Consider the following 55618-nt stretch of genomic DNA (forward strand, 5'->3'; position numbering starts at 1 on the left):
TGCCGCATGCGCGGCATTTGAGCCGCCCATCGGAGAGTTTGTAGGGCCTGCTTGCGGAACAATCCGGGCATCGCTTCATGGTCGGACCAGGGTAACTCTGGTCCGGTTTGGGTAGGAATTACCTTTTTTTATGCGCGCTTGAAAATCGATTCGAGATCCAGCGCCGACGTTGGCGTGGTATGCAGGTCCAGCGAATGCTCGATGTGCTCAAGGTGCTCGCGCATCAGGTCGTGCGCGCGTGCCGCATCGCCCGCGGTAATGGCTTCCGTGAGGGTGTCGTGCTCGTGCTCGGGGCAAGCGGGCAGGCCGGGGCGGTCGTACAGCGTGATGATCAGGCAGGTGCGCGAGACGGTCTCGCGAATCAGCCGCTCCAAGACGTGGTTGCCGGCCATCTCGGCGACGAGCACGTGGTACTCGCCGGAGAGGCGGATGGTGGCTGCGCGATCTCCGCGCTCGCGTGCGGCATGCTCTGCGGCAATGTGTTTGCGCAGGCGTGTGGCCTGAGCCGGCCTGCATGCGCGTGCCAGCATGGCAGCCAGTTCGGGTTCGATGATGCGGCGGGTCTGAAAGACGTCGCGCGCCTCCTCTACGGAGGGCTGCGCGACGAAGGCTCCTTTGTTGGGTACGAGCGTCACGAGTTGCTCATGCGCCAGCCGCGCCAGCACCTGGCGTATGCGCGGTCGGCCTGCGCCGGTGGCTTCACATAACCGCTCTTCGACCAACTTGGTGCCAGCGGCCAAGCGGTGCTCCATGATGGCCGTCAGCAGGCCTTGGTAGATCGGTTCGGCAGCAGGCTGGGTGTCGGTGGTTTCCCGTTCGGATGCGGGCATGGCGGGTGGCAGAGCGGAAGAAAAGGCGGAAGGATGCATGGTAGCAAATGCACCCTCCCGTGCCGCACTAGGCTAATGCAAACGGTGCAAGCATCCCCGTGTAGGGTTTGGGCAGCGGGCGTGCCCAATCGCCGCGCTTGCTGGTCGATAGCCGCATGCCGACCAGCGCCTCCACCAGCTTCACCGCCGCCACCACTCCGTCGATGACGGGCACGCCCAGTTCGGCGCTCAGGTCTTCGCATAGGTCGGCCATGCCGGCGCAGCCGAGCACGATGCAGTCGCTGCGGTCCTGCGCCAGTGCATCGCGGCAGGCTTGCAGGATGATGCCGCGCGCATTGGAGCCCGGCTTTTCCAGATCCAGCACCGGCAGGTCACTCGCGTGGACGTTGCGGCAGGCATGGCGCATGCCGTAGCGCTCGGCAAGGTGCCAGGCCATGCCGACAGTACGTTCCAGCGTCGTCACCACGCTGAAGCTGTTGCCGATCAGGCTGGCCATGTGCATGGCCGCTTCGGCAATGCCAATCACGGGGCCGTGCGCCAGCTCACGCGCGGCATAGAGGCCCGGATCGCCAAAGCAGGCGATGACGTAGGCATCGGCGCCGTCGCGTTCGCCGTGGCGGATTTCCTCCAGGATGCCGGGTACCGAGAGCGCTTCGTCGTAGTGGCTCTCGATGGAGGCCGGACCCATCTTGGGGCTGACCGCCGTGATGCGTGTGCCCGATGCGGCTGCAGCCTGCGCGCAGCGGCCAATCAGCGCGGTCATGCTGGTGGTTGTATTGGGGTTGATGATGCGGATGTCCATATCGATGCGTCGTGAGGGTCAATGGGCGGAGGCGAGTTGTTTGCGGCTCAGCACGGTGTAGAGCACCAGCGCAATACCCACGCCGATGAACCAGCTGTAGTTGGCCAGCCACTGCAGACGCTCGAACACCACGCACGCCATCGGGACCAGCGCGGACGGGATCATCGTCCAGACGGCTGCCGGGTTGTACCCGTTGCGGAACCAGTAGCGGCCTGTGGGGCGCAGCGTGTAGAGGTCATCCACGTGCACCTGCTGGCGGTGCACGAAGTAGTAGTCGGCAATCAGGATGCCGAACAGCGGACCGATGAAGGCGCCCAGCACGTCGATCGTGTAGTGGATCACCTCGGGGTTGTTGTAGAGGTTCCAGGGCGTGATGAAGATCGATGCCACCGCCGCGATCATGCCGCCCGTGCGCCAGCTGATGTGCTGCGGCGCCACGTTGGAGAAGTCGAAGGCCGGTGAGACGAAGTTGGCGACGATGTTGATGCCGATGGTCGCGATCATGAAGGTCAGCGCGCCGATCACCACTGCTGTCGTGCTGTCGATGCGGGCGATGACTTCCACCGGGTCGGAAATCAATTGGCCAAACACGGGCAGCGTGGCGGAGGTGGTAATGACCACCAGCAGAGCAAAGCCGAGAAAGTTGACCGGCAAGCCCCAGAAGTTGCCGCGCTTGACCGAGCCGAAGTCCTTGCCGTAGCGCGAGAAGTCACCGAAGTTGAGCATTGGGCCTGAGAAGTACGACACCACCAGCGCGATCCCGCCCAGTATCACGGGCACGGCATCCCAGCCTTCGTACTTGAGGAAGGAGAGCGTGAAGTTGATGTTTGTCCAGCCAGCCTTGTGCACCAACCACACTGCCAGCGCAATCATGACCGCATACACCGCCGGGCCAGCCCAGTCGATGAACTTGCGGATCGATTCCATGCCGTGCCAGAACACAAAGGCTTGCAGCACCCACAGCACCATGAAGGCTGACCAACCCAGCGTGGACAGGCCGACAAAGCCGTGTTGCTTCACGTCCGCGTAGGGCGCGAGTTCCGGCATGAATTTCAGTGCCAGCACCAGGAAGGCGTGCGAGGCCAGATAGGTCTGGATGCCGTACCACGCCACCGCGATCAGCCCGCGAATGATGGCCGGAATGTTGGCCCCGAGTACCCCGAACGATGCCCGGCAGATCACCGGGTACGGTGTGCCGGTGGCCTGGCTGGGTTTGGCGACAAGGTTGCAGAAGAACTGCACGATCAGGATGCCCACCAGCAGCGCAAACAACACCTGCAGGCTGGAGAGGCCCAGCGAGAACAGGCTCGCCGCCGTCAGGTAACCGCCCACGCTGTGCACGTCCGACATCCAGAACGCGAAGATGTTGTAGGTGCCCCAGGTTTGCTTGCGCAGCGGGGCGAGGTCTTCGTTGGTGAGCCGTGGGTCGTACTGTGGCTTGATGACGGCGTTGGAATGCGCGTGCGGCGGATCGCCCGCTGATGCCGCCGAAGCGGTGGTGGTGGTCATTCTGTCTTCTCCTTGGTTTATGCCGGCATGAAGTCGTGTCTGGGCCGTGCATTCATTGTGCGCAAAAATGTACACAATAATATTTAATTTTGTGTACAAAGTTGTATACGTGGATAAGCCAAGAGTCAAGAACAAAAAGAAAGCCGCCCGGTAAGGGGCGGCTGCATGTCGATGGAATACTGTCTTCTGGAAGCGGCTCAGCGATAGACGATCACTGGAATCTCGGTGTGTGTGAGCACCTTCTGCGTCTCGCTGCCGAGCAGCAGTCCGGCCAGTCCGCGCCGGCCATGCGAGGCCATGAAGATGACATCACAGCCGTGGCGTTCGGCCGCATCGATGATGCCCATGTAGGGCACGGCAAAGCAGCTCATGTCGGTATCGCAGTCGATGCCAGCGCTGCGTGCGGCGTCTTCCACGTCCTTGAGCACCACGCGCGCCTGGGCTTCAACGCGTTCCTTGAATGCCTGAGGGGTCTCCACGACGATCTCGGAGAAGGGCGTGTAGGGGTATTCCTCCAGGCACGTATAGGCCGTCAGGCGCGCGCCAAGCGTTTTGGCAAAGTCGAGCGCGCCCGCCACCGCCTTGCGCGACAGCTCGGAACCATCGGTCGGGATGAGGATGTGCTGGAACATGCGGCCTCCTTGGTTGGGTGGATACGCGTTGTCTTGATTGTAGGCCGCGTGCAATGTTCCACCCATCCGGAGTGATCGCTAGTCCATCCCGATGAGGGCATCGGCCCGGCGCCAGTAGGCCGGGTTACCGTAGGTGTTCTTGAGGAAATCGATGAAGAGCCGCACACGCAGCGGCAGATGCTTGCGCTGCGGAAACACAGCGTGGATCCCGATCGGCGGTGCCTCGAACGCATCCAACACCGTCACCAGCTTGCCCGTGGCGATGTCGTGGCCGACCTCCCACCACGAGCGCCATGCCAGGCCGTAGCCCTGCACGCACCATTCGCGCAGCACGGCGCCGTCGGTGCATTCCATCGTGCCCGATACCTTCACGGTGACGGTCTTGCCGCCTTGCTGGAAGACCCAGCCGCGCTGCACGTTGGCGCTGGCGCCAAAGGCCAGGCAGTTGTGGCCCGAGAGCTGCTCCACCTGGGTTGGCACGCCATGGCGCTCCAGATAGACAGGTGCGGCTACCACGACGCGGCGGTTCTCCCACAGGCGGATCGATACCAGGCTTGAGTCGGGCAGATCACCCAGGCGGATGGCGCAGTCGAACCCTTCATTGACGAGGTCGACGACGCGGTCGCCCAGGTCCAGCGTCATCGACACATCCGGATGTGCTTCGATGAAGTCCGGCACCATCGGCGCGACGTGGCGACGGCCGAAGCCGGCCGGGGCCGTGATCCGCAGGTGGCCGCTGGCCTTCACGCCGCCGGCAGAGACGCTGGCCTCGGCGTTATGCAGGTCGTTGAGGATGCGCTGGCAATCCTCCAGGAACGCCGAGCCTTCAAAGGTGAGGGTGATGCGCCGCGTGGTGCGCACCAGCAGCTTCACGCCCAGGCGCTCCTCCAACGCATCGATGCGGCGCCCGATGATGGCCGGTGCCACACCTTCAGCGGCGGCCGCAGAAGACAGACTGCCGCGCGTGGCCACGGCGACAAAGGTTTCGAGTTGCTTGAAGTGATCCATTCTGATGCCAGCGCTGTTAGGCGGGGAGTTCCGTCGATGTCGATGTCCGGCGCAAGCGCCATTGCGCCAGACCGATTTCTAGTGCCGCCAGGGCCAGCCAAAAGAGGCAATGCAACCCGATGCCGCGATAAAGCGCAATGAAGAATGCATGTATCCGCTCGGCCAGGATACTCGCCACGAATTCTCCGTCAGCCAGTGATGCCAGGGATTGGCGCAGCGCAATGCGCGTGGTTTGCGCATCGATATGAGCGAGTTTCTGCAGGCGCTCCACCAGCACGTCCTTGATTGTTTCCCGAAACGCGTGTGTCCCCAGTAGTGCGGCACCCGCCGCAGCCAGTTGCCGCAGCGCGCCATTCCCCATGGCCTCCGGTGCCTGCGCGGCTTGGTCAACGGCGACGTCCACCACATGCTCAATGGAAACCGTGGACAGCTGTGGATGCTGTTCAAGCAGCGATTGCAGTTGCACCTGCATCGTGCCAAGCGTCTGCTGCGTCAATGTCCGGATGACGGGGCGAGCGGTCTTCAGGTGTTCGGCCAATGTGCCTTCCACGCACAGGGCCAATGCGGCTTGCATCGCGCAGATTGCCAGCACGATAGGCAGATACAGGAAATGCAGGCGTGCCACCCAACGCCCGATCCGAGTGCGCCGACGCAGCAGCCCGGCACGATGCAGCCCCCATGCCACCATGACGCCCAGCACCAGACCGGCCAGCAGCGCCAGTGCGGCGTACAGCATCAGTTTTGCGACCGGCACGAACTGTGCAATCGACCAGAATTGGGCCCACAGAGACATAGGAGTTGGAATGTATCGGAAAGCGTGGGATTGTGACGAATATAAAGGTTATCACTCGTCATTCCGATGGTAAAAGTTAAAGATCAAGTGACCATTGCCGTCTTTGTGCGGTGCGTCACCTTTTCTACAATGGCCCTCGTTGCGAAGGTCGGAGAGGCGTTCTGTGTAATAGAACAAGCGGAGCGTGCGACCCTCGGTTACGTGGAGCTTCGTGGGGCTTGTCTATGAGTTCGATTCGCGCGGTGGTCTTCGACGCCTATGGCACGTTGTTCGACGTGTATTCCGTAGCTGCGCGCGCCGAGCAACTCTTTGCCGGCAAGGGCGAGGCGCTGTCGGTGCTCTGGCGTGACAAGCAGATCGACTACACGCGCATCCGCTCGCTGGCGGGCCCCTCGGGCGAGCACTACAAGCCTTTCTGGGACATCACCATCGATGCGCTGCGCTATGCGGCGGCACGCCTGGGGCTGCCCCTGTCGGAGCATGACGAAGCCACGCTGATGCGCGAGTATGCGTGTTTGTCGGCGTTTCCCGAGAACGTGCCCGCGCTGCGCCGCCTGCGCGAGATGGGATTGCCGCTGGGCATCCTCTCCAACGGCAATCCGCAGATGTTGGACATCGCCGTCAAGAGTGCGGGCATGTCGGGGCTGTTCGACCACGTGCTCTCGGTCGACGTGGTCAAGCTCTACAAGACCGCGCCGCAAGCTTACGCGCTGGCACCGCAAGCCTTTGGCGTGCCGGCTGAACAGATTCTCTTTGTGTCGTCCAACGGCTGGGATGCCTGCGGGGCGACGTGGTACGGCTTCACGACCTTCTGGATCAATCGCCTGGGGCATCCGCCCGAGGTGCTCGACGTGGCACCCACCGCAGCCGGGCACGACATGCGCGATCTGCTGCAATTTGTACAGGCAAGGCAACTGACGTAAGGCATCTCAAATCGGCCCAGCCATAGGGCCAAAGCAAGACAAAACGCGTTCAACCCTCACATCATCCTCTGGAGAAAACCATGGCGCTCACGCTGCCCCAAGGCATGGAGATCAAGGCCGAGATCCTGCCGGCCTACGAAGACATTCTGACCCCCGAAGCACTGGCGCTGGTTGCCAAGCTGCACCGTGCCTTCCAGCCGCGCCGCAAAGAGCTGCTGGCTGCCCGTGTCGAGCGCGCCAAGCGCCTGGACGCCGGCGAGCGCCCGGACTTCCTGGCTGAAACCAAGGCCATCCGTGAAGGCGATTGGAAGGTCGCGCCGATCCCGCGGGCGCTGCATTGCCGCCGTGTGGAAATCACCGGCCCGGTGGATGCCAAGATGGTCATCAACGCGTTCAACTCGGGCGCGGACAGCTACATGACCGACTTCGAGGATTCGAATTCGCCCAACTGGCACAACCAGATCCAGGGTCAGGTCAACCTGAAGGCCGCCATCCGCCGCACGCTCACGCTGGAGCAGAACGGCAAGACGTACAAGCTCAACGACAAGGTCGCCACCCTGCAGGTGCGTCCGCGCGGCTGGCATCTGGACGAAAAGCACGTGCTGATCGACGGTGAACGCGTCTCCGGCGGCATCTTCGACTTCGCACTGTTCCTGTTCCACAACGCCCGCGAACAGATCGCCCGCGGCGCCGGCCCGTTCTTCTACCTGCCGAAGATGGAAAGCCATCTGGAAGCACGCCTGTGGAACGACATCTTCGTGATGGCCCAGAACGAGATCGGCCTGCCGCAAGGCACGATCAAGGCCACCGTGCTGATCGAAACCATCCTCGCGGCGTTCGAGATGGAAGAAATCCTGTACGAACTGCGCGAGCACAGCGCGGGCCTGAACGCCGGCCGTTGGGACTACATCTTCTCGTGCATCAAGAAGTTCAAGGTCGACAAGAACTTCTGCCTGGCTGATCGCGCCAAGGTGACGATGACCTCGCCGTTCATGCGCGCCTACGCGTTGCTGCTGCTCAAGACCTGCCACAAGCGCGGCGCGCCCGCCATCGGCGGCATGAGCGCGCTGATCCCGATCAAGAACGATCCGGAGAAGAACGCCATCGCCATGGCCGGCATCATCAACGACAAGAAGCGCGACGCGACCGACGGCTACGACGGCGGCTGGGTGGCTCACCCGGGTCTGGTCGAACCGGCGATGAAGGAATTCGTGGCTGTGCTGGGCGACAAGTTGAACCAGTTCGAGAAGCAGCGCCCGGACGTGGAAGTGAAGGCCGCTGACCTGCTGGACTTCCAGCCGGAAACGCCGATCACCGAAGCTGGCCTGCGCATGAACATCAACGTGGGTATCCACTATCTGGGTGCCTGGCTGGCTGGTAACGGCTGCGTGCCCATCCACAACCTGATGGAAGATGCCGCCACGGCGGAAATCTCCCGCTCGCAGGTGTGGCAGTGGATCCGCTCGCCCAAGGGCAAGCTGGAAGACGGCACGAAGGTCACGGCTGACCTCGTGCGCAAGCTGATCCCGGAAGAATTGGCCAAGGTGAAGGAGACGGGCGCGGTAGGCCACTTTGACCGCGCTGCAGTGATCTTCGAACAAATGTCGACGTCGGAAAACTTTGAAGAATTCCTGACGCTGCCGCTGTACGAAGAGATCTGACGCTAAGCGACGCTTGGGTCGCAATGGAAACGCCGGTTGGGGCAACCCGCCGGCGTTTTTTCATTTTTCCGCTGCCGCGCGATAATGTCAGGAAATTTTGCGGAGGCCGCTTTGCGCTTTGAACACCTGGTGGAAGTCAACGATCCACTGAACCCCCTCATCGACACGCTGACGCTGAACCAGATCTGGCAAGGCCTGGTGCTGCGCGTGCGGGAACAGACTGAATTTGTCGAAAGCCTGGACGAATGCATCATCACTGCGGAAGGCGATGGCTGGATCGAGCGAGAGCTGCGTTTCGGCAAGGCGCGCATTCAGGATCGCGTGACCCTCGAACCGCACAAGCGCGTGACCTATACGACCGCAGCCACGGGCGAGCACGCTGGCGGCTCGCTCACCATGACGATCGAGACAAACGACGCCAATGCGACGTTCATCCGCTTCGTCTACGACACCACGCTGCCCAGCGCCGATGAAACGGGCGACACGCGCTATTCCGAGATCGTCAAATCGGCCTATCGCGAAAGCGATATCGATACCGTGCGCCGCATTCGTGAGATTGCCGCCACTGGCCGCCTCGGCTAATTGCTTCACCGCCCGCCTGATGCGTGGAGGACGCACCGGGCAGGGTTTGTCCCCCAAGTCGTCTCACATCACTAGAACGAGACCATGACGACATTTACGCCCACCCTGGAGGCCCTGCGTGCTCGCTACGGCGAGCGCTTCAAGTGGCTCGTATTGTTCACGCTGATGGTGGGCGCGGTGTCGTCCGTCATCTCGGCCACCATCGTCAATGTGGCGATTCCCGATCTGAGCCGGCATTTCGTTCTCGGGCAGGAGCGCGCGCAGTGGGTGTCCGCCAGCTTCATGGTGGCGATGACGCTGGCGATGCTGCTCACGCCGTGGCTGCTATTGCGCTTCGGCCTGCGACGTACTTTTGTCGGGGCGTTGTTGCTGCTCGGGCTGGGCGGATTGGCCGGGGGGCTGTCGCCCAACTACGAGGTGATGATCGCCATGCGGGTGGTGGAAGGCATTGCCGCTGGCGTCATGCAGCCGTTGCCCAATATCCTGATCCTGCGCGTGTTTCCTGAGCGGGAGCAGGGCAAGGCGTTCGGTCTGTTCGGTTTTGGTGTGGTGCTGGCGCCAGCGGTGGGCCCAAGCGTGGGCGGCTTTCTGGTGGAGCTGTTCGGCTGGCGCTCGATCTTTTTCGTGGTGGTGCCGTTCACGCTGCTGGGCTGGGTGATGGCGCGGCGCTTCATGGCGCTCAATTCATCCATGGCGGGGGAGCCCAAGCCGCTCGATTGGCGAGGTCTGCTGCTGATCGGCGCGGCCACGGTGTCGCTGCTCAACGGGCTTGTGGCGCTGCATTCCGATGCCGTACATGGTGTCATGCTGATGGCCGTGGCGGCAGCATGTGTGGTGGGTTTCATCTTCTGGCAGCGGCGGGTGGAGTCGCCATTGCTGGATCTGCGGCTGTTCAGCTACCGGCAGTTTGCGATGGGGGCGGTGGTCGCCTTTATCTACGGAGCGGGGTTGTACGGCTCGACGTATCTGGTGCCGGTGTATATGCAGGTGGCACTGGCCTATGCGCCGTCGCGTGCGGGGCTGGTCTTGCTGCCGGCCGGGTTGGTGCTGGCCGTGACGATCATCCTGGCGGGGCGCCTGACCAATCGCATCGAGCCGTTCCGGCTAGTGTCGTTCGGGTTGGCTGCGCTGGCAGTGTCCTTCTTCCTGATGGCCACCAACACCCGCGCGACGAGCTATTTGTTGCTGATCGCCATTGCCGTTGTTGGCCGGATCGGGCTGGGTTTCGTGCTGCCATCATTGAGCCTGGGTGCCATGCGCGGTGTGGATTTCACACTGATCCCGCAGGGTTCCAGCGCCGTCAATTTCCTGCGCCAGCTCGGCGGGGCGATTGGCGTGTCGGCCACGGGCATCTTCCTGCAATGGCGGCTCGCGTCACGCGGCATTGAGACCATCCATGGCGCCGCGGTTGATCCGGAAGCACGCATTCTCGCCTTCGATGAGACATTCATCTTCCTTGGCACACTGTGCGCACTGGCGGTGCTGGCTGCGTGGCGCATGCGGCGGCGCGAGGTGGCATCCGCCATTCCCGCCGCGCAATAAAAAAACCGGGCACAAGGCCCGGTTTTTCGTCTGACGAGGCAACGATCAGGTCGTCGCGCCGCTCTTCAGTTCTTCGACGAGGTCGATGTACTTCTGCTTGGCGTCGTCTTGCGAGGTGCCCTTCAGGCCTTCCCACGCTTCAAACTTGTAGCGGCCGACGATGTCGGTGAAGCCCGGCTTGTCGCCGTGCGCATCGCCTTCGCTGCCTTGCTTGAAGAGGGCGTACAGACGCAGCAGCGTCATGTTGGCGGGGCGCTCGGAGAGGCCCTTGACGTCGATCTGGGCTTGGTCGAAACGGGCTTGCAGGTCGCTCATGATGATTCCCGGCTGAAAACAATGGTCCGGCGATGATAGCGCCGGGGTCGCGCGGTCGGGCCGTTTGAATTCGAGGATGCCTTCGGTTTTCCGCTCACGTTTGCCCATAGGGTGGTGTCGGTTTGCGCATTCAGCCGTCACACCAGCCGGTACAATGCCGCCATGCCCTGGATTCTTGCTTTCGATACCTCCACCGAGTTCTGTTCCGTCGCCCTTGGTGACGGCACGCGCACGCTGTTCCGCCATGAGCACACCGGCGCGCGCTCCAGCAGCCGTGTGCTGCCGGCCGCCGGCGAATTGCTGGCCGAGGCCGGCATCGCCCTGGCCGATTGTGCAGCGATTGCCTTTGGCGCAGGGCCCGGCTCCTTTACTGGGCTGCGTACTGCTTGCGGTGTCGCGCAGGGTCTGGCGTTTGGCGCCGACTTGCCGGTGGTGCCGGTCAACTCCCTGGTGGCATGCGCGGAGCAGACACGAACAACATTGCCAGCCGGTACGGCGGTGACGGTTGCACTCGATGCGCGGATGGACGAGTGCTACTGGGCCAGCTTCGTCCCCGCCCATGCTGCACAGGATGCTTCGGGCTGGCATGCGCTTTCGGCCATCCAGGTGGGCGCCCCACAGACCGTGATCGCGCCGTCGCAGCCATATTGGCTGGTCGGCAATGCTGCCACGGTATTCGGCGATCAACTGGCCGCTGCGACCGGCGCGGCCGCCGTGCTGCCCGAGGTGGCGCCGCATGCGCGCGAGATCGTCATGCTCGGGTTGCGCCTGCTGGCTGCCGGCCACACGGTCCGCCCCGAGGATGCCGCTCCGCTGTATGTGCGTGACAAGGTTGCACTCACCATCGAAGAGCGCCAGGCCGTACAGCAGGCCAAGGCTGCGGCAGGACTCCGCGCATGAGCCTGATCGACAACGCATTGGCCAGTGTGACTGCGCAAACGCCGCTGCCGGCTGGCTGGCGTACCGAACGCATGACGGCGCTGGACCTGAGCGGCGTGGCTGCCATCGAGCAAGTCGCGTTTGCGTTTCCCTGGTCGCGCGGTAACTTCGAGGACTCGCTCAAGTCGGGTCACGTTGGCATCGTGCTGCGTGATGGTGGCAACGAAGTCGCGGGCTATCTGATCCTGATGCCGGTAGTTGACGAGATGCACCTGCTGAACGTGACGGTGGCCCCCGTCTGGCAGCGGCAGGGGCTGGGGCGTTGGCTACTGCGTCTGGCAGTGGCGCTGACGCTTGCACATGGTTTCAGCAGCCTGCTACTGGAAGTGCGGCCGTCCAATACCGGCGCGATTGCGCTGTATCGCCGTGTCGGGTTTGCCGAGATTGGCCGCCGCAAGCGCTATTACCCGGCCGAGAACAACACGCGCGAAGATGCGCTCGTCATGCGCATCGTCTGTGAAGCAAGCGGGGTGGAGGCAGCATGAATCGTCGATCTCGCATGCTGGAGGCGCTGGGCGTTTCCAGCGAATGGGTACTGCGCGGCGCCGAGCCGGCCGGGGTGGAGGTTGCTGAGATCGTCGAGGTTGCCGTTACTGAACCGGTTGCCGCTGAGGTTGCGGTGGCGGCCCAGGAACTCGCTGTCGCGCGCGCCGAGGTGCATGAAGTGGCTCATGCAACCGATGCGCCGAACGACGCTGCCGCGCCCCGCGCGCAACGCATTGCAGCGTTTGACTGGGCACAGCTGGAAGACGCCGTTTCCAACTGCACATCGTGCAAGTTGTGCGAGCGTCGCACCAACACGGTCTTTGGTGTCGGTGACCGCCAGGCCGAGTGGATGCTGATCGGCGAGGCCCCAGGCGAGAACGAAGATAAGCAAGGTGAGCCCTTTGTCGGTCAGGCCGGCAAGCTGCTCGACAGCATGCTGCGCGCTGTGGGCCTCTCGCGTGAGAAAGGCGTGTTCATCGCCAATGTGCTCAAGTGCCGTCCGCCCGGCAATCGTGATCCGGAACCGGATGAAGCGGCGATGTGCGATCCGTATCTCAAGCGCCAGATTGCGCTGGTCAAGCCCCGCATCATCGTTGTGCTGGGCCGCGTTGCCGCGCAGAACCTGCTGCAGACACAGACGGCTGTGAGCAAGCTGCGCGGCAAGGTGCACGAGGTGGAAGGCGTGCCCGTGGTGGTGACGTATCACCCGGCTTACCTGTTGCGCACGCTCACTGACAAGGCCCGCGCGTGGGAAGACCTGTGCCTCGCGCGCAAGGTCTATGCAGAGCACGGTGGCCAATAGCATCGCACTCAGGTGAGGGCGACATACGTTGCCACGCCGAGCATGCACAGCCCGAATATCCATCCCTGAATGCGCAGCGCCCGCGGTGAGCGCAAGCGCTGCAGCACGACCTTGCCGCCCGCAATCCACGGAAAGTGGCACGCCACGCAAACGACCAAGAAGGCCGCCGTGAGCAGCATCACCTGCGTTGCCATGCCCGCACCAGGCTTGAGGAACTGCGCGAACATCACGACGATCATCGAGTGGATCTTCGGGTTGACCATGACGCAGAAGAAGCCCGCACCGAAACCCAGGCACGAGGTATCGCGCTCTTCCGCAGTGCCCTTGGCCGACGGCATCAGGAAGCCCTTGGCGAGATAGAGCAGATACAGCACGCCTACCCATTTCAACGCTTGTTCGATGGCCGGATAGTCGTGCAGCACGCGGCCGAGCCCGAGGCCGTAGATCAGACACAGCACCAGGTTGGCGGCTTCAAAGCCTAGCCAGAACGGTACCGAGCCGCGAATGCCGAAGCGCCCGCCAGTGGTCGCCAGCAATGTGTTGCCCGGGCCAGGGCTGATGACCATCGGAATGGCGTAGCCAAAAAAGGCGGCCCACAGTTCCCAAGCGAGCATGGTGTCGATCTCCAATGGCGATGGCGCGGTGTGCGCCGAAACCGTCATTAGACGGGCCACGCGATGTGGTGCAAAACGATCTATCCTCATGGCTTCGATCAACCTGGGTTATCGAGCAAACACGATGCGACGACTGCCGCCGTTGGGGGCGCTGCGGGCTTTCGAGGCAGCCGCGCGCCACCTGAGCTTCACCCGCGCTGCTGCGGAGCTCTGCGTTACGCAAGCGGCTATCAGCCATCAGGTGCGGCAGTTGGAGGACTGGCTTGGCTTGAAGCTGTTTGCCCGGCGTGGTCATGCGCTGACGTTGACGGTGGAAGGGGGCAGTTATCTATCCGAGCTGACGCATCTGTTCGACGGTCTGGCGGAGGCGACTGCGCGCTTGAGCGGGCGCTCGCAAGATACGCTGCGCATCACCGCGTTGCCGTCGTTTGCGTCACGCTGGTTGCTGCCGAGGCTGGGCGGCTTCCGCGCGCAGCATCCGGAGATCGAGCTGAAACTGACTACCTCCACCACGCTGTGGGCCCACACCGACGACAGCTTCGACATTGGCATCCGCTCGGGGCTGGGCCGCTGGCCCGGCCTGAAAGCCGACCTCATCGCACGTGAGTACCTGAGCCCCGTGTGCAGCCCGGCGTTGCGCGAATCATTGGCAGCGCCGACCGACCTGCGCCATGCCACGCTGCTGCATGACGAACCCAAGGGCGCTTGGCGCGCTTGGTTCGAGCACGCCGGTGTGACCCCGCCCCGGCGGACATCGGGCGTGGTCTTCAACGATGCGGGGATGGTCCTGCAGGCGGCCGTAGAGGGCCAGGGCGTGGCGTTGGGCCGGTTGCTGCTTGCTGCGGATGATCTGGCGGCCGGGCGGCTGGTGCAGCCGTTCGACGTGAGCATGCCGAACGACTTCAGCTACTGGCTGGTGTATCCGCGTGCCTCGGCTGGGCGGCCTGAGGTGGCGGCGTTTCGCGCGTGGCTCCTGGCGGAGGCGCGCGGCAACGCTTAGTGGTGCTTATCCTCGCCGATGAGGGCGGCGGTATGGAACAGCTTCTCGTTGATACGGTGCCGGCGCATCACCAGCGCCATCGTGATGCATACGAAGATGCCGAACGATACGATCACGATGCTCACCGGCACGTTGAACTTGATGAGCAGTGCGTACAGGCACAGCATCAGCAGCACCGAAACGTTCTCGTTGAAGTTCTGCACGGCGATCGAGTGGCCCGCCGAGAGCAGCACGTGCCCACGGTGCTGCAGCAGCGCATTCATCGGCACCACGAAGAAGCCCGACATTGCGCCCACGACCATCAAGAACAGGTAGGCGATCAGCATGTACAGCGGCAACTTGAACTCGCCGATGTGGAACGTGACTTCGGGAACCGTGTGCTTGGTGTAGAACGCCATCAGCATGACGACCGCGCCCATCGCCACGCCCACCGGCAACACATCGAGCGAGCGGCGCAGCGGGATCTTCACCGCAGCCGCCATGGCGCCGGCGGCCACGCCCACGGCCACCACGGCCTGCAGGATGGCGCCCTGCGACAGGTTCAACTCAAGCGATTGCTCCGCCCACTTCAGCACGATGAACTGCAACGTGGCGCCTGCGCCCCAGAACAGTGTCGTCACCGCCAGCGAGATCTGGCCCAGTCGGTCGCGCCACAGCGCGTTGAAGCAGTCGGCAAATTCGGAGATCAGGCGTACCGGGTTCTTCTCTTGCTGCGGGTAGCGCGCACCCGTGTCGGGAATGCGCAGATTGAACAGCGCCGCGATCAGGTAGATTGCCATGATGACGAGCATGGCCGCTTCCGCGGGCGTGTCGATGGCTTCCAAGCCGGGAATATCAAACGCCAACAGCCACGTCGACACATGCTTGGAGATCAGCGCACCGCCCAGCACCGTGCCAAGGATGATCGAACTGACCGTAAGGCCTTCGATCCAGCCGTTGGCGGCAACCAGTTTTTCTGGGGGAAGCAGCTCGGTGAGGATGCCGTACTTGGCCGGAGAATATGCCGCCGCGCCAAAGCCCACGACGCCATATGCAAGCAGCGGATGCACGCCGGTGAGCATGACGCCGCAGCCGATAAGTTTGATGGCATTGGTGATGAGCATCACGCGGCCCTTGGGCCGGGAGTCTGCAAAGGCGCCCACGAAGGCGGCAAGCAGAACGTAAGAGAGCACGAAGAACAGTTTGAGCAGCGGGGTCATCCACTGCGGCGCATGCATCTCTGTCAGAAGGGCGATGGCGGCGATGAGCAGCGCATTGTCGGCGAGCGACGAAAAAAACTGCGCCGCCATGATGGTGTAAAAGCCCTTCTTCATACCTTCGAATTCGTCCCCGTAGAGCGCGGTGCCAATCCCGTCTTCACGACGCGCAGGCGCGGTGCCGGCGTGCGGAAGCTTCCCTCCCAGGCAGCCGGCTGCGCGATGCATCGGCTGACCGGCCGTGCAGCGCACAGGTGCGCGAGTGCGGCATGCATGCCGCCGCCCGCGCAGGCTCCCCTGGCTGTGGTTCCCTTTACCGGGCCGGTTCGGTGCTGCAAGACATGCATCGCCGGGCAACGGTGGGAATCTTCACTGACAGGCGTCCGAGGCATGCGTTCCGCTCGGTGCGTCTTTTGGTCTCGCCTGCGCACATGGTCAAACCGGGTGCGATGCAGTCACGCAAAAAGAAGTGGCTGTTGCCCAACTTTCCTTATGCATCCAATGCATCACGTATGTTTTCCCATGCCTAAATTGAACGGCTTTATAACATGAAACTTGTGCGCTTCCGGTGACGGCGGCGCACTTTCTTTTTGGCCGATCGGCCCTCGGGCGCGAACCAGTTGGCGTCCTGTGGTCAAATAGAACGCTGATCGCTCGGGGCTGGCCGCTACGCGTTTGCCAGCCTCGCACTATTTATTGCATTGCAACATCGATGCCGCGCCACAAGCGCGCCATCGCTCCAACGTTCTGCAGGTTTGCCGTCATGCCAAGACCCATTCAGGCCGTCATCCACGGCCCCGCACTTGCCAACAATCTCCAGGTTGCCCGCCGTTATGCCCCGAATTCGCGCGTGTGGGCTGTCGTCAAGGCCAATGCTTACGGTCACGGTATCGAGCGCGCCTACGAAGGCCTGCGCCAGGCCGATGGTTTCGGGCTGCTCGATCTCGATGAGGCCGTCCGTGTGCGCCAGCTTGGCTGGCAGGGGCCGGTTCTACTGTTGGAGGGCTTCTTCAAGCCTGAAGACCTCGCCATCGTCGAGCAATATCGTCTGACCACCACCGTCCACAGTGAAGACCAGTTGCGCATGCTGGAGTTGGCCCGTCTGAAAGGGCCCATCAGCGTGCAGCTCAAGATCAACACCGGCATGAGCCGCCTCGGCTTCATGCCTGCGGCTTACCGTGCCGCGTGGGAACGTGCCCGCGCCATCTCCGGCGTCGGCACCATCGTCCACATGACGCATTTTTCCGATGCGGATGGCCCGCGCGGCATTGAGCACCAGCTCGCTGCCTTCGAGCTGGCTACGCAAGGGTTGCCGGGCGAGGCCTCGCTGTCGAACTCCGCCGCCACGCTGTGGCACCCGAAAGCGCACCGCGAGTGGGTGCGCCCAGGCGTGATCATGTACGGCGCCTCCCCGACGGGCCTGGCCAGCGACATTGACGGCACGGGCCTCATGCCGGCCATGTCGCTCAAGAGTGAACTGATCGCCATTCAGGATCTGCTGCCCGGCGACACCATTGGCTATGGCTCGCGCTTTGTCGTAGAGCGCCCGATGCGCATCGGCGTAGTGGCATGCGGCTATGCAGACGGCTACCCGCGCCATGCTCCGGGTTGGGGTGGCCAGTTCACGCCGGTGCTGGTTGACGGCGTGCGCACGCACACTGTGGGGCGTGTGTCGATGGACATGATTACCGTCGATCTGTCGGGTCTGCCGAACGCCCGCGTTGGCACGCCCGTCACGCTGTGGGGCGAAGGTCTGCCCATCGATGATGTGGCACATGCCGCAGGCACCGTCGGTTATGAGCTGATGTGCGCGGTGGCTCCACGCGTGCCCGTTACCGTTGAGCCGGTTGAAACGGCTGACGCAGGCGAGCTCGGCAAGGCAGCCTGAGCGCCGCACCAGGTTACACGAATACGAAGGTCAAGCGGCCGCCCAGCAGGCGTAGCGGCCGCAAGCAGGGGGTTGTTTGGCCAAAAGCAAGACGGTCTATACGTGCACCGAGTGCGGTGGCACGGCGCCGAAATGGGCGGGACAGTGCCCGCATTGCCAGCAATGGAACACGCTGGTGGAAACCGTAGCGCAGCCGACGTCCGGCGCGGGTGCGCGTTTTCAGTCGTTGGCATCGAGCGCGACGGTACGCAAGCTGTCGGAGATCGACGCAGAAGACGTACCGCGCTTCTCCAGCGGTATCGATGAGTTTGACCGCGTGCTGGGCGGCGGCCTAGTAGGCGGCGGCGTGGTGCTGATCGGCGGCGATCCGGGCATCGGCAAGTCGACGCTCCTGCTGCAGGCGCTGTCCAACCTGTCGGCCTCGCGCCGTGTGCTGTATGTGAGCGGTGAAGAGTCTGGTTCGCAGATTGCACTGCGTGCGCACCGTCTCGGCATCGATAGCCAGAATCTGGCGTTGCTGGCAGAGATTCAACTTGAACGCATCCAGGCGACCATCGAGACGGAAAAGCCCGAAGTCGTCGTTATCGATTCCATTCAGACGCTGTATTCGGAGGCGTTGACCTCCGCGCCGGGCTCCGTGGCCCAGGTGCGCGAATGCGCGGCACAACTCACCCGTATTGCCAAGCGGCTGGACGTGACTACCATCCTGGTCGGCCATGTGACCAAGGAGGGCGCATTGGCGGGCCCGCGCGTGCTGGAGCACATCGTCGATACGGTGCTGTATTTCGAGGGCGATACGCATTCGTCCTACCGGCTGGTGCGCGCGTTCAAGAACCGCTTTGGCGCCGTCAACGAGCTGGGCGTGTTTGCGATGACGGAGAAGGGCTTGCGCGGCGTGGCGAATCCGTCGGCGCTGTTTCTGTCGCAGCATGAACAGGTGGTGCCAGGCTCATGCGTGCTGGTAACGCAAGAGGGCACGCGGCCGCTGCTGGTGGAAATCCAGGCGCTGGTAGATACAGCCAATGTGCCGAACCCGCGCCGCTTGGCGGTGGGTCTGGAACAGAACCGTCTGGCGATGCTGCTGGCGGTTCTGCATCGCCACGCGGGCATCGCGTGCTTTGATCAGGACGTGTTCCTCAATGCCGTGGGCGGGGTAAAGATCACCGAGCCGGCGGCGGATTTGGCGGTGCTGCTGGCGATCCATTCGTCGATGCGCAACAAGCCGCTGCCGCGTGGGCTGGTGGTGTTTGGTGAGATCGGTCTGGCGGGTGAGATTCGTCCCACACCGCGCGGCCAGGAGCGGTTGAAGGAGGCGGCCAAACTGGGTTTTTCGATTGCTGTCATCCCAAAATCGAATGCACCCAAGCAGCCGATCGACGGGCTGGAGGTGATTGCCGTTGAGCGCATTGAACAGGCGATTGATCGTGTGCGGGCGCTGGAAGCCTGATCCTTCAAAAATTCGCAACGATGTCGCTCGCACCATTTGAAAATGCACGTGCCGTTGCAATGCGATAATCCGCCAACTTTTCTCTACGATCTTTCTCCTGATCTGACGCCGCCATGCAAGCCAATTCGCGCGCCTTTTTCCTGCTGATTGCCGTGATCTCCTTCGGGGTGGTCGGCTATGCGCTGTACCTGCAGCACGTAGAGGGGCTGCAGCCGTGTCCGCTGTGCATCCTGCAGCGGTTTGCGTTCCTCGGCATTGGGGTGTTTTCGCTGCTGGCGGCGTTGTCGTCTGCCACGCGGCTGCTGTGGCACGGACTGGGAATGCTGTCCGGGCTGGCCGGCCTCTGCGTGGCGGGGTACCACGTGTCGCTGCTGCTGAATCCGAAGGCAACGTGCGGTATTGACCCGATCGAAAACTGGGTCAACGCGCTGCCCACAGCCAAATGGCTGCCGCAGGTGTTCGAAGCAGATGGCCTGTGCGTCGGGCCGATGCCGCCGGTCTTTGGCGTGTCGGTGCCGGTGTGGTCGCTGATCTGGCTAGTGATTCTGTCGCTGACGCTGGTCGTGACGATGATTCGTCGCGAGCGTCGCTAAACCGGAGCGATCGACCGTGCAACGTGTCCTCGTCAGCGCGTGTCTGCTGGGCCAGCCGGTGCGCTATGACGGCGGTACGGTTGTCACCGAAGGCGGCATCCTGGCACGTTGGCAGATGGAAGGGCGCATCGTGCCGATGTGCCCAGAGATGGCCGGCGGTTTGCCAGTGCCGCGATTGCCGGCGGAAATCCATGGCGAGGGTGGCGGCGCTGCGGTTCTACGCGGGGCCGCCCGCGTGGTCGAGCACCACGGCCATGATGTGACGGATGCCTTTGTGCAGGGCGCGCAACGAGCCCTGGAGGCGGCGCGGGAAGCTGGCGTGCAGGTCGCCGTGCTGACCGAGCGCAGCCCTTCCTGCGGCTCCACGTTTCTCTACGACGGTACGTTCTCCAGCCAACTGCAACCCGGTGAAGGCGTGACCGCGGCGCTGCTGCGCCAGCACGGTATCCGCGTGTTCAGTCAACACCAGTTGGAAGAGGCAGCGCATCTGCTCGATGCGCTGGACCGTGCCGATTCAGTCGGCAAATCGTAGCGGCAAGGCGAGCTGCACAGGCTCGCCGTTCTCCTTCACCACGCTGTTGCGCTCGGTAAAGAGCGGATGCTGCAGGGCTTCCTCCATGCGCAGCACGGGCGTGACACAGCAATCGGCATCGGCAAAACGCGCTGTCCACTCAGCCTGTGTGGCGCTCAGGAACAGTGCGGCGAGTTCATCGTGGATGGCGCGTGCATCCTCACCGCCGACGCGCTGGCCGAGTGCCCAGTGCTTGTCTTTCCATTCGGGCTTGTCGAGCACATCGCACATTGTCTGCCAGAACTTCAGTTCGAGCGCGCCAACGGCCATGAAGCGATCATCTGCCGTGCGGTAGACGCCGTAGCACGGCACGCCGCCGTTGAGTAGATCCGCACCGGCCCGGCTCGCCTTGCCGCGCGTGCCGACGGCAAAGAACGCCATCAGGTTGTGCGCGAACACTGAGTCCGCCATCGACACGTCGACATAGCGGCCACGGCCGGTGGCGCGAGCATCCACCAGCGCGGCCAGGATGCCGACCACTGCCGTCAGTGCGCCGCCCAGCAGGTCGCCGATCTGCACGTTCGGGACGATGGGCGTGCCGTCCGCGCTGGCCAACTGGTCCAGCATGCCCGCATAGCCGACGTAGTTGATGTCATGGCCCGCTGCCTGTGCGAGCGGGCCGTCCTGGCCGTAGCCGCTGATGGAGCACATCACCAGCGCCGGGTTGGCGGCGCGCAGCGTCTCCCAGCCGACGCCGAGGCGCGCCATGACGCCGGGGCGGAAGCTCTCGATCAGTACATCGGCATGGCGCACGAGTTCGATGAGGGATTCGCGGTCTTCGGCAAGCTTCAGGTCGAGCCGCATTTCGGTCTTACCGCGATTGAGTGAGCGGAAGAACAGGCTCGGGCGTTCGGCTGCGCGGTCGGCGGGCGAGCGCATCATGTCGCGGGCGTAGTCGCCGGGGCCGGGGTCCTCGATCTTGATGATCTCGGCACCGAGATCGGCCAAGTGGCGCGTGGCGGCAGGGCCCGGCAGCAGGCGCGTGAGATCGAGCACGCGCACGCCGGCCAGCGGCTGGCGGGTGGAGCTGGCGGTGGCGGTGTCCGGCGACGGGGTTCTCATCAACAAGGTCTCCTAGGCCGGACGCCAGCGCGGACGTGCCGGATTTAACTGATCTGTTCGAGTTGTTCGTGCAGTTCGAGCCAGCGTTCTTCCAGCTGGTCGAGTTCGTTGTTGATCTCAGCCTGGCGGCGCAGGCTTTCCATCATGCGCGTCTTATTGGCGTCTTCATAGGCTGCGCCATCGGCCAGGAAGGCTTCGAGTTCGGCCTTTTCCTTCTGCAGCGGTGCCATGCGCTTTTCGATCGCATCGACGTTCTTCTGCAGCGGCTTGCGCAGCGCATTCAGGCGTTGGCGTTCAGCGGCTTCTTCGCGCTTCTGATCACGGCGGTTGGCGGCGGGCGCGCCATCTGCATCGGCCGACGCCGTTGGCGCACTGGCCGCCGCACGCTTGGCCGCGGCCTGCTTGAGCAGCCAGTCGCGGTAGTCGTCCAGATCGCCGTCGAATGGGGCGACGGTGCCTTGGCCCACCAGCAGGAACTGGTCGGTCGTGGCGCGCAGCAGGTGCCGATCGTGCGAGACGAGGATCAGCGTGCCGTCAAACTGGGCGAGCGCCATCGTCAGTGCCTCGCGCGTGTCGAGGTCCAGGTGGTTGGTCGGCTCGTCGAGCAGCAGCAGGTTGGGGCGCTGCCAGACGATGAGCGCGAGCGCCAGGCGTGCCTTTTCGCCGCCGGAGAACGGCTCAATGGGCGCGGTCGCCATGTCGCCGCGGAAGTTGAAGCTGCCGAGAAAGTCGCGCAGTTCCTGCTCGCGCACATCCGGCGCCAGGCGTGCCAGATGCAGCAGCGGCGAGGCGTGGTCGTCCAGCGTTTCCAGTTGGTGCTGCGCGAAGTAGCCGATCTGCAGGCCCTTGCCGCGGCGGATCGTGCCAGACAGCGGCGCGAGCGTCTCGGCCAGCGTTTTCACCAGCGTCGACTTGCCCTGGCCGTTGGCGCCCAGCAGGCCAATGCGCTGGCCGGTCTGGATCGAGAACGTCAGGTGCTTGAGGATGGTGATGGGCTGATCTTCGCTCGGCCCCGGGTAGCCACAATCGACGCCTTCAAACGTGAGCATCGGGTTCGGCGCCGCATCAGGCTCGCGGAACTCGAACGAGAAGCCGGCCGCCGCATGCACGGGCGCGAGGCGCTCCATACGCTCCAGCGCCTTGACACGGCTCTGTGCCTGCTTGGCCTTGCTGGCTTTGGCCTTGAAGCGCGTGATGAACGATTCCAGATGCGCGATCTGCTTCTGCTGGCGTGCGTAAGACGCTTCCTGCAGCGCCATCTGCTGCAGGCGCTGCGTCTCGAATTGCGTGTAGTTGCCGCCGTAGCGCTTGAGCTTCTGGTGCTCGATATGCAGCGTGACGTTGCATACGCCGTCGAGAAATTCGCGGTCGTGCGAGATCATCACCAGCGTGCCGGCATAGCGTGAGAGCCAGTCTTCCAGCCAGACCACGGCGTCCAAGTCCAGGTGGTTGGTCGGCTCATCGAGCAGCAGCAGGTCGGACGGGCACATCAGCGCCTGCGCCAGGTTCAGGCGCATGCGCCAGCCGCCGGAGAAGCTCGCCACCGGCTGCGTGGTCTGCGCCATCGTGAAGCCGAGGCCCAGCAGCAGGGACTGCGCGCGGGCCGGGGCGGTGTAGCCGTCGGCGTCAGCAAAGGCGGTGTGGGCTTCGGCCTGGGCATGACCGTCATGCGCGGCTTCTGCGGCGGCGAGGCGGCGTTCGATGTCGCGCAGGCGGGTGTCGCCGTCGAGCGTGTAGTCCAGCGCGCTGCGGTCGACCGCCGGCGTTTCCTGCGCCACGTGGGCGACTTGCCAGGTGGGCGGGATGGCGACCTCGCCGCCGTCGGCATGCAGTTCGCCGCGCAGCATCGAGAACAGCGTGGACTTGCCGCTGCCGTTGACGCCGACAAGGCCGACCCGTTCACCGGGGTTGAGTGTGGCGGTGGCATGGTCGAACAGCACCTTGGCGCCGCGCTGGAGGACGAGGTCGTCGAATCGGATCACGAAAAACTGCGCTTAGGACAATCGAAGAAGGGAGGGATTGTAGCGTGCTGCGGCGCACGATTCTGGCGCACCCTGCGCGTTTGGACAGGTGCATCGCACCATGAGGCAGCGGTGCCGGCCCGCAATCTGTGCACGCACTTTGGACCTAGGGAAAACCATAGGCCTTCGTGAAAGTTTTTTTCTTTACACGGTCGATTCGTGAAAATACATTTACACAAAATTTTCACGGCCCAGAACGATGGCGAAATCCACCAGCAAGCGTACGGATGTGTCGAAAGGCGCATTTGCTGCCGAAGCGACGGTCTCCGACCGCATTGCGGCCACGCTGGCTACGCTCACGCCCGCGCACCAGCGCATGGCGGAATATGTGCTGGCGAACCCGTTTCGTGCAGCCACCATGCGCATCGACGAATTTGCCGCCGCGGTGGAGATGTCGATTGCTACGGCCAACCGCTTTGCGCTGGCGCTGGGTTTTGACGGCTATCCGCAGTTCCGCGCGGGGCTGCTGCGCGGCTTTGAGGCAACGCTCGCACCGGTAGAGAAGCTGCGCCATGAACTGGCGCGTCCGGCCACCAGCGCGGAGATCTTTGCCGCGTCGCTTAACGAAGACATTGCCAACCTGGATGCCACGCGCCGCATGCTCGACCCCGCGGCCTGTGAGCGTGCGGTGGACGCCATTCTGGGCGCCCAGCGCATCTACGTGATGGGCTTTGGTGCGAGTGGCTATCTGGCGGGCTTGCTGCGCCACGGGCTGGATCTGTATTGCGACACGGTGATCTCCGTTTCGCAGCCGGGTGGGGCGTCGGATGCGGCGCGCCAACTGCGCAAGATCGGGCAGAAGGATCTGCTGATCGCCATCGCTTTCCCGCGCTATGCGGCGGACACGATCACCCTGGCCAAGCAGGCCGGCGATCAGGGGTGCCAGGTGCTGGCACTGACGGACGGTCCCACCTCGCCACTGGCACCGTTGGCCGACATCGCGCTGTATGCGCGTCCGGAGCGGCAGTTCTCGGCCACGTCCGACACGGCGGCTGTGGCGCTGTTCGAAGCGCTGTGCGGGGCGGTGGCACACCGGTCTGCGCATTCGCTGGAATCGGCCGAGCGCCTGACTGAATTTGTGCTGCCGTGGCTGCATACCGGCCAGGCTCCGCGCGCCAATGCTGCGCAAGGCAACGACGCGGCCAACGCCCCCACCACTCGACGCGGCCGCAAGCGCGCCGCTGAAAACTGATTTTCACCGAGCCACGCATGACCACGCCCATTCTTGCCATCCACGGTGGCGCCGGCACCATCACCCGCACGGCCATGAGCGCCGATAAGGAAGCCGCTTACCAGCAAGCACTCAACGACATCCTGGCAGCCGGCCAGCGCATCCTCGTTGATGGCGGCAGCGCGCTCGACGCCGTGACCGAAGCCGTGCGCCTGCTCGAAGAGTGCCCGCTGTTCAATGCCGGCAAGGGCGCCGTGCTGACCAGCGCCGGTACGTATGAACTCGATGCGTCGATCATGGACGGCGCCACGCTGGCCGCTGGCGCAGTGACATGCGTCAAGCGCCTGCGCAACCCGATCCTGGCCGCCCGCGCCGTGATGGAGCGCAGCGAGCACGTGCTGTTCACCTCCGAGGGCGCCGAAGCCTTCGCGCAGGCGCAGGGCCTCGAATTCGTTGAGCCCGACTACTACTACACCGAAGCGCGCTATGCCCAATGGCAGCGCGCCCGGCAGCAAGACGGCATGGCGCTGCTCGACCACGATGCAGCATCGCTCATGGCCAAGGAAAACGCGCCTATCGACCCAGACAACAAGTTCGGTACCGTGGGCGCCGTGGCGTGTGACGCGCAGGGCCGGCTGGCAGCCGCCACCTCCACCGGTGGTGTCACCAACAAGAAAGTTGGCCGCGTGGGCGATACGCCCATCGTCGGCGCGGGTTGTTTCGCCAACAACGTGGCCGCTGTGTCGTGCACCGGCACGGGCGAGATGTTCATCCGGGCCGTGGCCGCTTACGACGTGGCCGCACAGATGGAATACGCCGGCAAGTCGCTGGCCGACGCGAGCGACGACGTGGTCATGCGCAAGCTGATGGCCATCAACGGCCGCGGCGGGCTGATTGCCGTGGATGCGCAGGGCAACGTCGCCTTGCCGTTCAATACCGAAGGGATGTACCGCGGGTTCGCACGCGGCGCGCAAGCGCCTGTCGTGTCGATCTATCGGTAAGAAGCAGCTAAGCAGGTCAAGCAGGAGATTTGTCGTGACAGCAGCCAAACAGCACAGCGCCATTGCGATGCCGGATCAGCGCATCGTGCAGGTGCAGGACCTGAGCGTGCGCTTTGCCACCTCCGAGCGCGTGGTCGACGCGGTGCGCAACCTGTCGTTCCATGTGGACCGCGGCGAGACGCTGGCCGTGGTGGGTGAATCGGGTTCGGGCAAGTCGGTCACATCGCTGGCGCTGATGCGGCTGGTGGAGCACGGTGGCGGCAAGATCGTTGGCGGGCAGATGCACCTGCGCCGCCGCAGCGGCGAGGTGCTGGACCTGGCGAACGCCAGCCAGTCAGCCATGCGCGGCGTGCGCGGTGCCGATATCGCGATGATCTTCCAGGAGCCGATGACCTCGCTCAACCCGGTGTTTACCGTGGGCGAGCAGATTGCCGAGTCGATCCGCCTGCACCAGGGTAAGCCCGCCGGCGAGGCCAAGGCCGAGGCGCTGCGCATGCTTGAGCTGGTGCGCATTCCGGAAGCGCGCAACGTGCTGGGGCGTTATCCGCATCAACTGTCGGGTGGCATGCGCCAGCGTGTGATGATTGCGATGGCGCTGTCGTGCAAGCCGTCGTTGCTGATTGCAGATGAGCCGACCACCGCGCTGGACGTGACCATCCAGGCCGAAATCCTGCAACTGATCCGCGCGCTGCAGCAGGAGCTGCACATGGCCGTGGTGTTCATCACGCACGACATGGGTGTGGTGGCCGAAGTCGCCGACCGCGTGCTCGTCATGTACAAGGGCGACCGCGTGGAAGAAGGCCCGTCGGCCACCGTGTTTGCGCAGCCTGCGCATCCATACACGCGTGCGCTGTTGTCGGCCGTGCCACGTTTGGGCTCGATGGCGGGCACGGATGGTCCGGCGCGTTTTCCGCTGATGCGCGTGGATGGCACTGACATGGCGGTCGACACCACGCCGCAGCCGGCCGCGTCGCATGACGTACAACCCATTCTGCGCGTGCGAGACTTGGTCACGCGCTTTGACGTGCCCACGGGCATCTTCGGCCGCGTCACGCGCCGGGTGCATGCGGTGGAACAGGTCAGTTTTGATCTCTACCCTGGTGAGACGCTGGCACTGGTCGGCGAATCGGGCTGCGGCAAGTCGACGACGGGACGGTCGCTCTTGCGTCTGGTGGATAGCCAGAGCGGCAGCATTGAATTTGCCGGCCAGAACATCGGCGAGTTGAAGGGGCACGCGCTCCAGACGCTGCGCCGGAACATCCAGTTCATCTTCCAGGACCCATTCGCCTCGCTGGACCCGCGCGTGCCGGTCGGCTACTCCATCATGGAACCGCTGCTGGTGCACAAGGTGGCCTCCGGCAAGGAGGCACAGCAACGTGTGGAGTGGCTGCTCGACAAGGTGGGCCTGCAGGCCGCGCACGCCTCGCGCTATCCGCACGAGTTCTCGGGCGGGCAGCGTCAGCGCATCTGCATTGCGCGCGCGCTGGCGTTGAACCCGAAGGTGGTGATTGCCGATGAGTCGGTGTCCGCGCTGGATGTGTCCATTCAAGCGCAGATCGTCAACCTGATGCTCGATTTGCAGAAGGAATTTGGCGTCGCCTTCCTGTTCATCTCACACGACATGGCGGTGGTGGAGCGCATCAGCCACCGCGTGGCGGTGATGTACCTGGGCCAGATCGTCGAGATCGGCCCGCGCCGCGCGATCTTCGAGAGCCCGCAGCACCCGTACACCAAGAAGCTGATGTCAGCCGTGCCGATTGCGGACCCGGCACGCCGCCATCTGAAGCGCGAGCTCTCCACGCACGAAATCCCCAGCCCTATCCGTGCCATTGGCGATATGCCGGTGGTGCAACCGTTGGTGCAAGTGGCGCCAGACCACTTTGTTGCCCGCCATTCGATTGGCGGCGCGTATTGAAAGCAGTGACGAACGCAGTGAAGTCAGAAACTTCTTTGAGGAGGAAGGACATGTTCAATCGATTTGCATTCGCTCCACGCGCAGCGATGGTTGCCAGCGGCCTGGCCCTGGCGGCATTCACCATGCCGGCCTTTGCCGCCAAGGACGCCGTGATGGCGGTCTACTCGACCTTCACCACGATGGACCCGTACGACGCCAACGACACGCTGTCGTTCAGCGCGGCCAAGTCGTTCTATCAAGGCCTGTTCGGCTTCGACAAGGACATGAAGCTGGTCAACGTGCTGTGCGACAGCTACGAAGTCAGCAAGGACGGTTTGGTCTACACGTTCAAGCTGCACAAGGGCGTGAAGTTCCACGACGGCACCACGTTTGACGCCAACGCCGTCAAGGCCAACCTTGACCGCGTGACCGACCCGGCCAACAAGCTCAAGCGCTTCGTGCTGTTCAACCGGGTGGCCAAGACCGAGGTGGTGGACCCGTACACCGCGCGCGTGACGCTCAAGGAGCCGTTCTCGCCGTTCATCAACGTGCTGGCGCACCCGTCGGCGGCGATGATCTCGCCCACCGCGCTTAAAAAATATGGCAAGGACATCGCTTTCCATCCGGTCGGCACCGGCCCGTTCGAGTTTGTCGAGTGGAAGCAGACCGACTACCTGAAGGGCAAGAAGTTTGACGGCTACTGGAAGCACGGCCTGCCGAAGATCGACACCATCACCTGGAAGCCGGTGGTCGACAACAACACCCGCGCCACCGTCATGCAAACGGGCGAAGCGGACTTCGCCTTCACCATTCCGTTTGAGCAGGCAGCCGTGCTCAAGGGCAACGCGAAGGTGGACCTGATTGCCGCGCCGTCGATCATCCAGCGTTATGTCAGCTTCAACACCCACGTGAAGCCGTTCGACAACCCGAAGGTGCGTCAGGCCATCAACTACGCCATCAACAAGGACGCGCTGACCAAGGTGGCCTTCTCGGGCTATGCCGTGCCGGCTGAAGGCGTGGTGCCTTCGGGCGTGGATTACGCCGTCAAGCTGGGCCCGTGGCCTTACAACCCGGCCAAGGCGAAAGAGCTGCTGAAGGAAGCGGGCTACCCGAACGGCTTTGAGACGCAACTGTGGTCGGCATACAACCACACCACTGCGCAGAAGATCATCCAGTTCGTGCAGCAGCAGCTTGCGCAAGTCGGCATCAAGGCGTCGGTGCTGGCGCTGGAAGCCGGCCAGCGCGTCGAGCGCGTGGAAAGCGTGCCGACCCCGGATCAGGCAGGCGTGCGCATGTACTACACGGGCTGGTCGTCGTCGACGGGCGAATCCGACTGGGCGCTGCGTCCGCTGCTGGCTTCCGAAGCCATGCCGCCCAAGTCGTTCAACACCGCGTACTACAAGAACGACCAGGTCGACGCCGACATCGCCGGTGCCCTGCGCACGACCGACCGCGCCGAGAAGTCCAAGCTCTACACCGATGCACAGAAGCGTATCTGGGAAGACGCACCCTGGGCCTTCCTGGTGACGGAAAAGATCGTCTACGCACGTTCCAAGCGCCTGTCGGGCGCCTACGTGGCACCGGACGGCTCGTTCAGCTTCGACGACATCGACATCAAGCAGTAAGCCTTATTGCTGTACCGGCCCGCGCAGCAGTTGCGCGGGCTGCTGAATTTCCGCCTGCGGTGGATTTGCCATGCTGAACTACTTCATTAAACGTGTGCTGGGCGTGATCCCGACACTGCTGATCGTGGCAGTGCTGGTGTTCCTGTTCGTGCACCTGTTGCCGGGTGACCCGGCGCGACTGGCCGCTGGCCCCGAGGCCGACGAGGTGACGATCGACCTGGTGCGCAAGGACCTGGGCCTGGACAAGCCAATGCCCGAGCAGTTCGTGCGCTTCTTCACCAATGCGCTGCGTGGCGAGTTCGGCAACTCGATCCGCACCAAGCGCCCGGTGAGCGAAGAAATTGGCGAACGCTTCTGGCCGACGCTCAATCTGACGATCGCCAGCATGGTGTGGGCGGTGATCTTTGGCATGGTGATCGGTATCACGTCCGCCGTGTGGCGCAACAAGTGGCCCGACCGCCTTGGCATGACACTGGCCGTTTCGGGCATTTCGTTTCCTGCCTTTGCGCTGGGCATGCTGCTGATGGAGGTGTTCTCGGTGCAGCTCGGCTGGCTGCCGTCCATCGGGGCGGATAGCTGGAAGCACTACATCCTGCCGTCGCTCACGCTGGGCGCTGCGGTGGCCGCCGTGATGGCGCGTTTTACCCGCGCATCGTTTGTCGAAGTGCTGCAGGAAGATTTCGTGCGTACTGCCCGCGCCAAGGGCGTGCGTGAGACGGTGGTGGTCATCAAGCATTGCCTGCGCAACGCGATGATTCCGGTGGTGACCATGATGGGCCTGCAGTTCGGCTTCCTGCTGGGCGGCTCGATCGTGGTGGAAAAGGTGTTCAACTGGCCGGGCCTTGGGCGCTTGCTGGTGGATGCGGTGGAAATGCGCGACTACCCGGTCATCCAGGCCGAGGTGCTGCTGTTCTCGCTGGAGTTCATCCTGATCAACCTGGTGGTGGACATGCTGTACACCGTGATCAACCCGACCATCCGCTACAAGAAGTAAGGGGCCATCATGACGCAGGCATCCAATCCGGCAATCGCCGCACAAGCCGCCACTGAACCTGTCCGCACCCCGTGGACAGAGTTCTGGCGCAAGTTCCGCAAACAGCATCTGGCGATGGGTGCCGGTGTGTTCGTGATCGCGTTGGTGTTGATCGCCATCCTCGCGCCGCACATCGTGCCGTTCGATCCGGAAAACTATTTCGACTACGACGCGCTCAACGCTGGGCCGTCGGCGCAGCATTGGTTTGGCGTCGATTCGCTGGGCCGTGACATCTTCAGCCGCATCCTGATGGGCACGCGCATCTCGCTGGAAGCGGGCTTCGTGTCGGTCATCATCGGCGCCATCATTGGCACCGTGCTTGGCCTGCTGGCCGGTTATTACGAAGGGTGGTGGGATCGCATCGTCATGCGCATCTCCGACGTGCTGTTCGCCTTCCCTGGCATTCTGCTGGCCATCGGTATTGTGGCCATCCTGGGCAACGGCATGATCAACGTGATCTTTGCCGTGGCGGTGTTCAGCATTCCTGCGTTTGCGCGGCTGGTGCGCGGCAACACGCTCATGCTTAAGCACCTGACCTATGTGGAAGCCGCTCGCAGCATCGGCGCATCGGACTGGACCATCATCATGCGGCACATCCTGCCGGGCACGATCTCGTCCATCGTCGTGTATTTCTCAATGCGGATCGGCACGTCGATCATCACCGCCGCTAGCCTGTCGTTCCTGGGGCTGGGTGCACAGCCGCCCACGCCGGAGTGGGGCGCGATGCTCAACGAAGCGCGCGCCGACATGGTGACGGCACCGCACGTGGCGATCTTCCCGAGCCTGGCCATCTTCCTGACCGTGCTGGCGTTCAACCTGCTGGGCGACGGCCTGCGCGATGCGCTGGACCCGAAGATCGACCGCCGCTGATCGTTGACGTGCTGCTATGCCCCTGAGCCTTCCGCACATCGGCGCGCTGCCGACTGGCGCACGCAACAACATCTCCGACGTGGCTGGCGTGACCGTGGGTCATGCCACGCTTGCCGGCGGCGACATCCAGACCGGCGTGACCGTGGTACGCCCGCATGCCCGTGACCCGTTCGTCGACAAGGTGCCCGCGGCATGCGCCGTCATCAACGGCTTTGGCAAGAGCGTCGGCCTCGTGCAGGTGGAAGAACTGGGTGTCCTGGAAACCCCGATCGCGCTGACCAACACGTTTGCCGTGGGAGCCGTGGCGCAGGCGCAGATCCGCCAGGCCGTTGCGGCCAATCCGCAGATCGGGCGCGCGTGGTCTACCGTCAATCCGCTCGTTTTCGAATGCAACGACGGCTACCTGAACGACCTGCAGGCGTTTGCCTTGCAAGACGTGCATTACGACGTGGCCTACGCTGCGGCAGGCGAGACATTCGAGCAGGGCGCAGTTGGTGCGGGGCGCGGGATGTCGTCGTTCGGCGTGAAGGGCGGCATTGGCTCTGCCTCGCGCGTGGCGACGCTGGCCGACGGCACGCAACGCACGGTCGGTGCGCTGGTACTCTCCAACTTTGGCGTGACGGAAAACTTGACGCTGGCGGGGCGCCATGTCGGCTCAGATCTGGCAAAGGCGATCGCTGCTGCCGCACCCGAGCCCGAGAAGGGCTCGATCATCATGCTGCTGGCCACCGACGCGCCGCTCGACGCGCGTCAGTTGCGCCGCCTTGCCTTGCGCGCGGGCGCGGGGCTGGCACGTACCGGCTCGGTGTTCGGCCACGGTAGTGGCGATATCGCGCTGGCGTTCTCCACGGCCTACACCGTGCCGCACCAAGGTACGCGTACCATGCCCGCCATCGCCATGACGCATGAATCGCACCTCGATCCGCTGTTCCAGGCCGCCGCCGACAGCGTAGAGCAGGCCATCGTGCACGCGCTCTTCCATGCAGAAGCTGTAACCGGCCGCGACGGTCATACCCGTCGCGCCCTGACCGATTTACTCTGACCTCATGCGCATCCTGATTTCCGCCGACATCGAAGGCGTGGCTAACGTGTTCCACCCCGAGCAGACGCGTGCCGGCAATGGCGAATACGAGCGCGCCCGCCGCTGGATGACCGCCGAGGCCGATGCGGCAGTGCGCGGCGCCTTTGATGGCGGTGCCACCGACGTGCTCGTCAACGACTCGCATGGCGGTTTCCGCAACCTGATCCCCGATTCGATCGACCGCCGCGCACGCTTCGTGCTCGGCAAGCCGCGCTACCTGAGCATGATGGCCGGCGTGGACGGCTGCGACGCCGTCTGCATGATCGGCTACCACGCCCGTGCCGGCAGCCGTGGCGTGCTGGCGCATACCATCAACAGCTTCGCGTTCACGCGGGTCTGGTTCAACGAACAGGAACTGGGCGAGGCGGGCATCTACGGTGCACTCGCCGGAGAGCGTGGTGTGCCCGTGGCCGTGGCCAGCGGTGACAATGTCTTCATCCAGGAGACCCAGCCGCTGTTCCCGCACACGATCTTTGTCGAAACCAAGCGAGCCGAGGGGCAGAATGCCGGCACATCACTGTCGCCCGAGCAGTCGTGCGATGCGATTTACGCAGCAGTGAAGGCCTCGGTGCAGCGTGGTCACTTCGGCATGCCGTTCCGCATCGCACAGCCCGTCGTTTGCCGCCTGCAGACGCAGACGCCCGCATTGGCCGATCTGTTCTGCCAATGGCCCGCTATGGAACGACTGGACGGCACGATGCTGCGTTTCGCAGCGGACTCTGTTGAGCACGCAGTGCGCATGCTCAACAGCCTGTCTGCCATGTCAGCCATGCTGCGCTAAAAGGAAGCATTGCGACCGGACGCTGGCAGCGTCAAACTTCAGGAATGAGGTTCCCGAAGGAGATTGCCATGACCCGTGCGCTCACGCTTTGCACGTTGCTGTGCGCGTTTGCGCTGGCGGCCTGCGACCGTCACCCGTCCAGCCCGCCTACGCCACAGACGACGCAGACCGAGCAGCCCACAAAGGCCGCCCTGGACGCAGCCGCGTTGACCAAAGCGGCATCCGAGTTCAAATGCCCCGCACCGTCTCGCCGCTTCCTGGTGGACGACGGCACCAACCGTGGCCCCAACCAGCCCGTGCGCAACAATTGCACGCGGGCCTATGCCACCTGCGATGCCCAATCGCAAGCCACCCTCGACCACTGCCCGAGCGGTCAAGTGTTCGACAAGCGTTTCGGCATCTGCGTCGTGAAAGACGCCTGTGATGAGGTGTCGTCCTAGCCGAGTTACAGCGCCTCGCGGGTGACCAGGAATACCTGGTCCTCGCCCGCGCTTGTCGGCAGCCAGACCAGGTCCAGATCGGGGAAGGCGCGCTCGACGTTCTCGCGCTCATTGCCAATCTCCACCACCAGCACGCCGTGCGGCTTCAGGTGGCGAGGCGCGTCGGCCAGGATGCGACGTACGATATCCATGCCATCGTTGCCGCCGGCCAGGGCCATGTGCGGCTCGGCGCGGTACTCGGGCGGCAGCGCCTGCATCGAGGTTTCGTTCACATACGGCGGATTGGTCAGGATCACGTCGTAGTGCACGCCCGGGGGCAGTGGTGCATACAGGTCGCCTTCATGCAGGCGGATGCGATCTTCCAGCTTGTAATCGTCGACGTTGCGGTTGGCCACCACCAGCGCGTCTGGCGATAGGTCCACCGCGTCGATCGTTGCATTCGGCCACTGCAGCGCCGCCAGGATCGACAGGCAGCCGGAACCGGTGCACAGCTCCAACACATCGGTCGGGCCGTCTTCCTGGTCGATCCACGGTTCCAGGCCGTCTTCCAGCAACTCGCCGATGAAGCTGCGCGGCACGATCACGCGTTCGTCCACGTAGAAGCGCATGCCATGCATGAACGCCTCGTGCGTGATGTAGGCAGCGGGCACGCGGTCGACGGCGCGGCGCTCGATCACCTTCAGCACGGCGGCCACTTCTTCGGGCAGCAGGCGTGCGTCCAGGAACGGCTCCAGCGTGTCGATCGGCAAGTGCAGCGTGTGCAGGATCAGGTAGGCCGCTTCGTCGTAGGCGTTCTCGCTGCCGTGGCCGAAGACGAGGCCCGCGGCGGTGAAGCGCGATACGGCGTAGCGCAGCAGGTCGCGCACCGTGGTGAACGGGTGGGAAGCGGGCAGGGTGTGGGCGGTCATGTTCGGCTCAATGTGGTTTGGCGGCGAGCAGGTCGACGTAGGCAACGTCGAGCAAGTCGGTTTCGGCAATGCCGAGAGATTGCATCAGTTGGAGGGCGATGGCCACGCCGTCATCTTCAGATTGGTCATCGCGCAGCACGACTTCGAGTTCGACGAAATCGCCGAGATTTTTGACGGCATCGACATGGATGCGCGTCTGCCCGGCGAGATACAACTGACGCACCTTGATGACGCGGCCGGCGGTGCCGATGGCGGCGGCCAGCGTGTCGCGCAAGGCATCGGGCGCGGCCGTTGGCACGATGTGGTAGCTCGACACGCGCGGCCCCGCGCTGTTGGCGCGGAAGTAGTGGATCAGCTCACCGCGCTCGGCCGAGAACTGCCGCAGCTTCAGGCGCCCGTTCGCGCAGGCGAAGAACGTGTCGTCCTGATCGATGCGCTCGGGGCCGGAATCGGCAATGGCGGCGGCGCGTTCCAGCAGCGCCGCCACGTCGCGCACGCGTGCCTTGATCTCGACGTTGCGGGCCATGGGTGGAGACTCAGGCGATCAGCGTTTCCAGCACGCGGCGATACACGTTCTTCAGGGGCTCGATGAAGGCCACTTCCACGTGTTCGTCGATCTTGTGGATGCTCGCGTTCGGCGGGCCGAATTCGATCACCTGCGGACAGATCTTGGCGATGAAGCGGCCGTCGGAGGTGCCGCCAGTGGTCGACAGTTCGGTCGTCACGCCGCACTCGGCCTGGATGGCGGAAGCGAGTGCTTCGGACAGCTCGCCGCGCTCGGTCAGGAAGGGCTCGCCGCCCAGCGTCCAGTCGATTTTGTAGTCGAGGCCATGCGCATCGAGGATGCCGTGCACGCGCGCCTTCAGGCCGTCCGGCGTGCTGGCGGTCGAGAAGCGGAAGTTGAAGTCGATGGTGACGTGACCCGGGATCACGTTGGTCGCGCCCGTGCCGCCGTGGATGTTCGACATCTGCCACGTGGTCGGCGGGAAGTACGCATTGCCGTCGTCCCACTTGGCGGCGGCCAGTTCGGCCAGTGCGGGGGCGGCCAGGTGGATCGGGTTCTTGGCCAGATGCGGATACGCGATGTGGCCCTGCACGCCATTCACCGTGAGCTTGCCCGACAGCGAGCCGCGTCGCCCGTTCTTGACCATGTCGCCGAGCGTGGACACCGAAGTCGGCTCCCCGACCACGCAGTAGTCCAGGCGCTCGCCGCGTGTGCGCAGCAGGTCGCACACTTTGACGGTGCCGTCGTGCGCCGGGCCTTCTTCGTCGCTGGTGATCAGGAAGCCGATCGAGCCAGCATGGTCCGGATGCTTGGCGACGAATTCTTCCGAAGCGACCACGAAGCCCGCGATGGACGTCTTCATGTCCGCCGCACCGCGCGCGTAGAGCTTGCCGTCACGATGCGTGGGCTCGAACGGGTCGGAGTGCCATTGCTCGACGGGGCCAGTGGGTACCACGTCAGTGTGGCCTGCAAAGACGAGCAGCTTGCCCTCGGTGCCTGCGCGGCCGCGCTTGACGGCCCACAGGTTGGTCACGCGAAAGTGGTCCGGGCCGCTGACCACGGTTTCGCATTCGAAGCCGGCGGCGGTCAGGCGTTCGATCAGCACGTCCTGGCAGCCTTTGTCTTCGGGCGTGACGGAGCGGCGGCGGATCAGGTCTTCAGTGAGGGCAAGCGTAGGCTGCATGACAGTGACGGTGTTGTCGTTATTGTTAGAACAGGTTGGCGTACTGATCAGCCGAGAACCCGACGTTGACGCTTTTGCCGTGCACCAGCACCGGCCGCTTGATGAGCGACGGGTTGGCCTGCATGAGCGCAATCGCGCCGGTTTCATCTTCAGCGCGGGCCTTGTCGGCATCCGACAGTGCGCGCCACGTGGTGCCCTTGCGGTTGAGCAGCGTCGTGAGCGGCACGTGCCTGAGCCAGCCGGCCAGCATGTCGGCGCTCACGCCTTGCTTCTTGAAATCGTGGAAGGTGTAGGCAACGCCGTTCGATTCGAGCCACGTGCGGGCTTTCTTCACGGTGTCGCAGTTGGGAATGCCGTGCAGGGTCGTCATGGTGGAATTCGAGATCAGTGTCGAGAGGCTTGCTGTGCGATGACGAGTGCAGCGATTGCCAGCGCAAAGCCGATGGACGCCAGCCACGTCATGCGCTTGAGACGGCGTTCGAGCCGCGCGGCTTCATCGCGCAGGGCGTCGATGGTGATGGCGTGTTGCTCGGCCAGCAGTTTGACGGACTCGGCTTGCTGCAGGATCGCGGCTTCCAGCTCGGCAATCCGGGTATTGGGGTCGGGCGCGGCACCATCCGCACGAGCGGGTTCGGTGCCGGCTTTCTTGCGGTTCTTGAACTTGTCGATGGTCTTGTTGGCCTGCTCCAGGATGGTGGGCAGCAAGGACAAGACGGTACCGATGGTGTTCGGATCAAGACCCATGATGCGTTGGCGCAGTTTGCCGAAGCGATTCGGTTCAGACATGCTGCGTTCAGGTTGGTTGGCGTGCCGGTGAGACTACACGACACGCCAGCCGTTCAGCTTAGTCGCCGCGCAGCAGCTCGTTCAGGCCAACCTTGGCGCGCGTCTTGGCATCGACCTTCTTAACGATCACGGCGCAGTACAGGCTGTGCGTGCCATCCTTGCTCGGCAGGTTGCCCGCCACCACCACCGAGCCCGCCGGGATGCGGCCGTAGCTGACTTCACCGGTTTCGCGGTCGTAGATCTTGGTCGATTGACCCAGGTACACGCCCATCGAGATCACCGAGTTTTCTTCAATGATCACGCCTTCCACCACTTCCGAACGTGCGCCGATGAAGCAGTTGTCTTCGATGATGACCGGGTTGGCCTGCAGCGGCTCCAGCACGCCGCCGATGCCCACGCCACCCGACAGGTGAACGTTCTTGCCGATCTGTGCGCACGAACCGACGGTGGCCCACGTGTCGACCATCGTGCCTTCATCCACATAGGCGCCGATGTTCACGTACGACGGCATCAGCACGGCGTTCTTGGCGATGAACGAGCCACGGCGTGCCACGGCCGGCGGCACCACTCGGAAGCCACCAGCGGCGAAATCTTCGGCCGTGTAGTTGGCGAACTTGCTCGGCACCTTGTCGTAGAACTGCGTGAAGCCGCCTGCAGCCATCGGCGCGTTGTCTTCCAGGCGGAACGACAGCAGCACGGCCTTCTTGATCCACTGGTTGACGACCCACTCGCCATCCTTCTTTTCGGCCACGCGCAGCGCGCCACGATCGAGCTGGCCGATCACATTGGCCACAGCTTCACGGATATCGGCCGGAGCGGCCTTGGGCGACAGGTTGGCGCGGTCTTCCCACGCTTGGTCGATCAGGGATTGCAGTTGTTGCGACATGGTCTTGTTGGCTCTCGAAGAGGAAACAGAAAACGGAAAAAAGGATCAGCGTTGCTGGCAGAACTCGACAATGCGGCGTGCGCCCTCCAGGCATTCGTCCACACCGGCCACCAGCGCGATACGCACGTAATCCTGGCCCGGGTTCGTGCCGTGCGCCTCGCGGGCGAGGTAGCTGCCCGGCAGCACGGCGACGTTCTTGGCGGCAAGCAATTGGCGCGCGAATTCGGTGTCCGACAGGCCCGTGCGCTTGACGTTGGCCCACAGGTAGAAGGCCGCGTCGGGCAGGGCCACGTCCAGTACTTCGGCCAGCATCGGGGTGACCTGCTGGAACTTCTTGACGTATTGCGCGCGGTTGTCGCGCACGTGGGTCTCGTCGTTCCACGCCGCGATGCTAGCGGATTGCACCGACGGGCTCATCGCGCTGCCGTGATACGTGCGATACAGCAGATAGGCCTTGAGCAGCTTGGCGTCCCCCGCCACGAAACCGGAGCGCATGCCCGGCACGTTGGAGCGCTTGGACAGGCTGGAGAACATCACCAACCGATCTAAGCCACGGCCGAGTTGATGCGCGGCCTGCAATGCGCCCAGCGGCGGGTTGGCCTCGTCGAAATAGATTTCGGAATAGCACTCGTCCGACGCGATGACGAAGCCGTATTCATCCGACAGCGCGAAGAGTTGCTTCCAGTCTTCCAGCGTGAGCACGGCACCGGTCGGGTTGCCGGGGCTGCACACGAAGACGAGCTGCACGTTGCGCCATTCTTCGGGCGTGATCGAATCGAAGTCGGGGGCGTAGTTGCGCGCCGGGTTGCTGTTGGCGAACAGCGGCGTCGCACCGGCCAGCAGCGCCGAGCCCTCGTAGATCTGATAGAACGGGTTCGGGCACAGCACACGTGCACCGGGCTTGCTGCCGTCGATGACGGTCTGGGCAAACGAGAACAGCGCCTCGCGTGAGCCGTTGACGGGGATGACTTCCGTGGCCGGGTCGACCTTCGGGAGCCCGTAGCGGCGCTCCAGCCACGCGGCGATGCACTGTCGCAGTGCATCGGAACCGAGGGTCGTGGGATAATTCGCCAGCCCGCCGAGCGCGGCAACCAGCGCATCTTTCACCAATGCCGGCGTCGGGTGCTTGGGCTCGCCGATGCCGAAGCTGATTGGCGTATGGACGGCGCTAGGCGTCACGTCCTTGACGAGCGCTTTCAGTTTCTCGAACGGATACGGCTGCAGGGCAGACAGGCGCGGATTCACAGTGCTGGGCGGGTTAGGTGGGCAAGCTCGGCGCTTGCGGGCGGAGCCCGAAATTATACGGCCAACGTGTGTTGGTCGCGTGATTGGTCGCAGCGGACATTGCAGGACACGGCGGTTTTCCGCCGTTTTTATTGGATTCATGACAACGATTGCCTCTTCGGCGCCCTCAGCAGACGGCGCCACCCATCACGAGCCGCAATGGACGGCGGCACTGTTCATCCTTGTGGGCGCCTCTGTCTGGGGGATTTCCTGGTATCCGTACCGCCTGCTCGCCGGGTGGGGGCTGGGCAGCATGCTGGCCTCGTCGGTCACGGGCGCGGTGGCGGCCGTGCTTGCAGCCGTGGTGCTGCGGCGCCACTTTCCGACCTTCCAGTGGTCCTGGCTGATTCCGGCATTGGGGCTGGCGGCAGGTATCACCAACGCCGGTTTTGTCTGGGGTACGGTGCACGGCACAGTCATGCGGGTGCTGCTGCTGTTCTATCTCACCCCGGTGTGGACGGCCCTGTTGGCGCGCTTTTGGCTGCATGAGCGCTTGGGGCTGCGCGGCGGTGTTTTGCTCGCATTGGCCTTGTCGGGTGCCGTGCTGATGCTGTGGTCGGGGCAGGCCGGTACGCCGTGGCCGGGTTCGGCTGCGGAATGGGCGGGGTTGATTGCCGGCTTGGCTTTCGCGTGCAACAACGTGCTCTCGCGCTTGGCCGGGCAGCGTCATCCGACCATGCGACCGGAAATGCGTACGGTCGTCGTCTTCACGGGTTGCGCCCTGGTGGGCTTGCCCGCGGCGGTTTTGCTCGATGGTGTGCAAACGGTACCCGCGGCCATCACGCAAACCAACACATGGATGCTGCTGCTGGGCATGGCGTGCGTGCTGGTGGGCGGCAATGCGATGGTGCAACGTGGTCTGCAGCGGCTGCCGGCCAATCGCGCCGCGCTGCTGATGCTGTTTGAGATCGTGGTGGCGGCCGTATCGTCGGCACTGCTCACGTCGGAGCGCTTGTCGATGCAGGAGATGGTGGGCGGTGCCTGCATCATCCTGGCGGGCGCACTGTCGGGGCTGTCGCGGCGCAAGTAACGCTGGCGTTTCACGAGTCCATCAAGGAGTGTGCTGATGTTGCTTCGCTCGATTTCCGTTGCGCTGGTTGCCGCCGTGGCAATGGCGGGTGTGTCCGCCCAAGCCGCACCTGCTGAGAGTGGCCCTGCATATGGCCCTCGGCTGGAGGGTTTCGACTATCCGGCACCTGTGCGCCTGTTCAAGTTCGAATCCCAGGGCAATGCGCTGGAGATGGCCTATCTGGACGTCAAGCCCGAGCAGGCCAACGGCCAGGTTGCGGTGCTGATGCACGGCAAGAACTTCTGCGCGGCGACTTGGGAAGACACCATCAAGGCGTTGACGGGTGCCGGTTACCGCGTGATCGCGCCCGACCAGATCGGCTTCTGCAAGTCGAGCAAGCCGCGCGCCTATCAGTATTCGTTCCAGCAACTGGCCAGCAACACGCACGCGTTGCTGGCTTCGCTCGGCGTCCAGCAAGCTATCCTGATCGGCCATTCGACCGGTGGCATGCTTGCCACGCGCTATGCGCTGATGTATCCGACCGAAGTGTCGCGGCTGGTGATGATCAACCCGATCGGCCTGGAAGACTGGAAGGCCAAGGGCGTGCCATCCATGACGGTCGACCAGTGGTTTGCGCGCGAGAAACAGACCAGCGCCGAGCGCATCCGGGCGTACGAGCAATCCACGTACTACGCGGGCCAATGGCGTACCGACTACGAGCCCTGGGTGCAGATGCTGGCGGGCATGTATCGCGGCCCGGGGCGTGACCTGGTGGCCTGGAACTCGGCGCTGCTGTACGACATGATCTACACGCAGCCTGTGGTGTACGAATTCGGACAGGTGCGCCCCTGGACACTGCTGCTGATCGGCCAGAAGGACACCACTGCCATCGCCAAGGACACCGCGCCGCCGGAAGTGCGCGCCCGTCTGGGCAACTACCCGGAACTGGGGCGGGCCGCTGCCAAGGCCATTCCGCACGCGACGCTGGTGGAGTTTCCGGATGCGGGCCATGCGCCACAAATTCAGGACGCTGTTGCGCTGCACAAGGCATTGCTGGAGTGGCTGGCCAGCCCGGATGTTTCCCGCACGCGCCGGCCGGATTGATGCAGACGTGTCCGAAAGGTGAAATTGCTGACAAATCCTCAGCAATTTGCCTTCTGCGATCGCAAATTTCGTCCATTTTTGTGCCGCTCGGATTGGCTGGAGCCGGGGTGCCCGATGGTATGATGACGCCATCCGCGCCCCCGGCGCGCGCCTTGCAATCCCGCGCCCCGTGGCGTTGGCGCGATTGCAGGGCGCATGTCTCGGGCGCCCGCTTCATCACTCTTACTGATCCCTTCGAGACGACCTCAACGTGCGCCTCTCCTCGATCAAGCTCGCAGGCTTCAAGTCTTTCGTCGATCCGACCAATTTCCATGTTCCGGGCCAGCTCGTCGGCATCGTCGGCCCGAACGGTTGCGGTAAATCCAACATCATCGACGCCGTGCGCTGGGTGCTCGGCGAATCACGCGCTGCGGAACTCCGTGGCGAGTCGATGCAGGACGTCATCTTCAACGGCTCCACGCAGCGCAAGCCGGCGGGCCGCGCCAGCGTCGAACTCGTATTCGACAACGCCGAAGGCCGCGCTGCCGGCCAGTGGAGCCAGTACGCCGAAGTGGCGGTCAAGCGCGTCCTGAGCCGCGACGGTACGTCGTCGTACTTCATCAACAACCAGGCGGTGCGCCGCCGCGACATCCAGGACATCTTCCTTGGCACGGGCCTGGGCCCGCGCGCTTACGCCATCATCGGGCAGGGGATGATCTCGCGCATCATCGAGGCCAAGCCCGATGACATGCGCATTTTTCTGGAAGAAGCCGCTGGCGTGTCCAAGTACAAGGAGCGCCGCCGCGAAACCGAAAACCGCCTGTCCGACACGCGCGAAAACCTCACGCGCGTGGAAGACATTCTGCGTGAACTCGGCACCAACCTCGAAAAGCTCGAAGGCCAGGCCGAAGTCGCGCAACGCTTTCAGGCCCTGCAGGCCGATGGCGAAGAGAAGCAGCATCTGCTGTGGCTGTTGCGCAAGCGCGAAGCACAGGGCGAGCAGGAACGCCACCAGCGTGCCATCGAACAGGCGCAGATCGACCTCGAAGCACAGACCGCGCAGTTGCGCCACATCGAAGCCGAATTGGAAACGATGCGGGTTGCGCACTACGCGTCGTCCGATGCAATGCATGCCGCACAGGGCGCGCTATACGAGGCCAACGCCGAGGTCAGCCGCCTGGAAGCCGAGATCCGCTACGTGGTGGAATCGCGCAACCGCATCCAGCAGCAGATCGCCACACTGACGGCGCAGCAGGACCAATGGCACACGCAGGGCGATCAGGCGCAGGAAGATCTCGCCGCGGCTGAGGAAGAACTCGCCATGGCCGAGGAGCGTGCCGCTCAGGCCGCCGAGGACGTCGCTCGCAAGTCCGATGAGCTGCCTGGCATGGAAGCGCAATGGCGCGATGCCCAGGCTGCGCTGAATGATCAGCGGGCAGCCATTCTGCAGTCGGAACAGGCACTCAAGCTGGAGGCCGCGCACCAACGCAATGCCGATCAGGCACTGCAACAGCTCGACCAGCGCCGCGAACGCCTGACTCAGGAGTCCAGCGGCCTGGACAAGCCGGACGACGTGCAGCTCGAAACGCTGCGCGCCGAACTGACCGAACAAGAAGAGGTCCTGGCCGAAGCGCAAGCCGCGCTGGAAGACGCCGAAACGCAACTGCCGCAGCTCGACGAGGCCCGCCGCGCAGCGCAAGACCGCGTGCAATCCGAAGCGGCCGCCATTGCCACCCTGGAAGCGCGCCTTGCCGCGCTCAAGCAACTGCAGGAAAACGTGCAGACCGACGGCAAGGTCCAGCCGTGGTTGGCCAAGCATGAACTGAGCGAACTGCCGCGCTTCTGGAAGAAGCTGCAGATTGAACAAGGTTGGGAGCCAGCGTTGGAGTCGGTGCTGCGCGAGAAGCTCGGCGCGCTGGAAGTCTCCAACCTCGATTGGATCAAGGCGTTTGCCGCTGACGCACCGCCCGCCAAGCTGGCGTTCTATTCGCCACCACCGGCAGCGCGCCCGGTGGAAGCGCCGCCTGGGCTGCGTCCGCTGATGTCGCTGGTGCAAGTGACCGAGCCGGGCATTCGTGCGGTGCTGCAGGACTGGCTGGCCGACGTCTATATCGCCGACGACATGCAGGCCGCGCTGGCGGCGCGCCAGACGTTGCCTGAGGGTGGCACGTTTGTCGTCAAGGCTGGGCACCTGATCGGCCGGTCGTCGGTGCAGCTGTATGCGCCGGACTCCGAGCAGGCCGGCATGCTGGCCCGCGCGCAGGAAATCGAGAACCTGCACAAGCAGGTGCGCGCGCAGATGCTGCTGTCGGACGAGGCCAAGAGCGCTGCCGTGCGTGCAGATGCGGCCTACACCCAAGCCAGCCAGGCATTGCTGCATGTGCGAGCCCGCGCTGATCAGGCGACGCGCCGCGTGCACGTGCTGCAGATGGACGTGCTCAAACTCTCGCAGGCGATGGAGCGCTACAACGCCCGTAGCGGCCAGATCGATAGCGAGCTGGAGGAGATCCGCGCGCAGATCGAAGAGCAACGCGCTATCCGCGCTGAGTCAGAAGCCACTTTTGAGCAGCACGATGCGGCCCTCGCCGATATGCAGGCGCGCTTTGAAGACAACCAGCAGGCATTCGAGGCACTCGAAGCCAGCCTGGGCGACGCCCGCAATGCGCTGCGCGAACTGGAACGCGGCGCGCAGGAAGCGCACTTTGCCGAGCGTAATCTGCAGAATCGCATCGCTGAGTTGAGGCGCAATATCCAAGTGGCAACCGACCAAGCGCAGCAGATCGTGCTGACGCTGGAAAACGCCCGCGCAGAACTCGAAACCATCAACGAGCAGACCGCCCATACCGGCCTGCAAGAAGCGCTGGAACGCCGCGCCGAGAAGGAAGAAAAGCTCGGCGCCGCGCGTATCGAACTGGATGCGCTGACTGCCCAGTTGCGCACCTTCGATGAGCAGCGGTTGACCGCCGAACGCGCCCAGCAGCCGCTGCGCGACCGCATCACCGAGCTGCAGTTGAAGGAGCAGGCAGCACGTCTGAACCAGGAGCAGTTCTCCGAGCAGCTCACCACGGCCAACGTGGACGAAGCCGCGCTGGCCGAACGCCTGACTGGCGACCTCAAGCCTTCCTACTTGCAAGGCGAAGTGACGCGCATCAACAACGCCATCAACGCGCTGGGCCCGGTCAACATGGCCGCGCTGGATGAGTTGGCTGCGGCGCGCGAGCGCAAGGGTTTTCTCGATGCGCAGTCGGCAGATTTGAACGACGCCATCACCACGCTGGAAGACGCCATCCACAAGATTGACCAGGAAACGCGTTCGCTGCTGCAAGGCACGTTCGACCAGGTCAACCATCACTTCGGCGAGCTGTTCCCGACGCTGTTCGGCGGCGGCCAAGCCAAGCTGATCATGACCGGTGAAGAGATTCTCGACGCCGGTGTGCAGGTGATGGCGCAGCCGCCGGGCAAGAAGAACTCGACGATTCACCTGCTGTCAGGCGGCGAGAAGGCGCTGACCGCGATTGCATTGGTGTTCGCGATGTTCCAGTTGAACCCGGCGCCGTTCTGCTTGCTGGACGAGGTGGACGCGCCGCTGGACGACGCCAACACCGAGCGCTACGCCAACATGGTCAAACGCATGTCGGACAAGACCCAATTCGTTTTTATTTCTCACAACAAGATTGCGATGGAAATGGCGCAACAGCTCATCGGTGTGACCATGCAGGAACAAGGCGTGTCCCGGATCGTGGCGGTGGATATGGATGCCGCACTGACCATGGCGGAGGCCGCGTAAATGCAAGACAACAACCTGGTCATGGCGCTGCTGGGCGCCGGCGTTGTTTTCGTACTGGTGATCGTGGTCTACAACCAGTGGCAGATTCGCAAGGCACGCCGCCCGGAAGCCTACAACCCGCCGGTTGACGAGGCCCCGCGCGGTGAAGGCTGGACAGGGAACGAGCGCCACGAGCCGGCGCTGGGTGGTGAACGAGATGAGGTCGGTCGCGTCGAGCCTCGCCTGGAGCCCGGCCTTGCGCCGCAACCGCATGCGCCGTCCACCGGCAGCGCGGAAACCGAAGCCGGCGTGATCGGCGCCGAACTCACACCCACCAGCGAAGAGGCTGCGCGGGAAGCTGCCGAAACTGATCAAGCGCAAGAGGCTGTTGAGCCCGCCCCCGGCTCGCTGGAGCCGGCCAATGGCGTGATCGACCCGCTGATCGATTGTATCGTTTCGCTGCACCCCGAGCGTGAAGTGTCGGGGGATCGCCTGTTGCCAGCGCTGTCCAAGCTGCGCCGCGCAGGGACCAAGCAGATCCACGTGGAAGGCCTGAATCCGGCGGCAAACGCCTGGGAAGCCATCCGCGCCGGTCAGCGCTACCTCGATCTGCAGGTGGCTGTGCAACTGGCTAACCGCACTGGCCCGCTCAACGCGCTGGAGTTCTCTGAGTTCATCAACGCGATCGACCCGCTGTCGGACGCAGCGGATGCCGTGCCCGAGTTGCCCGACATGAACGAGACCATCGCCAATGCGCGCGAGCTCGACGCGTTTGCGGCTGAATGCGACGTGCAGCTTGGCGTAAGCGTGATCTCTGATGGCGCGCCTTGGTCGGCCGCCTATGTGCAGACCGTGGCCACGCAGGATGGCCTGGTGCTTTCGCGTGACGGCACGCGCTTCACACGCTACCACGCCGGCACCGACGGTGTGCAGCGAGCACTGTTCACGCTGCAGTTTGGCGACACCAACTTCCTGCGCGATGACCTGACCGTCAAAGCTGGCCGCCAGATCACGCTGCTGCTGGACGTGCCGGTGGCTGAAGAGGCATCCAAGCCGTTCAAGCTGGTCTGCGAATACGCCTACACGCTGTCGCAGCGCATGGGCGCGCAGGTGGTGGACGACAACCTGCGTCCGCTGACGGAGCAGTCCTTCGTCGCCATTCAGAAGCATCTGCGGGTGCTGTATGACAAGCTTGAATCGCGCGGCGTGCCCGCCGGTTCCAGCACCGCTGTGCGCTTGTTCAGCCACTGACGCGATTCCCAATTCCCATGAGCAAGACCGCAGAACCCGCGCTCGGTCCGACATCGAAAGATCGGCCTGAGACGCGGGCAGCGTGGCTGCGCGCCACGCTCAACCGCTACGCCCACGAGTACTACGTGCTTGACCAGCCCAGCGTGCCGGACGCCGAATACGACCGGCTGTACCGCGAGCTGGAGGCGCTGGAAGCGGAACATCCCGAACTGAAGACGCCCGATTCACCCACGTTACGTGTGGGCGGAGGGATCCTGCCGGAGTTCGCGCAGGTCAGGCATGTCATTCCGATGCTGTCGATCCGCACGGAGACTGACACTACCGCCAACGGTGCCCGTGCGTTTGACGCCAGCGTGCGCCGCGAGCTGGGCCTCGATGAGACCGATCCGCCCGTCGAATACGCTGCCGAGTTGAAGTTCGACGGCCTTGCGATCAACCTGCGCTACGAGCGCGGCTTCCTCGTACAGGCAGCCACACGCGGCGATGGCACCACAGGCGAAGACGTCACGCAGAACATCCGCACGATCCGCCAGATTCCCCTGGGGCTGACGCCTGTGGATGGGGCTGTGCCCGAGGTGTTGGAAGTACGCGGCGAGGTTTATATGCGCCGCGACGATTTCGAGAAGCTCAATGCTCGTCAGCGTGAGCGCGGCGACAAGACGTTCGTCAACCCGCGCAACACCGCAGCCGGCGCCGTGCGCCAGCTTGACCCGAAGATGGCCGCCGAGCGTCCGCTGTCGTTTTTTGCTTATGGCCTGGGTGAAGTCTTGGGCTGGAATAGCCAGCCCAAGACGCACTCCAGCATGCTCGATGCGCTGCAGGCGTTTGGTTTCCCGGTCAGCAAGGAGCGCGCGGCAGTGAAGGGCGGCGAGGGCTTGGTCGAATTCCATGCCGCCATTGGTGCCAAGCGCGATAGCCTGCCGTTCGATATCGATGGCGTTGTCTACAAGGTCAACGATCTGGCATTGCAGCGCGAGCTGGGGTTCCGCACGCGCGAGCCGCGCTGGGCGGTGGCGCACAAGTATCCGGCGCAGGAAGCCCTGACCACGGTCGAGTCGATTGGCGTGCAGGTCGGCCGCACGGGTGCCATCACACCGGTGGCGCGGCTGGTGCCGGTATTCGTTGGCGGCGTGACGGTGACCAACGCGACCCTGCACAACGAAGACGAAGTCCGCCGCAAGGACGTGCGCGTGGGCGATACCGTGATCGTGCGGCGCGCGGGGGATGTGATTCCCGAGGTGGTGAGTGTGGTGCTCGATCGTCGCCCAATGGACGACGTGCCGGGCAGCGACCTGTTCAACCCGCAACAGCAGCCAAAGTACCTGCCGTTCGAACTGCCGAAGAACTGCCCGGTGTGCGGCTCGCACGTCGTGCGCGAAGAGGGCGAGGCGGTGGCACGCTGCTCGGGCGGTCTGTTCTGCTCCGCGCAGCGCAAGGAGGCGATCCGACACTTTGCCGGCCGCCGCATGATGGACATCGAAGGCCTGGGCGAGCGCTACATCGACAACCTGGTCGAGCTGGACTACGTGCATGGCATCGCCGATCTGTACAAGCTCAAGCTCGACGATTTTCTCGAGATGAAGCGCCGCGCCGACGAGCGTGACGGCGTGACTCCCGAGACCGTTGCCGCCGGCAAAATCGCCACCAAGTGGGCTGAAAACCTGCTTGAAGGTATCCAGGCCAGCAAGACGCCGCCGCTGGCGCGCTTCCTGTTTGCGCTGGGTATCCGCCACGTGGGTGAATCGACCGCCAAGACACTCGCCGATTGGCTGGGCAGTTTGGCCATGATCCGATGTGCGCCGGCGCCGTTGCTGTTGGCGTTGCCAGACGTGGGGGCAACGGTGGCGGAAGCCATCGCCGATTTCTTTGCCGAACCGAAGAATCAGCAGGCATTGGATGCGCTGCTCGAAGCGGGTGTCACCCCCCAAGGCGAGCATGCGCCCAACGCCAAGCTACGCGAGAAACTGGAGCCGGCCGATCTGTATGCCACGCTCGGCGTGCCCAAGCTGACGGCCACGCGCGCCAGGCAACTGGCGGCGGTGGCACCCACGCTCACGCAACTGGCAGAAGTGCAAGCCGGGCAGCTGGCCGGCCTGCCGGCTGACGTGTCCGCATCGCTGCTCGAATGGCTGGGCGCGCACGACCATCGTGCACAACTCGTGCAGCTTGATGCGCTGCGCAACGAACTGCTCGCTGCCATGCCGGCCGAGGCTGCAGAAGAGGGCGTCCTTGCCGGCAAGACCGTGGTGCTGACCGGTACGCTGCCCAACCTCACGCGCGACGATGCCAAGGCCATGCTGGAAGCTGCCGGTGCCAAGGTGTCGGGCTCGGTATCGAAGAAGACCGACTACGTCATCGCTGGTGAAGAGGCCGGCAGCAAGCTCGTCAAGGCGGAAGAACTGGGGGTGAAGGTTCTGGACGAAGCGGGTATGCTCGCGCTGTTGCAGAAATAGCCAGAAATCGGCGGGAGACTCGGCATGATCCGAAACATCCTCAAAATGGGCGACAGCCGCCTGCTGCGCGTAGCAAAACGGGTTGAGCGCTTTAACACGCCCGAGCTGACCGCGCTGATCGAAGACATGTTCGACACGATGGACGCCGCGCGGGGTGCCGGTCTGGCGGCTCCGCAGATCGGCGTGGACCTGCAGGTCGTCATCTTCGGGTTCGATCGTAGCGAGCGCTACCCGGATGCGCCGGCCGTGCCCAAGACGGTGCTCATCAACCCAACCATCGAGCCGCTTACCGAAGAGACGGAAGAGGGCTGGGAGGGCTGCCTGTCGGTGCCCGGCCTGCGTGGTGTGGTGCCGCGTTACACGCGCCTGCGCTACACCGGCTTTGATCAGCACGGCCACACCATCGACCGCATTGCCGAAGGCTTTCATGCCCGTGTGGTGCAACACGAGTGCGACCACCTTCAGGGCGTGCTGTACCCCATGCGGGTGAAAGACTTCACCCGCTTCGGCTTTACCGAAATCCTGTTTCCAGAACTGCCTGCAAATCACGACGATTGAGCCGACGGCGAATCGTGACTGTGGGAGCGCCGCACCCGCGGGGGCGGGTGGGTGCATTTTTTCATCCACGACGGAGATGATATGAAGCGTGATGGTTTGAGGGGCTGGCGCCGGCTGGCGCTTGGGATGGCCGCAGTGGCCATGCTGGGGTTGGCAGCTTGTGCTGGTCCGCAGGCGACGGACACGGCCGCTGCACCGGCTGCCGAGAAGCCCCAGGGCCCGGTCTGGCAACGCGTGCATCTGGGTAGCGACGCCGTTGCCTACGACTTCCCGGTCTACGCCAACCATCCGCTTGACGGTGACCTGAGCGGCATTCGCGAGGTCGTGCTTGTGCAGCACGGCCTGCAGCGCAACGGCAACGATTACTACAAAGCCGGCGCTGATCTGCTCGCGGCCAGCGGCCGTAATCCCGATGAAGTCCTGCTGATCGCCCCGAACTTTCCCGGTGAGCCAGATGCGGGCAAGGGCTTCGACGGCATGCCGGTGTGGTCAGTGGATGGCTGGATCGGCGGTTTCAATGCCACCAATGCGCCGTACACCGAACTGAGTTCGCTCAAGGTGCTGGATGATCTGATCGGCTACGTGACCGACCCGGCGCGCGCACCCAACGTCAAGCGCGTGACGGTGGCCGGACACTCCGGCGGCGGTCAGATCGTGCAGCGCTACGCGGTGCTCAACAACGTGGACGAAGGCATTCGTAAGCGCGGTATCGACTTGAACTACGTCGTGGCCAATCCGTCGTCGTATCTGTACTTCACGCCGGACCGGCCGCACGGCAAGGGCTTCGCCCGCTACAGCACGCACACCTGCCCGGACTACGATCACTACAAGTACGGCATGGTCGACATGGTTCCGTATGCCGCCGGCAAGAGCGGCAAGGTGCTGTTCAGCCGCTATGCACAGCGCCACGTCACGTACCTGGTCGGCACGAGCGACAACGACCCGAACCATCGCGTGCTCGACAAGACCTGTGGCGCCGAAGCCGAAGGTCCGACGCGCCTGGACCGCGCCCGCAACTACTGGCGCTACGAGCGTCACTTGGCCGGACCGCGTAAGCGCATCAATCACCAGGCGCACGAGGTGATTGGCGTGGGGCACGATCAGGCGAAGATGTTCGGCTCGCGTTGCGGTGCACAGGCCGTGTTTGGCATGCCGGCATCGGCCAATACCACGGGCGCAGCCTGTCAGCCGCCGCAGCGTTGATCTGGAGTCGGCCGCGGCCATAAAAAAAACCGGTCAGCGCTGTGGCGTTGACCGGTTTTTCTTTAGGGCGGGGACTGAACTTAGAACTTCTCGAACGGCCCCAGGAAGCGCCACTGGCCTACCGGCAGGTCGCCCAGCACGATGCGGCCCATGCGGATGCGCTTGAGGCCAACCACCTCCAGCCCCACTTGCTCGCACATGCGACGGATCTGACGCTTCTTGCCTTCGCGCAGCACGAAACGCAACTGCTCCTCGTTCTGCCAGCTTACCTTCGCGGGCTTGAGCTCTTCGTCATCGAGCCACAGGCCAAAGCGTAGCTTCTCCAGCAGTTCTTCAGGGAAGACCTTGGAAATATCGTGCTCGACCCGGCCTTCCGGCGAATCCCACACCACGCGCACCAAGTACTCCTTCTCGACCGTCGAATCCTCGCCGATCAGGTGACGCGCCACGCGGCCATCCTGCGTCAGCACCAGCAGGCCGGTGGAGTCGATGTCCAGACGGCCGGCCGGGGCCAGCGCCTTGCGCTGCCAAGGTGCGAAGCGCTTGCGTGTGGGGTCTTCCTCCCACTGGTTTTCCGGTACGAACAGCGCGGCAGCCGGCTGGTAGCCATCTTCCGCTTGCCCTGACACATAGCCGACCGGCTTGTGCAGCAGTACGGTCACACGTTCGCCTTGCTCAGAACGCGCAGCCTGGTGGATTTCGATGATTGCATCCGGCTTCACACGCGAACCCAGCTCGGTAACGGGTTCGCCGTCTACCAGTACCCAGCCGCGCGGAATCCATTCATCGGCCTCGCGGCGTGAGCACAGGCCCAGCTCGGACATACGCTTGGACAGGCGGACCAGTCCGCTCTCGTCAGCTTGTGGGGCTTGGCGCGGAGCCTCTTCCTCGGCGCGACGTGGTGTGCGCTCTTCGCGCTGCGGACGTTGCGGACGCTCTTCAAAGCGACGCGGCGGGCGCTCATTGTCAAAACGGCGCGGTGCACAGTCGTCGCCATAGCGACGTGGTGGCCGTTGCTCATCATCGAACCGGCGCGGCGGGCGTTCGTCGTCAAAGCGTCGCGGAGGACGTTGATCGCCATCACGGCGCTGGGCACGTTGATCGTCGCCATAGCGGCGTGGGCGCTCGTCATCGAAACGTCGTGGCGGGCGATCCTCGATCCGACGCGGTGGCCGTTGATCATCGCCGAACTTGCGCGGCGGCCGTTCGTCGTCGAAGCGACGGGGCGGACGTTGATCGTCGCTGAACCGGCGCGGTGGGCGTTCATCGTCAAACCGGCGCGGTGGGCGATCTTCGAAACGACGCGGCGGACGCTCGTCATCGGAGCGACGGGGCGGACGTTGATCGTCGCTGAACCGGCGCGGTGGGCGTTCATCGTCAAATCGGCGCGGCGGGCGATCTTCGAAACGACGTGGCGGACGCTCGTCGTCAGAGCGACGGGGCGGACGTTGATCGTCGCTGAACCGGCGCGGCGGGCGTTCATCGTCAAACCGACGCGGTGGGCGATCTTCGAAACGACGTGGCGGCCGCGCGTCATCAGAGCGACGGGGCGGACGTTGATCGTCGCTGAACCGGCGCGGTGGGCGTTCATCGTCAAACCGGCGCGGTGGGCGATCTTCGAAACGACGCGGCGGACGCCCGTCGCCAGAGCGACGCGGTGGTCGTTGGTCATCGCCAAACTTGCGCGGCGGACGTTCGTCGTCAAACCGGCGGGGCGGGCGATCGCTCTGTGCGCGGCGCGGAGGTTGACCGCTGTCGTTGTTGCCGTCGCGGCGCGGTGGGCGCGGTTTGCGCTCCCCCTCGGCGGGCTCTGGGCGACGTTGCGACGGGCGCAGCGGCAGGCGGTCGCGGTTCAGGTCGGACGCGCGCAGCGGTTTGCTGCTGGTGGTGCGAACGGCGTTGCCTTCGTCGTCGCGGCGCACACCGAGCGTGGCGCGCTTGCCGGGTCGGGTGGCGCGTTGGGTCGGGTCGTTGCGGCGCTTGTCGTCGTCGCTCGGGAAATCGTCAGAATCGGTAGTCATGAATCAAAACCGGTAAGGCTGGCGCTCAGATGGCGAGCGCATCAAGCAGTTCGCTTTCAAGCGCGAGCTGCAGTTTGGTGTCCTGGGTCAGGCGCGAGCCGTCGACCAGGAAAATGTCTTCCACGCGTTCGCCCAGCGTGTTGATACGCGCGGTGTGCACCGACACGCGGTGGTGAGCGAGCACGCGGGCAATGGCATACAGCAGGCCGGTGCGGTCAGTGGCCGAGATGGACAGCAGGTAGTACTGCCCGCGTTCATCCGGGCGCAGATCGACGCGCGGTTTGATCGGGAAGCTGCGCGACTGGCGCGAGATGCGTCCGCGCGGGGGCTCGGGCAGGGCAGTCTCTCGCGAGATCTGCTCGGCCAGTTCGTGCTCGACCAGCGTGATGATGTCGCGGTAGTGGCCGGGTTCCACCAGGCCGGCACCCGGGTCGGCCACCTGGAAGGTGTCGAGTGCGTAGCCGTGCTTGGTCGTGTGGATCTTCGCGTCGAGAATCGTCAGGCTCTTGCGCTCGAAGTAGCCGCAGATGCGTGCGAACAGATCGGGCCGATCGGGCGAATATACAGCCACCTGCAGCCCTTCGCCCACGGGCGAGATGCGCGCCCGCACGATCGGGATGGTGGTGTCGATTCGCTGATGGAAGTGCCGCGTGAACCAGGCGATGTCGCTCGCGCCATGGCGCAGGAACACGCCCACGTCGAGTTGTTTCCACAGGGCGTCGTACGCGGTGTCTTCCACCGTGGCCAGGCGCAGAAGGGCGCGTGCGCGTTCCTTGCGGCCTTCCAGCACAGCGTGCGGATCGGTGGTCGCGCCGCCCAGCGCACGCAGTGTCATGCGATACAGGTCTTCCAGCAGCTTGCCTTTCCACGCATTCCAGACCTTGGGGCTGGTGCCGCGAATGTCGGCCACCGTCAGCAGGTACAGCGCAGTCAGGCGTCGCTCATTGCCAACCAGATCGGCAAAGCGGCGGATCACATCGGGGTCGCCCACGTCCTGCTTCTGTGCCACCTGGCTCATCGTCAGGTGATGCTCGACCAGCCAGACGATCAGGTCGCTATCTTCCTTGGCGAGGCCGTGTTCCTTGCAGAAGCGTCGCGCATCGGTCATGCCCAGCACGGAGTGATCGCCGCCGCGTCCCTTGGCGATGTCGTGGAACAGCGCAGCGATGGTCAGCACCCACGGCTTGTCGAAGTTCGCCATCAACTGGCTGCAGAACGGGAACTCGTGCGTGTGCTCGACGATGGCGAAGCGGCGGATGTTGCGCACCACCATCAGGATGTGCTGATCCACCGTGTAGACGTGGAACAGGTCGTGCTGCATCTGGCCGACGATGCGCCGGAAGTTGAGCAGGTAGCGCCCTAGCACGCTGGTCTGGTTCATCAGGCGCAATGCGTGGGTGATGCCCTGCGGCTGCTGCAGAATCTCCAGGAACAACGCGCGGTTGGCTGGGTCCTTGCGCCACTTCACGTCCATCAGCGTGCGGGCGTTGTAGAGCGCGCGCAGCGTATTGGCCGACAGCCCCTTGATGCCGCGCACCTGCTCGTACAGCAGGAAGGTCTCCAGGATGGCCGTCGGCTCGCGCTGATACAGGTCGGGGTCGGCAATCTCCAGCATCCCTTGGCGCTCGACAAAGCGCTCGTTGATCTTGCGCGTGATGCCAAGCTCGGTCGGGAACAGGCGTGCCTCGATGTTCTGCAGCACCACCGTGTTGAGCTGCGTGACCGCCTTGGCAGCCCAGTAGTAGCGGCGCATGATCTGTTCGCTGGCGCGCTTGGCGGTGGTCGAACGGTAGCCAAACGCCTCTGCCAGTTGCGTCTGCAAGTCAAAGACGAGCACATCCTGGCGGCGTCCTGCCAGCAAGTGCAGGCGCGCTCGAATGGTCTTGAGAAGGCGTTCGTTACTCGCAAGTTCCTGCGCTTCACGACGCGAGAGCAGCCCGTTGGCAAGCAGCTCATTCCAGCTCGATCCGAAGCCCGCCGCCCGCGTCATCCAGAGGATCACCTGCAGATCGCGCAGGCCCCCGGGGCTTTCCTTGCAGTTGGGCTCGAGTGAGTAGGGCGTGTCCTGGTACTTGGAGTGCCGCTGACGCATTTCCAGCAGCTTGGATTGGAAGAAGTCGGTGGCGTCGAGGTGGCCTTGGTAGTGCGTCTCGAACGTGCGGTACAGGTCCTCGTCACCGGTCAGCAGGCGTGCTTCCAGCAGCGACGTCTGCACCGTCACATCCTGCGCGGCTTCCTGGATGCATTCGTCCACCGTGCGCACCGATGAGCCGATGTCCAGTCCCATGTCCCAGCAGCGCCCGATGAATGCCTCCAGTCGTGCTTGCAGGGACTCGGGAGTCTTGTCTGCGGCCTGTGGCAGCAGGAGCAGGATGTCGACGTCGGAGTACGGGAACAGCTCGCCGCGCCCGTAACCGCCCACCGCGATCAGCGCGCAATCGGCGGGCATCTGCTCGTCTTGCCAGAGTTGCACCAATGCATGGTCCACCGCGCGGGCCAACTTGGTCACAAGTTGGTGCACGTTGGCATGCTGGTCGAACTGCGCAAACAAGTGCGTGCGTTCGGCCTTCAGGGTGTCGCGCGGTGAAATCTCAGGGTTGACGGCAGCGGCGGTGTGCATGAGTGGAGCGCGAATGAAACAACGACCGGAGGAAATGTCCGGTCGCTGCAAGAGTCGGGCCGGCGCTGCGCCGACCACTGCAGTGCACTCATGGGCGAGCGCACAGCCAAGTTCAATCAGGCCGTAGCCGGCGTGCCTTCGTGCACGAATTCCGGGGCCGGCGGCGTCAGTGCTGAGACGGTCAGCACTTCGTAGCCGGTTTCCGTCACGAGCAGGGTGTGCTCCCATTGGGCCGACAGGCTGCGGTCGCGCGTCTTGACGGTCCACTGGTCGGGCATTGTGCGAATGTCGCGCTTGCCCGCGTTGATCATGGGTTCGATCGTGAAGATCATGCCGGCTTTCAGTTCCATGCCGGTGCCTGGACGGCCGTAGTGCAGGATCTGCGGGTCTGCATGGAATACCTTGCCGATGCCGTGGCCGCAATATTCACGCACCACGCTGTAGCCGGAGGCTTCAGCGTGCTGCTGGATCACGTGGCCGATGTCGCCCAGGCGCGCACCCGGGCGCACGGCGGCAATGCCCTTCCACATGCACTCGAACGTCACCTGCGTCAATCGCTTGGCCAGGATCGAGCCTTCACCGACGATGAAGGTGCGGCTGGTATCGCCGTAATAGCCTTCCTTGGTAATGACGGTGATGTCCAGATTGACGATGTCACCGTTCTTGAGCACCTTGTCGCCCGGAATGCCGTGGCAGATCACGTCGTTGACCGACGTGCAGATCGAAGCGGGGAAGGGGGGGTAGCCCGGCGGCGCGTAGTTGAGCGGTGCCGGCACAGTGCCTTGCACGTCACGCATGTAGGCGTGGCACAGCTCGTTCAATTTGCCGGTGGTCACGCCCGGCTTCACGAACGGGGTGACGTAATCCAGGACTTCGGACGCAAGCCGGCAGGCCACGCGCATCTGCGCAATGTCTTCGGCGGTGTGAATGGTAACGGCCATGCTGTGACTCTTTCTGCACGCAGGCGCGCGAGGCGCCGCGTTATAACTA

The 55618-nt window shown here is 64.0% G+C and carries 49 protein-coding genes; 28 read left to right on the forward strand and 21 right to left on the reverse strand.

Annotated elements, in window-relative coordinates; all coding sequences use genetic code 11:
• Positions 1-128: 128 nt before the first annotated feature.
• The 6 genes from JHD73_RS04310 to JHD73_RS04335 form a co-directional block, all read right to left on the reverse strand.
• The gene (locus JHD73_RS04310; protein ID WP_199028127.1) at positions 129-830 is read right to left on the reverse strand and encodes a GntR family transcriptional regulator; all 702 of its coding nucleotides are present in this window, start codon (positions 828-830) and stop codon (positions 129-131) included.
• Between the two features lie 67 nt (positions 831-897).
• The gene (locus JHD73_RS04315) at positions 898-1632 is read right to left on the reverse strand and encodes an aspartate/glutamate racemase family protein (protein WP_199028129.1); all 735 of its coding nucleotides are present in this window, start codon (positions 1630-1632) and stop codon (positions 898-900) included.
• Between the two features lie 18 nt (positions 1633-1650).
• Positions 1651-3141, reverse strand: a complete 1491-nt coding sequence (locus tag JHD73_RS04320) for an NCS1 family nucleobase:cation symporter-1 (protein WP_199028131.1) — start codon at positions 3139-3141, stop codon at positions 1651-1653.
• Between the two features lie 197 nt (positions 3142-3338).
• The gene (locus JHD73_RS04325; RefSeq protein WP_199028133.1) at positions 3339-3773 is read right to left on the reverse strand and encodes a universal stress protein; all 435 of its coding nucleotides are present in this window, start codon (positions 3771-3773) and stop codon (positions 3339-3341) included.
• 78 nt (positions 3774-3851) lie between these two features.
• Positions 3852-4781, reverse strand: coding sequence for a LysR family transcriptional regulator (locus JHD73_RS04330; protein WP_199028135.1), 930 nt, complete (start codon positions 4779-4781; stop codon positions 3852-3854).
• Between the two features lie 16 nt (positions 4782-4797).
• Complete coding sequence (locus tag JHD73_RS04335) at positions 4798-5574, reverse strand: hypothetical protein (RefSeq protein ID WP_199028137.1); 777 nt, start codon at positions 5572-5574, stop codon at positions 4798-4800.
• A gap of 224 nt (positions 5575-5798) precedes the next feature.
• Here JHD73_RS04335 and JHD73_RS04340 point away from each other — a divergent pair, with 224 nt between their 5' ends.
• The 4 genes from JHD73_RS04340 (at position 5799) to JHD73_RS04355 (ending at position 10282) form a co-directional block, all read left to right on the forward strand.
• Complete coding sequence (locus JHD73_RS04340; protein ID WP_199028139.1) at positions 5799-6497, forward strand: haloacid dehalogenase type II; 699 nt, start codon at positions 5799-5801, stop codon at positions 6495-6497.
• Between the two features lie 80 nt (positions 6498-6577).
• Positions 6578-8158, forward strand: a complete 1581-nt coding sequence (gene aceB / locus JHD73_RS04345) for a malate synthase A (protein WP_199028141.1) — start codon at positions 6578-6580, stop codon at positions 8156-8158.
• 111 nt (positions 8159-8269) lie between these two features.
• On the forward strand, positions 8270-8740 hold the full coding sequence (locus JHD73_RS04350; protein WP_199028143.1) for an SRPBCC family protein: 471 nt from the start codon (positions 8270-8272) through the stop codon (positions 8738-8740).
• A gap of 84 nt (positions 8741-8824) precedes the next feature.
• Positions 8825-10282: a DHA2 family efflux MFS transporter permease subunit gene (locus JHD73_RS04355; RefSeq protein WP_199028145.1), complete on the forward strand. Its 1458-nt coding sequence runs from the start codon at positions 8825-8827 to the stop codon at positions 10280-10282.
• Positions 10283-10327: 45 nt separating this feature from the next.
• On the opposite strand, the gene JHD73_RS04360 is transcribed toward JHD73_RS04355, so the two are convergent.
• Positions 10328-10597 (reverse strand): acyl-CoA-binding protein, encoded by a 270-nt coding sequence (locus JHD73_RS04360; protein WP_021194339.1) that lies wholly within the window; start codon positions 10595-10597, stop codon positions 10328-10330.
• Positions 10598-10759: 162 nt separating this feature from the next.
• Between JHD73_RS04360 and tsaB the strand changes: the two genes are divergently transcribed.
• The 3 genes from tsaB to JHD73_RS04375 are packed head-to-tail and all read left to right on the forward strand — an operon-like array spanning position 10760 to position 12824.
• On the forward strand, positions 10760-11497 hold the full coding sequence (gene tsaB, locus JHD73_RS04365; RefSeq protein ID WP_199028147.1) for a tRNA (adenosine(37)-N6)-threonylcarbamoyltransferase complex dimerization subunit type 1 TsaB: 738 nt from the start codon (positions 10760-10762) through the stop codon (positions 11495-11497).
• Positions 11494-12021, forward strand: a complete 528-nt coding sequence (gene rimI / locus JHD73_RS04370) for a ribosomal protein S18-alanine N-acetyltransferase (protein ID WP_199028149.1) — start codon at positions 11494-11496, stop codon at positions 12019-12021. Before tsaB ends, rimI begins: the two co-directional genes overlap by 4 nt.
• A complete protein-coding gene (locus JHD73_RS04375; protein ID WP_199028151.1) occupies positions 12018-12824 on the forward strand; it encodes a uracil-DNA glycosylase family protein in 807 nt (268 codons plus the stop codon). The genes rimI and JHD73_RS04375 overlap by 4 nt, the downstream gene beginning before the upstream one ends.
• An 8-nt stretch (positions 12825-12832) precedes the next feature.
• Here JHD73_RS04375 and JHD73_RS04380 read toward each other — a convergent pair whose 3' ends face one another.
• Positions 12833-13438: a LysE family translocator gene (locus JHD73_RS04380; protein ID WP_199028153.1), complete on the reverse strand. Its 606-nt coding sequence runs from the start codon at positions 13436-13438 to the stop codon at positions 12833-12835.
• A gap of 88 nt (positions 13439-13526) precedes the next feature.
• Between JHD73_RS04380 and JHD73_RS04385 the strand changes: the two genes are divergently transcribed.
• The gene (locus JHD73_RS04385; protein WP_233176778.1) at positions 13527-14438 is read left to right on the forward strand and encodes a transcriptional regulator GcvA; all 912 of its coding nucleotides are present in this window, start codon (positions 13527-13529) and stop codon (positions 14436-14438) included.
• Here JHD73_RS04385 and lplT read toward each other — a convergent pair.
• Entirely contained in the window at positions 14435-15751 is a 1317-nt protein-coding gene (gene lplT, locus JHD73_RS04390; protein ID WP_199028155.1) for a lysophospholipid transporter LplT, read from the reverse strand. The two genes, JHD73_RS04385 and lplT, sit on opposite strands and share 4 nt — an antisense overlap.
• 646 nt (positions 15752-16397) lie before the next feature.
• Between lplT and alr the strand changes: the two genes are divergently transcribed.
• The 4 genes from alr (at position 16398) to JHD73_RS04410 (ending at position 20094) form a co-directional block, all read left to right on the forward strand.
• Entirely contained in the window at positions 16398-17522 is a 1125-nt protein-coding gene (gene alr, locus JHD73_RS04395; RefSeq protein ID WP_199028157.1) for an alanine racemase, read from the forward strand.
• Positions 17523-17598: 76 nt separating this feature from the next.
• Complete coding sequence (gene radA / locus JHD73_RS04400) at positions 17599-18969, forward strand: DNA repair protein RadA (RefSeq protein ID WP_199028159.1); 1371 nt, start codon at positions 17599-17601, stop codon at positions 18967-18969.
• A 113-nt stretch (positions 18970-19082) separates the two neighbouring features.
• Positions 19083-19562: a disulfide bond formation protein B gene (locus JHD73_RS04405; protein ID WP_199028161.1), complete on the forward strand. Its 480-nt coding sequence runs from the start codon at positions 19083-19085 to the stop codon at positions 19560-19562.
• Between the two features lie 16 nt (positions 19563-19578).
• Positions 19579-20094, forward strand: coding sequence for a DUF523 domain-containing protein (locus JHD73_RS04410; RefSeq protein WP_199028163.1), 516 nt, complete (start codon positions 19579-19581; stop codon positions 20092-20094).
• Here the strand turns inward: JHD73_RS04410 and JHD73_RS04415 are convergent.
• Together JHD73_RS04415 and JHD73_RS04420 are read right to left on the reverse strand one after the other, a co-directional pair.
• Positions 20077-21195 carry a CaiB/BaiF CoA-transferase family protein gene (locus JHD73_RS04415; RefSeq protein WP_199028165.1) on the reverse strand — a complete coding sequence of 373 codons (1119 nt, stop codon included), beginning with the start codon at positions 21193-21195 and terminating at the stop codon, positions 20077-20079. The genes JHD73_RS04410 and JHD73_RS04415 overlap by 18 nt on opposite strands.
• A 44-nt stretch (positions 21196-21239) precedes the next feature.
• Positions 21240-23177 carry an ATP-binding cassette domain-containing protein gene (locus JHD73_RS04420; protein WP_199028168.1) on the reverse strand — a complete coding sequence of 646 codons (1938 nt, stop codon included), beginning with the start codon at positions 23175-23177 and terminating at the stop codon, positions 21240-21242.
• 238 nt (positions 23178-23415) lie between these two features.
• On the opposite strand from JHD73_RS04420, the gene JHD73_RS04425 reads away from it, so the two are divergent.
• The 9 genes from JHD73_RS04425 to JHD73_RS04465 all read left to right on the forward strand — a co-directional run bounded on the left by JHD73_RS04425 (position 23416) and on the right by JHD73_RS04465 (position 33112).
• Complete coding sequence (locus tag JHD73_RS04425; RefSeq protein WP_199028170.1) at positions 23416-24408, forward strand: MurR/RpiR family transcriptional regulator; 993 nt, start codon at positions 23416-23418, stop codon at positions 24406-24408.
• Positions 24409-24425: 17 nt separating this feature from the next.
• A complete protein-coding gene (locus tag JHD73_RS04430) occupies positions 24426-25388 on the forward strand; it encodes an isoaspartyl peptidase/L-asparaginase family protein (protein WP_199028172.1) in 963 nt (320 codons plus the stop codon).
• Between the two features lie 34 nt (positions 25389-25422).
• Positions 25423-27303, forward strand: coding sequence for a dipeptide ABC transporter ATP-binding protein (locus tag JHD73_RS04435; RefSeq protein ID WP_199028174.1), 1881 nt, complete (start codon positions 25423-25425; stop codon positions 27301-27303).
• Between the two features lie 50 nt (positions 27304-27353).
• The gene (gsiB, locus tag JHD73_RS04440) at positions 27354-28907 is read left to right on the forward strand and encodes a glutathione ABC transporter substrate-binding protein GsiB (protein WP_199028176.1); all 1554 of its coding nucleotides are present in this window, start codon (positions 27354-27356) and stop codon (positions 28905-28907) included.
• Between the two features lie 70 nt (positions 28908-28977).
• Positions 28978-29901 carry a glutathione ABC transporter permease GsiC gene (gene gsiC / locus JHD73_RS04445; protein WP_199028178.1) on the forward strand — a complete coding sequence of 308 codons (924 nt, stop codon included), beginning with the start codon at positions 28978-28980 and terminating at the stop codon, positions 29899-29901.
• A gap of 9 nt (positions 29902-29910) precedes the next feature.
• Positions 29911-30810 carry a glutathione ABC transporter permease GsiD gene (gene gsiD, locus JHD73_RS04450; RefSeq protein ID WP_199028180.1) on the forward strand — a complete coding sequence of 300 codons (900 nt, stop codon included), beginning with the start codon at positions 29911-29913 and terminating at the stop codon, positions 30808-30810.
• Positions 30811-30826: 16 nt separating this feature from the next.
• Complete coding sequence (locus JHD73_RS04455; RefSeq protein WP_199028182.1) at positions 30827-31852, forward strand: P1 family peptidase; 1026 nt, start codon at positions 30827-30829, stop codon at positions 31850-31852.
• A 4-nt stretch (positions 31853-31856) separates the two neighbouring features.
• A complete protein-coding gene (locus JHD73_RS04460) occupies positions 31857-32672 on the forward strand; it encodes a M55 family metallopeptidase (RefSeq protein WP_199028185.1) in 816 nt (271 codons plus the stop codon).
• Between the two features lie 68 nt (positions 32673-32740).
• Positions 32741-33112 carry a chitin-binding domain-containing protein gene (locus JHD73_RS04465; RefSeq protein WP_199028188.1) on the forward strand — a complete coding sequence of 124 codons (372 nt, stop codon included), beginning with the start codon at positions 32741-32743 and terminating at the stop codon, positions 33110-33112.
• Positions 33113-33117: 5 nt separating this feature from the next.
• Here JHD73_RS04465 and prmB read toward each other — a convergent pair whose 3' ends face one another.
• From prmB to dapC, 7 genes are read right to left on the reverse strand one after another with little or no spacing between them, the layout of a single operon-like run.
• Positions 33118-34020 carry a 50S ribosomal protein L3 N(5)-glutamine methyltransferase gene (gene prmB, locus JHD73_RS04470; protein WP_199028191.1) on the reverse strand — a complete coding sequence of 301 codons (903 nt, stop codon included), beginning with the start codon at positions 34018-34020 and terminating at the stop codon, positions 33118-33120.
• A gap of 7 nt (positions 34021-34027) precedes the next feature.
• Complete coding sequence (locus JHD73_RS04475; RefSeq protein ID WP_199028193.1) at positions 34028-34546, reverse strand: class IV adenylate cyclase; 519 nt, start codon at positions 34544-34546, stop codon at positions 34028-34030.
• Positions 34547-34556: 10 nt separating this feature from the next.
• The gene (gene dapE, locus JHD73_RS04480) at positions 34557-35708 is read right to left on the reverse strand and encodes a succinyl-diaminopimelate desuccinylase (RefSeq protein ID WP_199028195.1); all 1152 of its coding nucleotides are present in this window, start codon (positions 35706-35708) and stop codon (positions 34557-34559) included.
• Positions 35709-35733: 25 nt separating this feature from the next.
• Positions 35734-36078 (reverse strand): arsenate reductase, encoded by a 345-nt coding sequence (locus JHD73_RS04485; RefSeq protein WP_199028197.1) that lies wholly within the window; start codon positions 36076-36078, stop codon positions 35734-35736.
• Between the two features lie 14 nt (positions 36079-36092).
• Positions 36093-36494, reverse strand: coding sequence for a hypothetical protein (locus JHD73_RS04490; RefSeq protein WP_199028199.1), 402 nt, complete (start codon positions 36492-36494; stop codon positions 36093-36095).
• 58 nt (positions 36495-36552) lie between these two features.
• A complete protein-coding gene (dapD, locus tag JHD73_RS04495; protein WP_199028201.1) occupies positions 36553-37380 on the reverse strand; it encodes a 2,3,4,5-tetrahydropyridine-2,6-dicarboxylate N-succinyltransferase in 828 nt (275 codons plus the stop codon).
• A gap of 45 nt (positions 37381-37425) precedes the next feature.
• Positions 37426-38625, reverse strand: a complete 1200-nt coding sequence (gene dapC / locus JHD73_RS04500) for a succinyldiaminopimelate transaminase (protein ID WP_199028203.1) — start codon at positions 38623-38625, stop codon at positions 37426-37428.
• A gap of 139 nt (positions 38626-38764) precedes the next feature.
• On the opposite strand from dapC, the gene JHD73_RS04505 reads away from it, so the two are divergent.
• The 7 genes from JHD73_RS04505 to JHD73_RS04535 all read left to right on the forward strand — a co-directional run bounded on the left by JHD73_RS04505 (position 38765) and on the right by JHD73_RS04535 (position 49987).
• Positions 38765-39694 carry a DMT family transporter gene (locus tag JHD73_RS04505; RefSeq protein ID WP_199028205.1) on the forward strand — a complete coding sequence of 310 codons (930 nt, stop codon included), beginning with the start codon at positions 38765-38767 and terminating at the stop codon, positions 39692-39694.
• A 36-nt stretch (positions 39695-39730) separates the two neighbouring features.
• A complete protein-coding gene (locus JHD73_RS04510; RefSeq protein ID WP_199028207.1) occupies positions 39731-40777 on the forward strand; it encodes an alpha/beta fold hydrolase in 1047 nt (348 codons plus the stop codon).
• 250 nt (positions 40778-41027) lie between these two features.
• Positions 41028-44543 carry a chromosome segregation protein SMC gene (smc, locus tag JHD73_RS04515; RefSeq protein WP_199028209.1) on the forward strand — a complete coding sequence of 1172 codons (3516 nt, stop codon included), beginning with the start codon at positions 41028-41030 and terminating at the stop codon, positions 44541-44543.
• The gene (locus JHD73_RS04520) at positions 44544-45773 is read left to right on the forward strand and encodes a cell division protein ZipA C-terminal FtsZ-binding domain-containing protein (protein ID WP_199028212.1); all 1230 of its coding nucleotides are present in this window, start codon (positions 44544-44546) and stop codon (positions 45771-45773) included.
• A gap of 17 nt (positions 45774-45790) precedes the next feature.
• Positions 45791-48226: an NAD-dependent DNA ligase LigA gene (ligA, locus tag JHD73_RS04525; protein WP_199028214.1), complete on the forward strand. Its 2436-nt coding sequence runs from the start codon at positions 45791-45793 to the stop codon at positions 48224-48226.
• A 24-nt stretch (positions 48227-48250) separates the two neighbouring features.
• Positions 48251-48784, forward strand: a complete 534-nt coding sequence (gene def, locus JHD73_RS04530) for a peptide deformylase (RefSeq protein ID WP_199028216.1) — start codon at positions 48251-48253, stop codon at positions 48782-48784.
• An 81-nt stretch (positions 48785-48865) separates the two neighbouring features.
• Entirely contained in the window at positions 48866-49987 is a 1122-nt protein-coding gene (locus JHD73_RS04535) for a hypothetical protein (RefSeq protein WP_199028218.1), read from the forward strand.
• 80 nt (positions 49988-50067) lie between these two features.
• Here the strand turns inward: JHD73_RS04535 and JHD73_RS04540 are convergent, their stop codons facing one another.
• From JHD73_RS04540 to map, 3 genes are all read right to left on the reverse strand, one after another.
• A complete protein-coding gene (locus JHD73_RS04540; protein ID WP_199028220.1) occupies positions 50068-52008 on the reverse strand; it encodes a pseudouridine synthase in 1941 nt (646 codons plus the stop codon).
• A 25-nt stretch (positions 52009-52033) separates the two neighbouring features.
• Positions 52034-54628: a [protein-PII] uridylyltransferase gene (locus JHD73_RS04545; protein WP_199028222.1), complete on the reverse strand. Its 2595-nt coding sequence runs from the start codon at positions 54626-54628 to the stop codon at positions 52034-52036.
• A gap of 116 nt (positions 54629-54744) precedes the next feature.
• A complete protein-coding gene (gene map, locus JHD73_RS04550) occupies positions 54745-55569 on the reverse strand; it encodes a type I methionyl aminopeptidase (protein WP_199028224.1) in 825 nt (274 codons plus the stop codon).
• Positions 55570-55618: the final 49 nt, after the last annotated feature.

It is taken from the genome of Ralstonia sp. ASV6 (assembly GCF_016429285.1).
GTDB lineage: Bacteria > Pseudomonadota > Gammaproteobacteria > Burkholderiales > Burkholderiaceae > Ralstonia > Ralstonia flaminis.

Excerpts from the sequence above, each read along its gene's own strand:
- JHD73_RS04360 (WP_021194339.1), bottom strand. The coding sequence starts at position 10,597 with ATGAGCGACCTGCAAGCCCGTTTCGACCAAGCCCAGATCGACGTCAAG.
- JHD73_RS04465 (WP_199028188.1), top strand. The coding sequence starts at position 32,741 with ATGACCCGTGCGCTCACGCTTTGCACGTTGCTGTGCGCGTTTGCGCTG.
- JHD73_RS04335 (WP_199028137.1), bottom strand. The coding sequence starts at position 5,574 with ATGTCTCTGTGGGCCCAATTCTGGTCGATTGCACAGTTCGTGCCGGTC.
- JHD73_RS04520 (WP_199028212.1), top strand. The coding sequence starts at position 44,544 with ATGCAAGACAACAACCTGGTCATGGCGCTGCTGGGCGCCGGCGTTGTT.
- JHD73_RS04315 (WP_199028129.1), bottom strand. The coding sequence starts at position 1,632 with ATGGACATCCGCATCATCAACCCCAATACAACCACCAGCATGACCGCG.
- JHD73_RS04430 (WP_199028172.1), top strand. The coding sequence starts at position 24,426 with ATGACCACGCCCATTCTTGCCATCCACGGTGGCGCCGGCACCATCACC.
- JHD73_RS04425 (WP_199028170.1), top strand. The coding sequence starts at position 23,416 with ATGGCGAAATCCACCAGCAAGCGTACGGATGTGTCGAAAGGCGCATTT.
- JHD73_RS04545 (WP_199028222.1), bottom strand. The coding sequence starts at position 54,628 with ATGCACACCGCCGCTGCCGTCAACCCTGAGATTTCACCGCGCGACACC.
- JHD73_RS04405 (WP_199028161.1), top strand. The coding sequence starts at position 19,083 with ATGCAAGCCAATTCGCGCGCCTTTTTCCTGCTGATTGCCGTGATCTCC.
- JHD73_RS04320 (WP_199028131.1), bottom strand. The coding sequence starts at position 3,141 with ATGACCACCACCACCGCTTCGGCGGCATCAGCGGGCGATCCGCCGCAC.
- gsiC (WP_199028178.1), top strand. The coding sequence starts at position 28,978 with ATGCTGAACTACTTCATTAAACGTGTGCTGGGCGTGATCCCGACACTG.
- JHD73_RS04460 (WP_199028185.1), top strand. The coding sequence starts at position 31,857 with ATGCGCATCCTGATTTCCGCCGACATCGAAGGCGTGGCTAACGTGTTC.
- JHD73_RS04485 (WP_199028197.1), bottom strand. The coding sequence starts at position 36,078 with ATGACGACCCTGCACGGCATTCCCAACTGCGACACCGTGAAGAAAGCC.
- alr (WP_199028157.1), top strand. The coding sequence starts at position 16,398 with ATGCCAAGACCCATTCAGGCCGTCATCCACGGCCCCGCACTTGCCAAC.
- aceB (WP_199028141.1), top strand. The coding sequence starts at position 6,578 with ATGGCGCTCACGCTGCCCCAAGGCATGGAGATCAAGGCCGAGATCCTG.
- map (WP_199028224.1), bottom strand. The coding sequence starts at position 55,569 with ATGGCCGTTACCATTCACACCGCCGAAGACATTGCGCAGATGCGCGTG.
- JHD73_RS04415 (WP_199028165.1), bottom strand. The coding sequence starts at position 21,195 with ATGAGAACCCCGTCGCCGGACACCGCCACCGCCAGCTCCACCCGCCAG.
- gsiB (WP_199028176.1), top strand. The coding sequence starts at position 27,354 with ATGTTCAATCGATTTGCATTCGCTCCACGCGCAGCGATGGTTGCCAGC.
- def (WP_199028216.1), top strand. The coding sequence starts at position 48,251 with ATGATCCGAAACATCCTCAAAATGGGCGACAGCCGCCTGCTGCGCGTA.
- JHD73_RS04340 (WP_199028139.1), top strand. The coding sequence starts at position 5,799 with ATGAGTTCGATTCGCGCGGTGGTCTTCGACGCCTATGGCACGTTGTTC.
- gsiD (WP_199028180.1), top strand. The coding sequence starts at position 29,911 with ATGACGCAGGCATCCAATCCGGCAATCGCCGCACAAGCCGCCACTGAA.
- tsaB (WP_199028147.1), top strand. The coding sequence starts at position 10,760 with ATGCCCTGGATTCTTGCTTTCGATACCTCCACCGAGTTCTGTTCCGTC.
- dapD (WP_199028201.1), bottom strand. The coding sequence starts at position 37,380 with ATGTCGCAACAACTGCAATCCCTGATCGACCAAGCGTGGGAAGACCGC.
- prmB (WP_199028191.1), bottom strand. The coding sequence starts at position 34,020 with ATGACCGCCCACACCCTGCCCGCTTCCCACCCGTTCACCACGGTGCGC.
- JHD73_RS04505 (WP_199028205.1), top strand. The coding sequence starts at position 38,765 with ATGACAACGATTGCCTCTTCGGCGCCCTCAGCAGACGGCGCCACCCAT.
- rimI (WP_199028149.1), top strand. The coding sequence starts at position 11,494 with ATGAGCCTGATCGACAACGCATTGGCCAGTGTGACTGCGCAAACGCCG.
- JHD73_RS04330 (WP_199028135.1), bottom strand. The coding sequence starts at position 4,781 with ATGGATCACTTCAAGCAACTCGAAACCTTTGTCGCCGTGGCCACGCGC.
- JHD73_RS04475 (WP_199028193.1), bottom strand. The coding sequence starts at position 34,546 with ATGGCCCGCAACGTCGAGATCAAGGCACGCGTGCGCGACGTGGCGGCG.
- dapE (WP_199028195.1), bottom strand. The coding sequence starts at position 35,708 with ATGCAGCCTACGCTTGCCCTCACTGAAGACCTGATCCGCCGCCGCTCC.
- lplT (WP_199028155.1), bottom strand. The coding sequence starts at position 15,751 with ATGAAGAAGGGCTTTTACACCATCATGGCGGCGCAGTTTTTTTCGTCG.
- JHD73_RS04455 (WP_199028182.1), top strand. The coding sequence starts at position 30,827 with ATGCCCCTGAGCCTTCCGCACATCGGCGCGCTGCCGACTGGCGCACGC.
- ligA (WP_199028214.1), top strand. The coding sequence starts at position 45,791 with ATGAGCAAGACCGCAGAACCCGCGCTCGGTCCGACATCGAAAGATCGG.
- JHD73_RS04375 (WP_199028151.1), top strand. The coding sequence starts at position 12,018 with ATGAATCGTCGATCTCGCATGCTGGAGGCGCTGGGCGTTTCCAGCGAA.
- JHD73_RS04325 (WP_199028133.1), bottom strand. The coding sequence starts at position 3,773 with ATGTTCCAGCACATCCTCATCCCGACCGATGGTTCCGAGCTGTCGCGC.
- JHD73_RS04380 (WP_199028153.1), bottom strand. The coding sequence starts at position 13,438 with ATGCTCGCTTGGGAACTGTGGGCCGCCTTTTTTGGCTACGCCATTCCG.
- JHD73_RS04385 (WP_233176778.1), top strand. The coding sequence starts at position 13,527 with ATGGCTTCGATCAACCTGGGTTATCGAGCAAACACGATGCGACGACTG.
- JHD73_RS04540 (WP_199028220.1), bottom strand. The coding sequence starts at position 52,008 with ATGACTACCGATTCTGACGATTTCCCGAGCGACGACGACAAGCGCCGC.
- JHD73_RS04355 (WP_199028145.1), top strand. The coding sequence starts at position 8,825 with ATGACGACATTTACGCCCACCCTGGAGGCCCTGCGTGCTCGCTACGGC.
- JHD73_RS04510 (WP_199028207.1), top strand. The coding sequence starts at position 39,731 with ATGTTGCTTCGCTCGATTTCCGTTGCGCTGGTTGCCGCCGTGGCAATG.
- JHD73_RS04535 (WP_199028218.1), top strand. The coding sequence starts at position 48,866 with ATGAAGCGTGATGGTTTGAGGGGCTGGCGCCGGCTGGCGCTTGGGATG.
- JHD73_RS04310 (WP_199028127.1), bottom strand. The coding sequence starts at position 830 with ATGCCCGCATCCGAACGGGAAACCACCGACACCCAGCCTGCTGCCGAA.
- JHD73_RS04490 (WP_199028199.1), bottom strand. The coding sequence starts at position 36,494 with ATGTCTGAACCGAATCGCTTCGGCAAACTGCGCCAACGCATCATGGGT.